The 57524-nt window shown below is 58.2% G+C and carries 53 protein-coding genes and 1 other annotated feature (1 of these 54 running past the window's edge); of the genes, 22 read left to right on the top strand and 31 right to left on the bottom strand.

The genetic code is table 11. From position 1 onward, the window contains the following. From ABWQ15_RS10695 to acpP, 6 genes are all read right to left on the bottom strand, one after another. Positions 1 to 515, bottom strand: partial view of a beta-ketoacyl-ACP synthase III gene (locus ABWQ15_RS10695; RefSeq protein WP_353908764.1) — the 5' portion only. It extends 433 nt beyond the left edge of the window; 515 of the gene's 948 nt are visible here — the first part of the coding sequence; its start codon is at positions 513 to 515; its stop codon lies beyond the left edge, outside the window. Continuing rightward, positions 512 to 1327, bottom strand: a complete 816-nt coding sequence (locus ABWQ15_RS10690; RefSeq protein WP_353908763.1) for an acetyl-CoA carboxylase carboxyltransferase subunit alpha — start codon at positions 1325 to 1327, stop codon at positions 512 to 514. The genes ABWQ15_RS10695 and ABWQ15_RS10690 overlap by 4 nt, the downstream gene beginning before the upstream one ends. Beyond that, positions 1320 to 2180, bottom strand: coding sequence for an acetyl-CoA carboxylase, carboxyltransferase subunit beta (accD, locus tag ABWQ15_RS10685; RefSeq protein ID WP_353908762.1), 861 nt, complete (start codon positions 2178 to 2180; stop codon positions 1320 to 1322). The genes ABWQ15_RS10690 and accD overlap by 8 nt, the downstream gene beginning before the upstream one ends. Continuing rightward, a complete protein-coding gene (gene accC / locus ABWQ15_RS10680) occupies positions 2177 to 3565 on the bottom strand; it encodes an acetyl-CoA carboxylase biotin carboxylase subunit (protein WP_353908761.1) in 1389 nt (462 codons plus the stop codon). The genes accD and accC overlap by 4 nt, the downstream gene beginning before the upstream one ends. A 2-nt stretch (positions 3566 to 3567) precedes the next feature. Next, entirely contained in the window at positions 3568 to 4008 is a 441-nt protein-coding gene (locus ABWQ15_RS10675) for an acetyl-CoA carboxylase biotin carboxyl carrier protein (protein ID WP_353908760.1), read from the bottom strand. Positions 4009 to 4151: 143 nt separating this feature from the next. After that, the gene (acpP, locus tag ABWQ15_RS10670) at positions 4152 to 4382 is read right to left on the bottom strand and encodes an acyl carrier protein (RefSeq protein ID WP_353908759.1); all 231 of its coding nucleotides are present in this window, start codon (positions 4380 to 4382) and stop codon (positions 4152 to 4154) included. A 284-nt stretch (positions 4383 to 4666) separates the two neighbouring features. On the opposite strand from acpP, the gene ABWQ15_RS10665 reads away from it, so the two are divergent. Both ABWQ15_RS10665 and fliB read left to right on the top strand, forming a co-directional pair. Then, positions 4667 to 5830 carry a MalY/PatB family protein gene (locus ABWQ15_RS10665; protein ID WP_353908758.1) on the top strand — a complete coding sequence of 388 codons (1164 nt, stop codon included), beginning with the start codon at positions 4667 to 4669 and terminating at the stop codon, positions 5828 to 5830. A gap of 16 nt (positions 5831 to 5846) precedes the next feature. Next, positions 5847 to 6872, top strand: a complete 1026-nt coding sequence (gene fliB / locus ABWQ15_RS10660; protein WP_353908757.1) for a flagellin lysine-N-methylase — start codon at positions 5847 to 5849, stop codon at positions 6870 to 6872. A gap of 798 nt (positions 6873 to 7670) precedes the next feature. On the opposite strand, the gene ABWQ15_RS10655 is transcribed toward fliB, so the two are convergent. The 20 genes from ABWQ15_RS10655 to ABWQ15_RS10560 form a co-directional block, all read right to left on the bottom strand. Next, positions 7671 to 8513 carry a DegV family protein gene (locus ABWQ15_RS10655; protein ID WP_353908756.1) on the bottom strand — a complete coding sequence of 281 codons (843 nt, stop codon included), beginning with the start codon at positions 8511 to 8513 and terminating at the stop codon, positions 7671 to 7673. Positions 8514 to 8606: 93 nt separating this feature from the next. Beyond that, the gene (locus tag ABWQ15_RS10650; RefSeq protein ID WP_353908755.1) at positions 8607 to 9749 is read right to left on the bottom strand and encodes a glycerate kinase family protein; all 1143 of its coding nucleotides are present in this window, start codon (positions 9747 to 9749) and stop codon (positions 8607 to 8609) included. Between the two features lie 200 nt (positions 9750 to 9949). Continuing rightward, on the bottom strand, positions 9950 to 10522 hold the full coding sequence (locus tag ABWQ15_RS10645; RefSeq protein WP_353908754.1) for an ATP-binding cassette domain-containing protein: 573 nt from the start codon (positions 10520 to 10522) through the stop codon (positions 9950 to 9952). Next, complete coding sequence (locus ABWQ15_RS10640) at positions 10519 to 11307, bottom strand: ABC transporter permease (RefSeq protein WP_353908753.1); 789 nt, start codon at positions 11305 to 11307, stop codon at positions 10519 to 10521. Before ABWQ15_RS10640 ends, ABWQ15_RS10645 begins: the two co-directional genes overlap by 4 nt. Further along, the gene (locus tag ABWQ15_RS10635; protein WP_353908752.1) at positions 11285 to 12304 is read right to left on the bottom strand and encodes an ABC transporter substrate-binding protein; all 1020 of its coding nucleotides are present in this window, start codon (positions 12302 to 12304) and stop codon (positions 11285 to 11287) included. The genes ABWQ15_RS10640 and ABWQ15_RS10635 overlap by 23 nt, the downstream gene beginning before the upstream one ends. A 15-nt stretch (positions 12305 to 12319) precedes the next feature. Further along, on the bottom strand, positions 12320 to 12586 hold the full coding sequence (locus ABWQ15_RS10630) for a TM1266 family iron-only hydrogenase system putative regulator (protein ID WP_353908751.1): 267 nt from the start codon (positions 12584 to 12586) through the stop codon (positions 12320 to 12322). Between the two features lie 262 nt (positions 12587 to 12848). Further along, a complete protein-coding gene (malQ, locus tag ABWQ15_RS10625; RefSeq protein WP_353908750.1) occupies positions 12849 to 14327 on the bottom strand; it encodes a 4-alpha-glucanotransferase in 1479 nt (492 codons plus the stop codon). A 120-nt stretch (positions 14328 to 14447) separates the two neighbouring features. Continuing rightward, positions 14448 to 15431 (bottom strand): ornithine carbamoyltransferase, encoded by a 984-nt coding sequence (gene argF / locus ABWQ15_RS10620; protein ID WP_353908749.1) that lies wholly within the window; start codon positions 15429 to 15431, stop codon positions 14448 to 14450. A gap of 19 nt (positions 15432 to 15450) precedes the next feature. Further along, positions 15451 to 16629, bottom strand: a complete 1179-nt coding sequence (locus ABWQ15_RS10615; RefSeq protein WP_353908748.1) for an aspartate aminotransferase family protein — start codon at positions 16627 to 16629, stop codon at positions 15451 to 15453. 3 nt (positions 16630 to 16632) lie between these two features. Then, positions 16633 to 17493: an acetylglutamate kinase gene (gene argB, locus ABWQ15_RS10610; RefSeq protein ID WP_353908747.1), complete on the bottom strand. Its 861-nt coding sequence runs from the start codon at positions 17491 to 17493 to the stop codon at positions 16633 to 16635. Between the two features lie 60 nt (positions 17494 to 17553). Beyond that, on the bottom strand, positions 17554 to 18777 hold the full coding sequence (argJ, locus tag ABWQ15_RS10605) for a bifunctional glutamate N-acetyltransferase/amino-acid acetyltransferase ArgJ (RefSeq protein ID WP_353908746.1): 1224 nt from the start codon (positions 18775 to 18777) through the stop codon (positions 17554 to 17556). Positions 18778 to 18789: 12 nt separating this feature from the next. Beyond that, the gene (gene argC / locus ABWQ15_RS10600; protein ID WP_353908745.1) at positions 18790 to 19725 is read right to left on the bottom strand and encodes an N-acetyl-gamma-glutamyl-phosphate reductase; all 936 of its coding nucleotides are present in this window, start codon (positions 19723 to 19725) and stop codon (positions 18790 to 18792) included. A 12-nt stretch (positions 19726 to 19737) separates the two neighbouring features. Further along, entirely contained in the window at positions 19738 to 21123 is a 1386-nt protein-coding gene (argH, locus tag ABWQ15_RS10595) for an argininosuccinate lyase (protein WP_353908744.1), read from the bottom strand. Positions 21124 to 21373: 250 nt separating this feature from the next. Continuing rightward, a complete protein-coding gene (locus tag ABWQ15_RS10590) occupies positions 21374 to 22597 on the bottom strand; it encodes an argininosuccinate synthase (protein WP_353908743.1) in 1224 nt (407 codons plus the stop codon). Between the two features lie 259 nt (positions 22598 to 22856). After that, positions 22857 to 23579 (bottom strand): purine-nucleoside phosphorylase, encoded by a 723-nt coding sequence (gene deoD, locus ABWQ15_RS10585; protein WP_353908742.1) that lies wholly within the window; start codon positions 23577 to 23579, stop codon positions 22857 to 22859. Between the two features lie 75 nt (positions 23580 to 23654). Next, positions 23655 to 24731, bottom strand: coding sequence for an S-methyl-5-thioribose-1-phosphate isomerase (gene mtnA, locus ABWQ15_RS10580; RefSeq protein ID WP_353908741.1), 1077 nt, complete (start codon positions 24729 to 24731; stop codon positions 23655 to 23657). Positions 24732 to 24740: 9 nt separating this feature from the next. Further along, on the bottom strand, positions 24741 to 25268 hold the full coding sequence (locus ABWQ15_RS10575; RefSeq protein WP_353908740.1) for a nitroreductase family protein: 528 nt from the start codon (positions 25266 to 25268) through the stop codon (positions 24741 to 24743). Between the two features lie 99 nt (positions 25269 to 25367). Then, positions 25368 to 27389, bottom strand: coding sequence for a methyl-accepting chemotaxis protein (locus tag ABWQ15_RS10570; protein WP_353908739.1), 2022 nt, complete (start codon positions 27387 to 27389; stop codon positions 25368 to 25370). 154 nt (positions 27390 to 27543) lie between these two features. Further along, a complete protein-coding gene (locus tag ABWQ15_RS10565; RefSeq protein WP_353908785.1) occupies positions 27544 to 27963 on the bottom strand; it encodes a metallopeptidase family protein in 420 nt (139 codons plus the stop codon). A 27-nt stretch (positions 27964 to 27990) separates the two neighbouring features. Continuing rightward, entirely contained in the window at positions 27991 to 30153 is a 2163-nt protein-coding gene (locus tag ABWQ15_RS10560; RefSeq protein WP_353908738.1) for a Tex family protein, read from the bottom strand. A 469-nt stretch (positions 30154 to 30622) separates the two neighbouring features. Between ABWQ15_RS10560 and ABWQ15_RS10555 the strand changes: the two genes are divergently transcribed. From ABWQ15_RS10555 to ABWQ15_RS10535, 5 genes are all read left to right on the top strand, one after another. After that, a complete protein-coding gene (locus ABWQ15_RS10555; protein WP_353908737.1) occupies positions 30623 to 31897 on the top strand; it encodes an adenylosuccinate synthase in 1275 nt (424 codons plus the stop codon). 108 nt (positions 31898 to 32005) lie between these two features. Beyond that, positions 32006 to 33424: an adenylosuccinate lyase gene (gene purB, locus ABWQ15_RS10550; protein WP_353908736.1), complete on the top strand. Its 1419-nt coding sequence runs from the start codon at positions 32006 to 32008 to the stop codon at positions 33422 to 33424. Between the two features lie 309 nt (positions 33425 to 33733). Continuing rightward, positions 33734 to 33975 (top strand) — a binding site (T-box leader). 70 nt (positions 33976 to 34045) lie between these two features. Next, positions 34046 to 35626, top strand: coding sequence for an asparagine synthase B (gene asnB / locus ABWQ15_RS10545; RefSeq protein ID WP_353908735.1), 1581 nt, complete (start codon positions 34046 to 34048; stop codon positions 35624 to 35626). A gap of 74 nt (positions 35627 to 35700) precedes the next feature. Further along, entirely contained in the window at positions 35701 to 37791 is a 2091-nt protein-coding gene (locus ABWQ15_RS10540; protein ID WP_353908734.1) for a glutamine synthetase III family protein, read from the top strand. Positions 37792 to 38106: 315 nt separating this feature from the next. Continuing rightward, positions 38107 to 38382 (top strand): hypothetical protein, encoded by a 276-nt coding sequence (locus ABWQ15_RS10535; protein WP_353908733.1) that lies wholly within the window; start codon positions 38107 to 38109, stop codon positions 38380 to 38382. Between the two features lie 61 nt (positions 38383 to 38443). Here ABWQ15_RS10535 and ABWQ15_RS10530 read toward each other — a convergent pair whose 3' ends face one another. Together ABWQ15_RS10530 and ABWQ15_RS10525 are read right to left on the bottom strand one after the other, a co-directional pair. Continuing rightward, on the bottom strand, positions 38444 to 39133 hold the full coding sequence (locus ABWQ15_RS10530) for an LrgB family protein (protein WP_353908732.1): 690 nt from the start codon (positions 39131 to 39133) through the stop codon (positions 38444 to 38446). Beyond that, positions 39130 to 39492: a CidA/LrgA family protein gene (locus ABWQ15_RS10525; protein WP_353908731.1), complete on the bottom strand. Its 363-nt coding sequence runs from the start codon at positions 39490 to 39492 to the stop codon at positions 39130 to 39132. The genes ABWQ15_RS10530 and ABWQ15_RS10525 overlap by 4 nt, the downstream gene beginning before the upstream one ends. 292 nt (positions 39493 to 39784) lie before the next feature. On the opposite strand from ABWQ15_RS10525, the gene ABWQ15_RS10520 reads away from it, so the two are divergent. The 9 genes from ABWQ15_RS10520 (at position 39785) to aroQ (ending at position 48770) form a co-directional block, all read left to right on the top strand. Next, entirely contained in the window at positions 39785 to 40351 is a 567-nt protein-coding gene (locus ABWQ15_RS10520; RefSeq protein WP_353908730.1) for a zinc dependent phospholipase C family protein, read from the top strand. A gap of 305 nt (positions 40352 to 40656) precedes the next feature. Further along, positions 40657 to 41670, top strand: a complete 1014-nt coding sequence (gene aroF / locus ABWQ15_RS10515; RefSeq protein ID WP_353908729.1) for a 3-deoxy-7-phosphoheptulonate synthase — start codon at positions 40657 to 40659, stop codon at positions 41668 to 41670. Between the two features lie 4 nt (positions 41671 to 41674). Beyond that, positions 41675 to 42511, top strand: coding sequence for a prephenate dehydrogenase (locus tag ABWQ15_RS10510; protein WP_353908728.1), 837 nt, complete (start codon positions 41675 to 41677; stop codon positions 42509 to 42511). A gap of 80 nt (positions 42512 to 42591) precedes the next feature. Continuing rightward, positions 42592 to 43665 carry a 3-dehydroquinate synthase gene (aroB, locus tag ABWQ15_RS10505; protein ID WP_353908727.1) on the top strand — a complete coding sequence of 358 codons (1074 nt, stop codon included), beginning with the start codon at positions 42592 to 42594 and terminating at the stop codon, positions 43663 to 43665. Next, positions 43665 to 44894, top strand: coding sequence for a 3-phosphoshikimate 1-carboxyvinyltransferase (locus ABWQ15_RS10500; protein ID WP_353908726.1), 1230 nt, complete (start codon positions 43665 to 43667; stop codon positions 44892 to 44894). The genes aroB and ABWQ15_RS10500 overlap by 1 nt, the downstream gene beginning before the upstream one ends. Then, positions 44884 to 45963, top strand: a complete 1080-nt coding sequence (gene aroC, locus ABWQ15_RS10495; protein WP_353908725.1) for a chorismate synthase — start codon at positions 44884 to 44886, stop codon at positions 45961 to 45963. Before ABWQ15_RS10500 ends, aroC begins: the two co-directional genes overlap by 11 nt. A 15-nt stretch (positions 45964 to 45978) precedes the next feature. Continuing rightward, positions 45979 to 47115, top strand: coding sequence for a bifunctional chorismate mutase/prephenate dehydratase (locus tag ABWQ15_RS10490; protein WP_353908724.1), 1137 nt, complete (start codon positions 45979 to 45981; stop codon positions 47113 to 47115). A gap of 4 nt (positions 47116 to 47119) precedes the next feature. Beyond that, positions 47120 to 48373 carry a shikimate kinase gene (locus tag ABWQ15_RS10485; protein WP_353908723.1) on the top strand — a complete coding sequence of 418 codons (1254 nt, stop codon included), beginning with the start codon at positions 47120 to 47122 and terminating at the stop codon, positions 48371 to 48373. Next, positions 48345 to 48770, top strand: coding sequence for a type II 3-dehydroquinate dehydratase (gene aroQ / locus ABWQ15_RS10480; RefSeq protein WP_353908722.1), 426 nt, complete (start codon positions 48345 to 48347; stop codon positions 48768 to 48770). The genes ABWQ15_RS10485 and aroQ overlap by 29 nt, the downstream gene beginning before the upstream one ends. Before the next feature lie 295 nt (positions 48771 to 49065). On the opposite strand, the gene ABWQ15_RS10475 is transcribed toward aroQ, so the two are convergent. The 3 genes from ABWQ15_RS10475 to ABWQ15_RS10465 form a co-directional block, all read right to left on the bottom strand. Further along, the gene (locus tag ABWQ15_RS10475; protein WP_353908721.1) at positions 49066 to 50820 is read right to left on the bottom strand and encodes a carbon starvation CstA family protein; all 1755 of its coding nucleotides are present in this window, start codon (positions 50818 to 50820) and stop codon (positions 49066 to 49068) included. Between the two features lie 16 nt (positions 50821 to 50836). Next, positions 50837 to 51358, bottom strand: coding sequence for a DUF8052 family protein (locus tag ABWQ15_RS10470; protein ID WP_353908720.1), 522 nt, complete (start codon positions 51356 to 51358; stop codon positions 50837 to 50839). Between the two features lie 378 nt (positions 51359 to 51736). Beyond that, positions 51737 to 52420: a FadR/GntR family transcriptional regulator gene (locus ABWQ15_RS10465; RefSeq protein ID WP_353908719.1), complete on the bottom strand. Its 684-nt coding sequence runs from the start codon at positions 52418 to 52420 to the stop codon at positions 51737 to 51739. A gap of 209 nt (positions 52421 to 52629) precedes the next feature. Between ABWQ15_RS10465 and ABWQ15_RS10460 the strand changes: the two genes are divergently transcribed. The 6 genes from ABWQ15_RS10460 to ABWQ15_RS10435 all read left to right on the top strand — a co-directional run bounded on the left by ABWQ15_RS10460 (position 52630) and on the right by ABWQ15_RS10435 (position 57479). Next, on the top strand, positions 52630 to 53319 hold the full coding sequence (locus ABWQ15_RS10460; RefSeq protein ID WP_353908718.1) for a hypothetical protein: 690 nt from the start codon (positions 52630 to 52632) through the stop codon (positions 53317 to 53319). A gap of 30 nt (positions 53320 to 53349) precedes the next feature. Then, positions 53350 to 53571 carry a 4Fe-4S dicluster domain-containing protein gene (locus tag ABWQ15_RS10455; RefSeq protein WP_502919121.1) on the top strand — a complete coding sequence of 74 codons (222 nt, stop codon included), beginning with the start codon at positions 53350 to 53352 and terminating at the stop codon, positions 53569 to 53571. 19 nt (positions 53572 to 53590) lie between these two features. Then, on the top strand, positions 53591 to 54661 hold the full coding sequence (locus tag ABWQ15_RS10450; RefSeq protein WP_353908716.1) for a 3-methyl-2-oxobutanoate dehydrogenase subunit VorB: 1071 nt from the start codon (positions 53591 to 53593) through the stop codon (positions 54659 to 54661). 1 nt (position 54662) lies between these two features. Continuing rightward, on the top strand, positions 54663 to 55412 hold the full coding sequence (locus tag ABWQ15_RS10445) for a thiamine pyrophosphate-dependent enzyme (RefSeq protein WP_353908715.1): 750 nt from the start codon (positions 54663 to 54665) through the stop codon (positions 55410 to 55412). Between the two features lies 1 nt (position 55413). Next, positions 55414 to 55950 (top strand): 2-oxoacid:ferredoxin oxidoreductase subunit gamma family protein, encoded by a 537-nt coding sequence (locus ABWQ15_RS10440; RefSeq protein WP_353908714.1) that lies wholly within the window; start codon positions 55414 to 55416, stop codon positions 55948 to 55950. 443 nt (positions 55951 to 56393) lie between these two features. After that, on the top strand, positions 56394 to 57479 hold the full coding sequence (locus ABWQ15_RS10435; protein ID WP_353908713.1) for a branched-chain amino acid aminotransferase: 1086 nt from the start codon (positions 56394 to 56396) through the stop codon (positions 57477 to 57479). The last annotated feature ends 45 nt before the right edge of the window (positions 57480 to 57524 follow it).

Below are 57524 nucleotides of genomic sequence, written 5' to 3'. Positions count from 1 at the left end.
TCCTCGCTCCACTCCACCACGGCGGCTCCCGCGGCGTCGCCGAAGAGAACGCAGGTAGACCGGTCCTCCCAGTTGATAAACCGGCTGAGCATCTCCGCGCCCAGCACCAATCCGTACTTCCGGGGAGAGGCCGCCAGCATACACTCCATGGTGTGTATGGCAAACAGAAAGCCGCTGCATGCGCCGTTGAGGTCAAAGCAGACCGTGTCGTTTCGCAGTCCCAGATCCCGCTGCACAAGGCACGCGGCGGAGGGCGCCAAAAAATCCGAGGACAGGGTGGCAACGATGCACACCCCGATCTCCTCGGGCTTCACGCCCGCCTTTCGAAGCGCCATCTTAGCCGCCTCGCGGCACATGTCGGAGTGGGTCTCCGTTTCGCAGTGATGGCGGGTTTTGATGCCGGTGCGAGAGGTGATCCACTCGTCGCTGGTGTCCACAATCTTCTCTAAATCGGCATTTGTCATCAGCTTCGGCGGGGCGTAATGTCCCACGCCGCAAATCTTGATTCCGCTCATTGGTCCTCCTTCGGGGGTGTCCCCATCTGTCTGAATTTCTGATACCGCCCGGCCGCCAGTGCTTCGCCGCTCTGCCGGGAGAGGGCCTTAAGGTTCCGCTCCAGAGCTTTATCCAGCTCGCGCAGTGCGATCTCCGGTGCCAGATGCGCGCCGCCCGCGGGTTCCGGGACGATCTCATCAATGACGCCCAGCCGCTTCAAATCCGGAGCCGTCAGCTGCATCAGCTCACAGGCCTCCTCACGCCGGGAGGAATCCTTCCACAGAATCGTGGCAAAGCCCTCCGGGGAGAGGATGGAGTACACCGCATTTTCCAGCATCAGAACCCGGTCGGCAACACCCAGCGCCAGTGCGCCGCCGCTGTTACCCTCGCCGGTGACGGTGGCAACCACCGGCACGGTGAGCCGGCTCATCTCCATCAGATTCCGGGCAATGGCCTCACCCTGGCCCCGCTCTTCGGCCTCCATGCCGGGATAGGCGCCCGGCGTATCGATAAAGGTCAGAATGGGACGGTGAAATTTCTCTGCCTGCCGCATCAGGCGCAGCGCCTTGCGATAACCCTCCGGAGAGGGCATCCCGAAATTGTATCTGAGATTTTCATCCAGCGTCCTGCCCTTGCGGGTGCCGATGACCGTGACGGGCCGCCCGTGGAACCGTGCGATGCCGCCCAGAATGCTCTCGTCCTCTCCGGCGAAGCGGTCGCCCCGCTGGATAAAGAAGTCCGTAAACAAGCCGGAGATAATCTCCTGTACATTGGGCCGCTGCGAATGGCGGGCAATCGTCACCCTCTGCGCGGCAGTCATTATCTCAGCCATTGCGGCCTCCTCTCTCGTGGAGCGCCAGAAGGCGGGAAATCACCCCGCGCAGCTCGCTCCTCGGCACCACCGCGTCCACGAAGCCATGCTCCAGCTGAAACTCCGCCCGCTGGAAGCCCTCCGGCAATTTCTGGCCAATGGTCTGCTCGATGACCCGAGGCCCGGCAAATCCGATCAGCGCCCCCGGCTCCGCCAGAATCACGTCGCCAAGGCTCGCAAAGCTGGCTGTCACGCCGCCGGTGGTGGGGTTTGTTAAAACCGACAGGAAAAAGCCGCCCTTTTCGTCGAATCTGGCAAGAGCCGCGCTGGTCTTGGCCATCTGCATCAGGGACAGAATCCCCTCCTGCATCCGGGCGCCGCCGCTGGCGGAAAAAAGGATCAAGGGAAGCTTGTATTTTGTCGCATACTCAATGGCCCGGGTAATCTTCTCGCCCACGGCGGCGCTCATGCTGCCCAAGAAGAACCGTCCATCCAGAACTCCCGCCACACACTTGCGCCCGTCCACCGTGCCCACGGCGGTGACCACTGCCTCATTCAGGCCGGTCTTCTTCTGGGCGGCTTCCAGCTTTGCCTGATAGCCGGGAAAATGAAGTGGGTCAGAGGAGGTCAGGCGGGCATTCAGTTCCCGGAAAGAGCCGGGGTCAAGAATCGTACTGAGGCGGAAATAGCCGCCCAAAGGCAGGTGGTATCCGCAGTAAGGGCAGACGTACTGCGCTTGCGCCAGCTCACCTGCACCCACGGTCTGGCCGCAGCCGGGGCAGACCGTACCGGCGGGGGCCGTGTGGATCCGCCCGTCCCGAAAGGCTTTCATCGCCAGCAGCTTTTGCCGACGCTGGGCAAAAATGGACGTCATTTCGCAGCCTCACTTTCCGCCGCCCGGCGATCCCAGTCCACCAGCTCTTGGAGGTGATTTTCCAGAAACGCCGTGGTACACACGCCCCGGACATAGTCGGGGTGATACAAAATCAGATGGCTCAGTCCCGCGTTCGTTGGGAAGCCCTCGATGGTCAACTCCTCCAACGCCCGGCGCATCCGGCGGATCGCCTCCAGCCGGGTGGGGGCGTGGACCAGAACCTTTGCCACCAGAGAATCGTAGTAGGGCGGCAGGATATAGCCGCTATACAGTCCGGAGTCAATTCGGACGCCGGTGCCGCCGGGGAAATAAACAAAGCTGGCCGTTCCGGGGCAGGGGCGAAAATTCGCCTCCGGGTCCTCCGCGTTGACGCGGCATTCAATGGCGTGGCCGCTGAGCTTCACGTCCTCCTGCTTCATACCCAAGGGCAGACCCGCGGCAATACGGATCTGCTGGCGCACGATGTCAATACCGGTGACCATTTCCGTGACACCGTGCTCCACCTGCACCCGGGTGTTCATCTCGCAAAAGTAAAATTGGTTGTCCTCCGCCAGCAGGAATTCCACCGTACCGGCGTTTTCATAGCCAACCGCCTGAGCCGCGCGGACCGCCGCCGCACCCATTTCCTGCCGAAGCTCCGGGGTGAGACACCGGGCGGGAGCTTCCTCGATAAGTTTTTGATTCCGGCGCTGAACCGAGCAGTCCCGGTCAAACAGATGGATGGTGTGGCCCTGACTGTCCGCCAGAATCTGAAACTCGATGTGCCGGGGGTTCTGCACAAATTTTTCAAGATACATGGTCCCGTCGCCAAAGCAGGCCACGGCCTCCGCGCTGGCCTCATGGAACGCGGCGGGCAGCTCCTCCGGGGAATTTACTTTGCGGATACCCCGTCCGCCGCCTCCGGCGCTGGCCTTCAGCAGCACGGGATAGCCCACCTCCGCCGCGATCTTCAGCGCGGCGTCCGCATCGGCCACTGGGCCGTTGGACCCGGGAACGGTAGGAACTCCCGCCGCTTTCATCAGCGCGCAGGCGGCGGCCTTGCTTCCCGCCTTGCGGATGGCGGAGCCGGAGGGCCCGATAAACTTCGAGCCCGCTTCCGCGCAGGCATCGGCAAAGTCGGCGTTCTCTGACAAAAAACCGTATCCGGGGTGAACGGCGTCGCAGCCCGTGGCTCTTGCCACGGTCAGCAGGGCCGACTGATTGAGATAACTGTCGGCAGCCTTCGGCGGGCCAATGCACACGCTCTGGGTGGCCAGCTGGACATGGAGTGCCTCAGCGTCGGCGGTGGAATACACCGCCACAGTCTCAATTTCCATCTCCCGGCAGGCCCGCAGCACCCGCAGCGCGATCTCGCCCCGGTTGGCGATCAAAATGCGCTTGAACATGCTTATGCCTCCCGATAGCGAAAGACGGGCGCGTCAAAAGCCAGCAGCTCGCCGTTTTTTGCCAGTACCTCCTCGATCACGCAATTACAGGGGGCGGTGACCTCGCTCATCATCTTCATGGCCTCGATCAGACACACGGTCTGTCCCTTGTGGACCTGGTCTCCGGCTTTTACCAGCGACGGCTGATCGGGGGCGGCGGCAGCGTAAAACGTCCCTACCAGTGGGGCGCGGATCACAAGGTGCTCCTCTGCGGCGGGTGCGGGTGCCGCAACGAATGCGGGTGCAGCGACGGCGGCGAGCGCCGCAGAGGCTGCTGCGGCGGGCGCAACGGCGGTCCCGGCGCGGCTGAGTTCCAGCGTGTCGCCGCCGATGCACACCTTCATGGTCAAAACGCTGCTGCGCTCAAAGCGGTCCAGCAGTTCGAAAATCTCGGAATTGGTCATGGTTCTCCTTCCTTTTTCCGCGGTCACCCGAAGACTCTCCGAAGGCCGCGGGGCCTTTTGCCGCCCTTGCCGGGCGGTTCAAAAAACGCACATGGAGTGCAAAAGGGAACCGCAACGGTTCCCTTTCAGGCAATCTGTAAAAATCAGTCCCTATGGGCTTCCAGATACTTTACAATGTCACCCACGGTCTTCAGGTTGGGCAGTTCCGCGTCGTCGATTGCAACGCCGGTGGCCTCCTCCAGCGCCATGACCAGCTCCACGGAAGCCAGAGAATCGGCGCCCAGGTCGTCTGCCAAAGAGGCCTCCATGGTCACCTGATCAGCCTCGCAAGCCAGAGTCTCCACGATCACGTCGCGTACTTTTTCAAAATCCATTATAAAAGCTCCTTAAAAATTTTTAGTAAAAAAATTTGAACTAAAATGCTTGAAGTCATTTTAACCGCCGGGTCCACGTTTGTCAATAGCAAAAAATGCGAGATTTTGTCGGCTTCCCTGTCAGAAACGGTACATATTTACCTACCGCTCAACCGCCGTTTGGAGCCTGGCGTTTTGCGGGATTGCGCCTGACCCAAAAGCGTGGTAAAATACCGAATTGCAAGGATCTTTCCTGTGTGATGCTTTTATATAATGTATAAGTGGTTAAAGGAAGCGAGGGTATTATGAGATATGATTTTGATGCCGTAATGGATCGTTCGGCTAACCATGCCGCCAAATACGACGAGCGGCTCAAGAAGTTTGGTACGGAAGATGTGATTCCCCTGTGGATCGCGGACATGGACTTTCGGACTGCCCAGCCCATTATTGACGCGCTGAAAGCCCGCGCCGAGGAAGGCATTTGGGGTTATACCGCCCGGCCCGAGAGCTACTTTGCCGCCATTCGCGGCTGGCAGAAGCGGCGCAACGGCTGGGACATCGACCAGCGCCTGATGAGTTGGAGCCTGGGGGTGGTGCAGACCATCTCCGCCTGCGTGCGGCTGTTTACCCCGGAGGGCGGCAGTGTCCTCATTCAGACGCCGGTGTACTCCGAGTTTTACGATATGGCCGAAGCTTGGGGCCGCGTGGTGGTGGAGAGCCCGTTTGTGGAGAAGGACGGCGCTTGGGCCGTGGACTGGGCGGATTTTGAGGCGAAGCTCCGCCAGAGCGACCTGTTCCTGCTGTGCAATCCCCACAATCCGTTGGGTATTGTCTGGACGCCGGAGGAGTTGCGGAGGATGGCGGAGCTGTGCGAGAAATACCATGTGGTGCTGGTATCCGACGAAATCCACTCCGACCTGCTCTTCCACGGAAAAAAGCACACGCCTACCGCCACCGTGGCGGAAAACGTCATCACCTGCATCTCCGGCACGAAGACCTTCAACCTTGCCGGCCTGCAGGCCAGCGCCGCGGTGTTCCCCAACGCACATAGGAAGGAGGTCTACGACCACTTCTGGCAGCGCATGGATATTCACCGCAACAACGCCTTCTCCCTGACCGCCATGGAGGCTGCGTTTACCTCCGGCGACGAGTGGCTGGATCAGCTCCTCCCCTATCTCAGCGCCAATTTCGATTATATCCAGGATTACTGCGCCGCAAACATTCCGCAGATCAAGCCCAACGTTCCCGACGCCACCTATCTTGTCTGGCTGGACTGCCGCGAGCTGGGTCTGAGCAATCAGGAGCTTCACGATTTCATGATCCAAAAGGCAAAGCTGGGTCTGAACGACGGCGTCTCCTTCGGTCGGAGCCTCAGCGGCTTCATGCGGCTGAACGCCGCCTGTCCCCGCTCCGTACTGGAACAGGCCATGAATCAGCTGAAAAGCGCCGTGGACAGCCTGAAGCGTTAAAAAAGGAGACGGCGTTATGGACCTGCGCGCACCGGACTATTCCGATCAATTTCACTGTCTCGCGGGCGCGTGTCCCCACTCCTGCTGTAAAGGGTGGGAGGTGGTGATCGACTCTTCCACCGCCGATTTCTACCGCACCCTGCCCGGCCCACTGGGGGATCGTCTCCGGGCGGCGCTGCAAACGGAGGACGGAGAGGACTTTTTTGCGCTAACGGAGACGCTCCGCTGCCCTTTCTGGGATGCGGACGGCCTGTGTGAAATTCACCGTTTGCTGGGGTCCGAGCATACCAGCGAGGTCTGCCGCAGCCACCCCCGGTTTATTGAGGACTACGGGACTCTGCGGGAGACGTCCCTGTGCGCCTCCTGCCCGGAGGCCTGCCGTATGCTGTTGGCCTCCTCCTCGCCGCTGACGTTCCCCTTGTTCCGGACGGACGAAGCGGGAGAGCCGGCAGACCCGTGGCTCTCTCCCCTGCTGGCCGTTCGAGCAAAGTCGCTGGAGATTTTGCAGGACCGCTCCCTTCACCTTTATTCACGGTTTGCGGAGCTGCTGGCGTTTGCCGGAGCGGCTCAATCTCTGTTGGACGAGGACGCGGCAGACCGGCTCCCGGAGCTGTGCAGAGCGTGGATCACTCCGTCCGCCTCCGCCCAGCCCACCGGGGGCAACCTGTTTCCCCACGGCTGGGAGATCCTGTCCGGCCTTGAAATTCTGGGCAGTGACTGGCGGGCGCTGTTGCTCCGCGGGCCGGAAGCTGTTCCGGGCACGGTGCCGGCCCCTCTGCTGGAACGGATTGCCGCATACTTTCTGTTCCGTTATGAACTGAAAGCCATTAACGACGGCGATCTGCTGGGGCGGATGCAGTTCGCCGTGTTCAGCGTTCTGACCGTGGAGCGAACGGCAAGTCTGCTGCCACTTCGCGAGGCCCTGCGGCTCTATTGCCGGGAAATTGAACACAACGATGAGAATCTGGATGCGCTGCTGACGGTTTTTCGCACGGATCCTACGCTGGTTCCGGCTTCATTTTTCCAAGTACTGGAGCCTTAGCTGCAAACCGCACCCTTATAGTTGCATTTGCACCGTTATTTTGCATAATCTTTTTATTCAAAATTGTTGACAAATGTAGAAACGCACAGATCTCTCTTGACTTTTACACAGTAATGTGGTATTTAATAATTACCGGAAAGGAGTGAGTCCAATGGGCTAGTTCCAGAGGAATCCAATCTCATTTCTCACCGCCGCGTTTGGAAGAGGCAAATAGATTCCCGGCAGCGTACCTTTCCTCAGCGATCCCTTAAAATCTTGGCGAATTCCCGGTAGACTCCAGAGAAACCCAGGCAGAGTCCAAAGACGAAACATGGCTCATTCCAATGAGAAGCACGAGATTCCGTTTTGGTGATGTCCAAGGCAAGCGATCTGCGTGTACCCGATGTTTTAAGGATTGGCTGTTACCGAGCATTTCTCCGGTTTCCCGGTAATCTTGCAGAGTTTTTCGGTTACCCGCTAAGAATTTCCGGTTTTCAGATTTCCTCAGCCTTCCAAACGTGATTCTACGAAAGTGCGAGGTAGCGACATGGCAGAAAACCCCAGTCAGAAGTGACCCCCCATCTGCGTTGGACAGATGGGGGGTCGGAATTTTTTAAGGGGTTTATTGAGTCTCAACCAAAGTAATGATATAATAAAAATATATAATGTCAACTGAACAAAAGCTGTTTTTCCTACCGTCTGCTCTATGAAAGAAAACAGACGGCAAGGACTGCGTGATGGAATGAAGCTTTCGTCTTCAGCGTCAAAAACAACTCCGGCAGACAATTGTCCGCCGGAGTTGTTTGTTTTTTAGTCGGCTTAGCTCTTGCGGAAAATAACGAGTCCCAGCGTGTTGGGACCGCAGTGGGAAAAAATCGTGCAGCCTGTCTTTCCCTCCAGAATCCTGCCGAAGCGTTCGTCCTCCTGTAGGACCTCTCTGGCCGCGTCCGCCAGCTCCGGGCCAAAAGCGCTGTCTACCAGCCAGACTCGCTCTGTGTCGATATCCGTCCGTCCGTCCAGCCGGTCATGGAGAAACTCCGCCACCACCCGCTCCATAGAGCCTCGGTACTTCTTCGTCACGGACATCTTCCCGTCGATGACCTCCACGCAGGGACGGAGTTTTAAAAGATTTGCGCCGATAGCGGTGACGGTGCTGCACCGCCCGCCTTTTTTCATATAGTCCAGCCTCTCCATTACAAAGCTGACCTCTGCTCTGGTTCGCAGGTCCTCCAGCTCTGCCACGATCTCCGCAGGGGTTTTGCCCGCCTGGGCAGAGCGCGCCGCCCTCAGAGCCATCTCTCCGATTCCAACCGTCAGGTTGGCGGAATCCACCACATAGACCTCCGGCAGTTCCGCCGCCGCGATCTGGGCATTTTGATAACAGCAGGAAAATTCCGCTCCCAAATTAATGTGGATCACCGCGTCGTATTTTTCCAGCAGGCGGCTGAACAGATCGTAATAATCCGCCGCGTTTACCGCATTGGTGGTCGTGATGTCGCCGCCGGCATCCACATGGGCGGCAATATCCGCCGGGTGAATATCCACGCCGTCCCGATAGAGCTTTTCGCCTTTTACAATGCCAAGCGGCACCACCGTAATATCATTTTCCTGCAGCAGCGCATCGGGCAGGTCACAGGTACTGTCCGTGGTAATTTTGATCATGGGCGAGTCTGCTCCTTTTCGTATGTCTGATTTCTCCCTGAGTATATGTCAGTTATTCACAAGCAGCTTTCCGCTGCAATTGAATTGATTCTATCATAGCTTTCTCTGGATTTCAAGACTGCGGTACAGCCGCAGGACGTCCTCCGCTGTGGCCCGCAGGTCTCGCCTGCTTCTCAGCCGGGCCTGCTCATAGGGGACGGCCACGCGATTGATGGAGAACACCGCCGTGACGCCCAGCTCATAGATCGTCTCTGCGCCCTCGCCAATGTCGCCGACTATGGCGATCACCGGCACACCCCTGGCCCCGGCCCGGCGAGCTACGCCCGCCGCCACCTTGCCCCGCCGGCTCTGATCGTCCAGCCGGCCCTCCCCTGTGAAGACAATATCCGCACCGGAGAGCTTCTCTTCAAAGCCGACCGTATCCAACACGGTTTCGATCCCCATTTGCAGACGGCTTTTGAAAAACGCCGCCATTCCGGCGCCCATCCCGCCGGCTGCCCCCGCGCCGGGCAGGTCCCGCACCACCGCGCCGCAGTCCCGTTCCAGCACATCCGCCAGATGGGCAAGGCCCCCGTCCAGTCGGTGGACCATGGCTTCGTCCGCCCCCTTTTGGGGTCCGAATACAGCGGCTGCCCCAGCTTTGCCGCAAAGGGGATTGTCAATGTCGCACATTGTGATCATCGGAAGGACCGCAAGGGTTCGGTCCAATTCGGAAACATCAATGCGGGCAATGTCCTTCAGCGTCCCGCCAACAGGGGTAAAAACAGCTCCCCGCGCATCGTAAAATCGGACGCCGCAGGCCGCAGCCGCTCCGCAGCCGCCGTCGTTGGTGGCACTGCCGCCCAGGCACATGACGATTCTTTTGGCGCCCCGGCCTACGGCGTGGCGCAGCAGCTCTCCCACCCCAAACGTCGTGGTTCTCTCCGGATTTTTCGGGTCTGCCAGAGAAAAACCCGCAGCGGCAGCCATCTCCACCACTGCCGTCCCATCCGGCAGGAGGCCGTATCCCGCAGCGATCCGTTGGCCGTTAGGCCCGGTGCAGTCCACCGGCACCTTCTCTCCGCCTACGGCGGCAAGAAATGCATCAACGCTTCCCTCGCCTCCGTCCGCCACGGGCAGGGAAACGACCTCAGCCTGCGGATATATCCCACGAATCGCCGCCGCCAGTTCGCCGCAGACTTCTGCGGAGGTCATGGTGCCCTTGAAGGAATCAGGTACCAGAATGATCTTTTTCATGGTATACATCTCCAAAAGTCGTCTTCAATAACAGCTTTGCCATTTCTTCCATTGTACCACACAGTATCCGTACTGTCTAAAGAAATTTCAATATTTTTGAATGCACGCGTGGCAAAGCAAGCGGAGTCTCTTTTGAGCGGCCCCACTGCCGCAGAGATGAAGGAGCACGCCGCAAAGCGGCGTGCTCCCGGTTTCACGTTCTATTCCAGTCCCACGATTTTCGCATTCAGTCCAGCTGCATCCTCCATCTCATGGGTTACCAGCAGAACCGTCTTCCCCACCGCGCGGCGGCCAATGCAGGTGATGGCTCTTTTTCGGTTTTCGCCGTCCAGACCGGTGAACGGTTCGTCCAGCGCAAGAAAATCGAAGGGAACGCTCAGCGCCCGGGCCAGAGCCAGGCGGCGTTTCATGCCGCCGGAATACTCTCCGGCAGGTTTGCCGTCCACACCGTCAAGCCCAAGCTCCCTCAGGAGCTCCGCCGCCCGTCCCTCGTCATAGGCATCTCCCAGAACAAAGCGGAGATTTCTCGCCGCATCCAGCCGCTCCAGCAGACGGTCCTCCTGAAACACAGCGGAAAGGCGGGCTGTCTCCAGCCCGGTCACCGTACCGTCGTCCGGCCGCTCCAGCCCCAGCAGGATACGAACCAGTGTGGTCTTTCCTGCGCCGGAGGCAGCCATCAGGCAGGTAACGCCGGGTCCCAGCGTCAAATTCACGTTCCGCAGGATCCGTACGCCGCCGTAGGCCTTTGAAAGGTTCCTGATCTCCACGGTCATGGCTGCGCCTCCTTTGTCCCAATTCGGTCCAGCAGTCCGAGAATCAGCTTTTCAAAAACGGCGGACACCGCCACGATGGTTACCGTCCAGGCGAACAGCTCCGGCGTTTCCAGATAGACTTTCGCGGTGTAAAGTTGCTCGCCCACCGATCCTCTGGGAAGACCGATGACCTCCGCCGCCACGCCGGACTTCCAGCAAAGCCCCAGTCCCAGAGAACAGGCGGAGCGAAACCAGGGCAGCGCCTGAGGCAGATAAATGCCTCTCAGCCGACGGCCCAGCGGCACGCGGAACACCCGCACCATCTCCAAGAGCCGGCGGTCCGTGTGATCGACGCCCTCCAACAGATTCAGATACACCGTTGGGAACACCATCAGCGCGGAGATGAACAGCGACAACTGCCGGGATGGCAGCCACACCAGCGCCAAAATGATGAACGACACCACCGGCACCGTCTTCACCGCCGTCACCAGCGGGCTGAGCAGCTCCCGGACGGCCCGAAATCGCGCGGACAGTCCCGCCAGCACCGTCCCGGCTGCGCAGGCAATTAAAAATCCGCTGAAAATCCGGACGGCTGACCAGCCCACCGAGCGCCAGAAATCGGCGGTAACAGCCAACCGTGCAAGGCAGACCAACACCTCCGTCGGGGATGGCAGCAGCAGCCGCTGGCCCAGAGCTATAGCTCCCAACTGCCACAAAAGCAGCCAGAAGGCCACGGCCCAGACCCGGACGCCCTTTAAGGGAGGGCGCGTCCCTTTCCCGTTTTTACGCGCCGAAGTAGAAATCATCTTCCGGCAGGGCCCCACCCACAGACTTTGAGTTTTGATCGAACAGCACGGAGAGGTAGCCGGAGAGCTTCTGCTTCATCTCGCTGCCGGTGATGCACACGATGTTGCAGTTGGGAAGTGCCTTTTCCGCCACGGCGGCATCCACGATGTCATAGGAGCCGATCAGTTGCGCCGCATCGGCCACATTGCCGTTCACCCAATCCACGGAGGCGGCGTAATCCTGTAAAAACGCTTTCACCGCAGCGGGATTGGCGTCCACTACTTCCTTCCGGGCCACGATCACACCGGTAATCAAGCTGCTGCCGTTATCCAGCTTGTTCCACTCCTCGGTCAGATCCAGCGCCACCCGCAGGTCGCCCAATTTGTTCTGTGCCACTGTGACAAACGGCTGAGGCAGCAGAGCCACCGTGGCCTCGCCGGAGGCCAGAGCTGCCACGCACTCGCTGTGCTCGGATTTCCAGTCAATGGTCACATCCTTGTCCGGGTCCACGCCGTTCTCGCTCAAAAGGTACCGCAGGGCGTATTCCGGGGTGGAACCCTTCCCCGCCGCCACGATGGTCATGCCCCGAAGGTCGCTCATGGATTGCACCGCATTGCCGTTCTCCACGATGTAGAGGACGCCCAGGGTGTTCACCGCCAGCGTCTCAATCTGCCCCTCGGTCTTCTGATACAGCACCGCCGCCAGATTTGCCGGAACACAGGCCATATCCAGTTCTCCTTGGATCAGCTTGGGCGTCACCTCGTCGGCGGACGCCGCCAGAGAAAAGGTATATTGATTGGACAGGCTCTCGCCGGTCTTAGCGTCCTGCATCAGCTTCACAAGGCCCATGGCCGTGGGGCCTTTCAGGGCCGCGATGGAATAGGCGGTGGGGGTGACCTCCGCGGACGAGGACGCCGCGCCGGAGGACGCGCTGTTGCCGCTGTTGCCGCCGCAGGCGGCGAGGCTCATGATCATAGCGATCGTCAGAAGCATTGCAGAAATTTTTGTTCTTTTCATCGTTTCTTCCTCTTTTCAGTGAGTTTCTTCCAGCTTTTCCGCCGGAGCGTAGACGGTTTTTGCAGTGACGCCGTTCAGCCGCCCGACCTTTCCCGACAGGGCAGACACGGTCTCCTGGGGCGCGTCCACCGCCACGGAGATAATGTTGACGCCACGCTTCGGATAGGGCACTCCCATGCGCCCAATGATATACTGCCCAAATTCATGCAGAAGGCTGTTCAGTGCCTCCACAGATTCAGGGTCGCGGACTAAAATGGCAATTACTGCTACCCGGTTTTCCAAAAAATCAGCTCCTTTGCGATTTGCGCTGTCATCCGAACAAGTGAAAAGAGGACACGGCTTCTGCGCTGAAAAAAAGCCCCTCCGCCCGCAGGCGGAGGGGAGAACATACTTAAGCGGCGCGCGGCCTCCCGCGCGTTCCCTCTTCCGTCTTCCGGCTTGGAACGTATCCTCGCCAATCAGATGAACAGACATTATGAAAGGTGGACGGGCAGAGCGATTCTTTCCGTTCACAGGAAAATCATAGCACGTTTTTTGGGTTTCGTCAACCGTGCCGGGGTGGGCAGCGGCCCGCGTCCAGCGTCATCTGGTATATTTCGTCCGCCAGCTCATCGCCAGCCACATCGCAGGCCATTCGCCAGCGCCAGTTTCCCTCGGCGGTGCCGGGTACGTTGACGCGGCCCGGGTCGCTCAGATAGTCCTGCATTTGGGCGATAAAGGTATCCGCAACGCTGGTCTGCCCCGCCAAAAGCAGACGGTGGTGCAGCTCCTGGGGCGTTTTCGCATCCAGATACCGCATCGCATATGCCTCCTCCGCGTCGCTGGGTCGCCAGGATGCAATGGGCGCGTTATCGTGGGTTCCGGTATAGAGAAAACAGTTTCGCACGCAGTTATGGGGTAAATATCGGTTGTCCGGTCCGGAAAATGCGAATTCCAACACCTTCATACCCGGAAGCCCGGAGGTTCTCAGCAGTTCTTCCACGTCCGGCGTCAGCATTCCCAAATCCTCCGCCACAAATATAAGCTGAGGGAACCACCCGGTCAGCACGCCCACCAAGTCCATACCGGGACCGGGCTCCCAGCGGCCGTCCTTTGCGGTGACCGCCTCGGCGGGAACGGACCAATAGCTGGCAAAAGCCCGAAAATGGTCAATGCGGATCGCGTCAAACAGCTCTCCGGCCCGCTCCACCCGGCGAATCCACCAGCCAAAGCCGTCGGCTCTCATGTGGGACCAGTCGTACAGCGGATTGCCCCACAGCTGCCCGTCGGCGCAGAAATAATCCGGCGGCACCCCAGCAACGGACGAAGGACAGCCCTGCCCGTCCAGTAAAAACTGCTCCCGCTCCGCCCATACGTCGGCGGAGTCCAGGGACACGTAGATGGGAAGGTCTCCGAGAATTTTGACCCCCAGCCCGTTGGCGAAGGACTTCAGCGCGCTCCACTGCTCCGCAAAAACGTACTGAACCCAGATTTGGTAGGCAACGTCCTCCTCGTGCTCCGCCTGCCAGCGCTCCACCGCCTCTGGATCGTGACGGCGCAGGCCCTCGTCTGGCCAGTCCTGCCAGGGGAGGCCGTCAAAGGAGTCCTTGACGGCCTGATAGGCCGCGTAGTCCCGCAGCCAGCGCCGCTGAGACGCAAACGACTCCACCGCCGCCTTCTCCCGGTCATAGCCTCGGGAAAAGGCCAGCCGCAGCAGACGCTTTCGGTCGGCGTTGACTGTGGGATAATCCACCGATCTGCTATTTCCCTCCGAAACGGAAGCCAGTTCCTCCGCCGTCAGCAACCCCTCTGCCGCCAACAGCGGAAGGTCAATGAACGCCGGATTCCCGGCGTGGGTGGAAACGCTCTGGTAGGGGGAATCCCCGTTTCCCGCCGGGCCCACGGGCAATATCTGCCACCAGGTCTGGCCCGCGCGATGAAGAAACTTCACAAAATCCCGGGCGCTTTGGCCCAGGGAGCCGACGCCGTACGGCGAAGGCAGGGAGAATACCGGCATCAGAATGCCGGAGGTACGCTGCGACATGGGTAACCCCTCGCTTTATATTCAAGTTAGTTAATCAGTTTATGCCCCTGGCCTCCCGATGTCAAGAACGAGAACCGCCGCGCCGCAACAAGGCGGCGCGGCTGGTTTCACAACAGCGGGTCATTTCATCAGGCAGTACATGACCGCCTTAATGGTATGCATCCGGTTTTCCGCCTCGTCGAAGACGATGGACTGGGGCGATTCAAACACTTCATCGGTGACCTCCATAGCGTCGCGGCCAAACTTCTCGCCCATTTCTTTGCCGACCTTGGTCTTGTGGTCGTGATAGGCGGGCAGACAGTGCATGAAGCGGCACTGGGGTCCCGCGTTGTCCATCAGGGTTTTGGTCACCTGATAGGGGCCCAGAGCACCGATGCGCTCTGTCCAAACCTCCATCGGTTCCCCCATGGAGACCCACACATCCGTATAGAGTACGTCCGCCGCCTTTGTGGCGGTCATGGGGTCCTCGATAAATTCCAGCGTCGCCCCGGTCTCGGCGGCGATGGCCTGACACGCTTCGATCAGCTCCTGATCCGGAAAGTAGGACTTGGGCGCGCAGGCCACAAAGTGCATCCCCATTTTTGCGCAGCCCACCATCAAAGAGTTGCCCATATTGTACCGCGCATCGCCCAGGTAGACTAGCTTTACGCCCCTGAGCTTGCCGAAGTGTTCCTGAATGGTCAGGAAATCCGCCAGAATCTGCGTGGGGTGGAACTCATTGGTCAATCCGTTGAGCACGGGGACACCGGCGTATTTTGCCAGCTCCTCCACCAAAGCCTGACCGAAGCCGCGGTACTCAATCGCGTCATACATCCGGCCCAGCACCCGGGCGGTGTCGGCGATCGACTCCTTCACTCCGATTTGGGACCCGGTAGGACCCAGATAGGTGCTTCCCATGCCCAGATCCTGCGCCGCCACCTCAAACGCACAGCGGGTGCGGGTGGAGGTCTTTTCGAAGATCAGGGCCACGTTTTTGCCCTCCAGACAGCGATGTGCCACGCCTGCCTTCTTCTTGGCCTTCAGGTCGGTGGCGGTATCCAAGAACTCTTGAATCTCTTCGGGAGCATAGTCCAGCAGCTTTAAAAAGTGGGTATGACCTTCCATGTTTTGCCCTCGCTTCCTTTTATGACAGCGTCTTTTTCATGATGGCGACGCCGGCGTCCATTTCCTCGTTTGTAATGACCAGCGGAGGCAGCAGACGCATTCCCGGACCGGCAGTCAGCACCAGCAGCCCTGCTTCCACCAGCTTGTCTGCAATCTCTTTGTTCTGATAGCCCTCTGCCATTTCAATGCCGATCATCAGACCCAGGCCCCGGGTCTTTCCAAAGCACGGAAGGTCCAGCGCCTCGATCTGAGAGCGCAGGTACGCGCCCTTTTCCTGCACAGTCGTCAGAAATTCGTCGGACAAGATCTCCTGAACCACTAGGCCCGCCGCGCCGCACATGGGGTTGCCTCCAAACGTCGTACCGTGGGTGCCGGGAGTCATTACGTCTTTGCACTTCTCGTTTGCCAGGATACCGCTCATGGGAAGACCCCCCGCGATGCCCTTTGCAAACGAGCAGACATCCGGTAAAACGCCGTACTGCTGGAAAGCGAAGAGGCTCCCGGTCCGACCGATGCCGGTCTGGACTTCGTCCACCAGCAGCAGCCAGTCCTTTTCCTCGCAGAGTTTCGCGACCGAGTGCACATAGTCCTTGTCCAGAGGCAGCACGCCGCCCTCGCCCTGTACCAGCTCTACCATGACGGCGCAGGTATCGTCGCCGGCAACCTCCATCAAAGAGTCCAGATTGTTGGCCTCGGCAAATTTAAAGCCCTCTACAAACGGGAAGAAATAGTTGTGGAACTTATCCTGGCCGGTGGCGGTCAGGGCGGCCATGGTGCGGCCGTGGAAGGAATTTTTCAGGGGGATGATGGTGGAACGTCCCAAGCCATACTTATCAAAGCTGTACTTTCTCGCCAGCTTAATCATGCCCTCGTTGGCCTCGCCGCCGCCGTTTGCAAAGAAGACGTTGCTCATGCCGGTGCGCTTGCAGAGCTTTTCCGCAAGCCGGGCACTGGGCTCCGTATAGAACAGGTTGGACGTGTGGCCCAGCTTTTTCGCCTGGTCAAAAATAGCCTCGGCCCAAGGCTCATTGCCATAGCCCAGATCGCTCACGCCGATGCCGCTGGTAAAGTCAATGTACTCCTTGCCCTCCGGGCTGTACAGTTTGGCGCCCTTGCCATGGTCGATGGCCACGTCGAAGCGGCCATAGCTGTTCATCACGTATTGATTTGTAAGGCTCTTGATTTCCTGAGAAGTCATAGGTCAGTCCTCCTTTTTCAGCATGGTGCCGATACCGGCATCAGACAGCAGTTCAATGAGAATCGAATGGGGAATGCGCCCATCCAGAATGTGAACCCGTTCCACGCCGCTGGAGATTGCCTCCACGCAGCACTCGATCTTGGGGATCATGCCCCCCGAGATAACGCCCGCGTTCACCAGTTCTTGTACCTCGGAGATGCGAACCTCGTGGATCAGGGTAGTCTCGTCATGGGGGTCCCGAAGAAGGCCCCGCACGTCGGTGAGCAAAATCAGTTTTTCGGCTTGGAGGGCCTCCGCAAGCTTTGCTGCGGCGGTGTCCGCGTTGATATTATAAGCGGTGTCCGCATCCGTTCCCTGGGCCACCGTAGAGACAATCGGAATATATCCGGCACTCAAAGAGTCCTCCACCGGCTTTGGGTTCACGGAGGTAATCTTGCCCACAAGACCGTATTTTTCATCCAGCAACTCCGCCTCAAGCAGACCGCCGTCCAGACCGCACAGACCGAGCGCCTGCCCGCCCAAACGCTCCGCCAGAGAGACCAGGTCCTTGTTCACCTTGCCGCATAGGATCTGCTGGACCACGTCCATGGTCTCCTCGTCGGTGTAGCGGAGTCCATCCACAAACCTGGACTCCTTGCCAAGCCGTTTCAGCATGGCTCCGATCTCCGGACCGCCGCCGTGGACCACGGCAACACGGATGCCGACAAGGCTCAGAAGAATGATGTCGCTCATCACCGCCCGGCGGAGTTCCTGGGAGATCATGGCGTTTCCGCCGTACTTCACCACCACCGTCTTACCGGTGAATTTTTGAATATAGGGCAGGGCCTCTGCCAAAACTCCGGCCTGCTGCTCATGGGAGGACATAGAAATCACCTCTTTCTTTCTATTCAATACAGGGACGAATCCGGCGGACCTTACGCCTCGTCAGCTGCGGTAGTCCCCGTTGATTTTAATATAATCGTAAGTGATATCACAGCCCCAGCAGGTGCAGGCGGCGTCTCCCTCACCCATTTGGATGTTAATCTCAATGTCGTGCTCCGTCAAAATCTTCTTTGCCAGGTCCTCGTCAAATGCAAGGCCCCTTCCCTGACAGCACACCTCGATACTGCCCGCCGCACTGGCAAAACAGACGTTCACCTTCTCCGGATCGAATTCCGCCCCGGAATAGCCCATGGCGCACAGCACCCGGCCCCAGTTGGCGTCCGCGCCGAATATAGCCGCCTTCGTCAGAGTTGAGGAAATCACCGATTTGCAGACCGTCTCGGCGATTTTTTCGTCCGCCGCGCCCTTAACCGTACAGGTAATCAGATGCTTTGCACCCTCGCCGTCGCTGGCCATCGACTTAGCCAGAGCAATAGCCAGGGTCTGGAGCGCCTCCAAAAATTCGCCGTAGGCGGCGTCCTTTTGGGTAATGGTCTCGTTTCCCGCAAGGCCGTTGGCCAAGACGCAGCAGGTATCGTTGGTGGAAGTATCGCCGTCCACGCTGATGCGGTTGAAGCTGACGCCCACGGTATCCAGCAGCGCCGCCTTGATCATCTCGGAGGAAATGGCGCAATCGGTGGTGAGGAAGCAGAGCATGGTGCCCATATTGGGGTGGATCATGCCGCTGCCCTTGGCGATACCGCCCATGCGGACAGTCTTTCCACCAACGGTGGTTTCCACCGCAACTTCTTTTTTCACTGTGTCGGTGGTCATGATGGCGTGGGCCGCCGCGTCGGAGCCTTCGGCGCTGTGGGCAAGACCCTTCACCAGCTCCGGCACCGCGTCCTCAATGACCTGCACCGGCAAGGTCTGACCAATGACGCCCGTGGAGGACACCAGTACGTCTCCCGCCGGAATGCCCAGCGCCTTTGCCACGGCGGCGCACTCCGCCTCGGCGTTTTCCTCGCCCATGGGCGCGCAGGCGTTGGCATTGCCGCTGTTGGCGATGATCGCCCGGGCCTTTCCATTGGCCAGATGCGCTTTGTCAACGTGGATGGGGGCCGCCTTGACCACGTTTTTTGTAAAGACCGCCGCCGCCGCACAATCCACGTCGGAAACAATCAGTGCCACGTCCTTTTTCCACGTCGCGTGGGTCTTGACACCCACGTGAAGTCCGGATGCCTGAAAGCCCTGTGCGGCGCAGACGCCGCCGTCAATAAATTTCATTTCATTCCCTCCTTAATTTAATCCAGCAGCTTCATCGAAACCCAATACCAGGTTCATATTCTGCACTGCCGCGCCGGAGGCGCCCTTCCCCAGGTTGTCAAACAGCGCCGTCACGGTAATCTGTTGATCGTTCCCGGTAACCTCCAGCTTCAGCCGGTCAGTTCCCGCCATGGCGGACGCGAAAAGCACCGGTTCGTCGCCGCCATAGGGAGCCACGGACACGAATTGCTGCCCGGCGTAATATTCTACCAGAGCGTCCCGCAGCTCCTGACCGGACAGCTTTTTCGCAAGCAGCTCCCGATGGAGCATAATGGTCGTCGCCATACCCTTGTAAAAGTCTCCCACCACCGGGGAAAATACCGGCACGCGGCTCAGGCCGCACACGCTCACCATTTCCGGCAGATGCTTGTGGGTTTGAGGCAGTCCGTAGATCCTCTCGGAATCCAACCGCGCGTCCCGCTTCTCTGCCTCATACTCCGCGATCATCTTCTTGCCGCCGCCGGAATAGCCGGTGAGCGAATAGCAGGTGAGCGGATAGTCCGCCGGAAGAATGCCCATCCGCACCAGCGGGGCGGCAGATGCGATCAGGCCTGTGGCGTGGCAGCCGGGGTTTGCGATGCGCTTGCTGTTTTTGATGGCGGCTCGCTGTTCTTTGGATAGCTCCGGGTATCCGTAAACCCAGCCCTCCGCGGTGCGGTGGGCGGTCGAGGCATCGATGATGCAGGTACGGGGATTTTCGACCAGCGCCACGGCCTCCCGCGCTCCGTCATCCGGCAAACACAGGAATGCCATATCCGCCGCGTTCAAAAGCTTCTTGCGCTCCGCGCTGTCGTGACGCTTCTTCTCGTCGATGCGGAGCAGCTCAATGTCGTTCCGTGCTTCCAGCCGTTCCCAGATCTGAAGCCCGGTGGTACCGGACTGCCCGTCGATATAGACCTTCGGTTTCATAAAGCACCCTCCTCACTGCGCGCTGTGGGCTTTCACAAAGTCCTCCACGGCCTTGATCTGCCGGCTGGTCTCCGTCACGGCGGGTCCGCCGTAGCTAGACCGCTGACCCATGCAGGTCTCCAGACTCAGTGCGTCATATACATCGTCTTCAAACAGGGGTGAGACGGTCTTCAGCTCTTCAAGGCTCAGTTCCTCCAGCGTTTTCCCCTGTTTTCCGCACAAGGCCACCAGATGACCCACCACGGTGTACGCATCCCGGAAGGGCATCCCCTTTTTCGTCAGATAATCGGCGCAGTCCGTGGCGTTGATGAAGCCGCGGCCCGCTGCGGCGCGCATGTTCTCCGGGTGGACCGTCATCGTGCCGATCATGGCGGTAAACACGGGGAGGCACATCTCAACCGTGTCGATGGCGTCGAACACCGGCTCTTTATCCTCCTGCATATCCTTGTTATAGGCCAGCGGCAGACCCTTCATGGTGGTCAGCAGCCCCATCAGGTCGCCGTACACCCGTCCGGTCTTGCCCCGGACCAGCTCCGCCACATCCGGATTCTTTTTCTGGGGCATGATGCTGGACCCGGTGGCATAGGCATCGTCCAGATCGATGAACTTAAATTCCCAGCTGCACCAGAGGATGACCTCCTCGGAAAAGCGGGAGAGATGCATCATTAGAATCGACAGGGCGGAGAGCAGCTCCAGAGCGTAGTCCCGGTCGGAGACGCCGTCCAGGGAGTTTCCCATGGGAGCGTCGAAGTTCAGCTCCTTCGCGGTCTCCCAGCGGTCGATTGGGTACGTCGTTCCCGCCAGTGCGCCGGAGCCGAGGGGACACTCGTTGAGACGCTTTTTGCAGTCCTCCAGCCGGGTCACATCCCGGGAGAACATCGCCGCGTAAGCCAGCAGATGCTGGGCAAAGCTGATGGGCTGCGCCCGCTGCAAATGGGTATAGCCGGGCATGACCGCCGTCTGGTGCTTTCCGGCCTGCTCCGCCAGGACGGTTTGGAACTCCAGCAGCTGCGTGATGATGGCGGGGATCTCCCGCCGGACATACATCCGGAAGTCCAGCGCCACCTGATCGTTGCGGCTGCGGGCAGTGTGGAGCCGCTTTCCCGCGTCGCCGATGCGGGCGGTGAGCAGCGCCTCGACATTCATGTGGATGTCCTCGTTGTCGGCGGTAAACTCCACCTTCCCGGCCTCCACGTCTGCCAAAATACTTTTCAGCCCTTCAGTGATGGCTGCAGCGTCCTCCCGGGAGATCACGCCGCAGTCGGCCAGCATGTTCGCGTGAGCCAGGCTGCCGGTGATATCCTCTCTGTAAAGCCGCTGGTCGAATTGGATGGAGGCATTGAAGTCGTTCACCAGCGCGTCGGTTTCTTTTCCAAACCGTCCGGACCAGAGTTTCATACAGTTTTCTCCTTAATAGAAATCGGGGGGAGTCGAGGCTCCCGCCCGATTTCCGTGATTTAAGAGGGGTCCGCCGGGCCGGGGGACCGTCCCGGTGGTTCCCGGCGGAGTGTAATTTTCGCCGCAGTCGGCAAAAATATACCAATGGGAAGGATAGGCGCACACACACGGCGAAAAGACTCCGGCCCGCGCCCGCCAGTCCGCAGACTGGCTGAGATGGATTCAAAGCGGGGACCAAGTCCCCTCTTGATCAAAGCTTATTCTGCTCTCTCAATGCCTGCACGGTATCCGGCAGGCCCCAGAGGTTGATAAAGCCCGTGGCGTCGTTCTGGTTATAGTCGCTCTCCTCAAAGGTCACCAGATTCTCGGAATACAGGCTGTGGGGAGAGGTAATTCCCGCGTTGATGATGTTGCCCTTGTAAAGCTTCAACTTCACTTCGCCGGTAACGTATTCCTGGGTCTTGTCAGCAAAGGCGCTGAGGGCCTCCCGCAGGGGGCTGAACCACTTGCCGTTGTAAATAAGGTCTGCAAAGTCCACCGCCAGCTTGGATTTCATATGGGCGGTGTCCTTGTCCACGGTGATCATCTCAAGAGCCGCGTGGGCGTGGTAGAGAATGGTTCCGCCCGGAGTTTCATAGACGCCGCGGTCCTTCATGCCGACCAGACGGTTTTCCACAATATCCAGCAAACCGATGCCGTTCTTGCCGCCCAGCTCGTTGCACTTGCGGACAATGTCGCTGCCCTTCATCTTCACCCCGTCTATAGAGACGGGAACGCCCTTCTCAAAACCGATGGTCACATAGGTGGGGGTATTGGGGGCGTCCACAGGACTGACGCCCATCTCCAAAAAGCCAGGGTTTTCATACTTCGGCTCGTTGGCGGGGTCCTCCAGGTCCAGTCCCTCGTGGCTCAGATGCCACAGGTTTTTATCTTTGGAATAATTGGTCTCGCGGCTGATCTTGAGGGGAACATTGTGTGCCTCCGCATAGTCGATCTCCTCGTCGCGGCCTTTGATATCCCACTCGCGCCAGGGCGCGATGATGGTCATATCCGGCGCAAAGCGCTTGATGGCAAGTTCAAAACGCACCTGATCGTTTCCCTTGCCGGTGCAGCCGTGGCAGACGGCGTCGGCGTGTTCCTTTTTGGCGATCTCCACCAGCCGCTTACCGATGATGGGACGGGCAAACGCGGTGCCCAGCAGATACTGCTCATAGCTGGCGCCCATCTTCATGGATGGGAAGATCACCTCGTCAACCATTTCGTCGGTCAAATCCTCTATGTACAGCTTGGACGCGCCGGTCTTTTTCGCCTTTTCCTCCAGACCGTCCAGCTCGCTGCCCTGTCCCACGTCGGCGGACACGGCGATAATCTCCGGATCGTTGTAGTTCTCCTTCAGCCAGGGAATGATGATGGATGTGTCCAGACCGCCGGAGTAGGCCAGCACGATCTTCTTGATGTCTTTTTTATCTTTCATGATGGGAATTCCTCCATGCATTATTTTTGATGGATTTATTATACATCTATTTCGTATTTTTATTCAAGTGTGAACCTGCACAAAAATTTCAACTGTCTTTGGGTAATTTTTTGCTTTATGTCGCAATATCTGCATATTTTATGTGCATATGCATTATATAGCGGTTATTTATTTGCATATAGCGCTACATGCAAATATGCACGCAGACATGAATTATTCACGTCTGCGTGCATATTGAAAGTTGATTCTCTCCCGCCGCTCAGTCCAGGGATTTCCACGCCGTCTCCAGCGCAATCTCCATCATCTCGTGGAAGGAGTCCTGACGTTCCTCTGGGGAAAGGGACTCGCCGGTAAAAATATGGTCGGAGATGGTCAGGATGGACAGCGCCTGCTTTCCGGCCCGCTGCGCGGTCCAGTAAAGGCCCGCTGTCTCCATTTCCAGCGCCAGAATACCGAATTTGCGATACATCTCACCTGCGGCGGCGTTGTCGTTATAAAACTGGTCGGCGGTAAACACCTGGCCCACGTCCGCCCGGACACCCAGCTCCCCCGCCGCCGCCACCGCGTCTTTCAGCAGCGGATAGCTGGCCGTGGGGGCCAGCTGTCCGGGAAACCCGTACTGGTCGGCAAAATGGGAGTTGGTAGATGCGCCCAGCGCGATCACCACATCCCGGACGTGGACGCCCTCGCTCACGCCCCCGGCGGAACCGATGCGGATGATGGAATCCACGTCATACATATGATAGAGCTCATACGTATAAAGGCCGATGGAGGGGACGCCCATGCCATGCCCCATAACGGAGAGGCGCTTCCCTTTATAAGTGCCGGTATAACCCAGCATACCGCGCACAGCGTTGAAGCAGACTGAGTTTTCCAGATAGTGTTCCGCCACATATTTGGCCCGCAGGGGATCGCCGGGCATCAGAACCGCCTTTGCGATCTCACCGGGCTTTGCCTCGTTGCATGCGGAGGGAGTTGCCATAACTGATTCCTCCTTGTATTTTTAGGTGTTGGATATTCCGTTTTGTTGTCGAAATTATTAAAATACATAAAAAACTTACACTTTTCCCCCGAACAGCGCCGCCAGCGATTTTGTATACGGCGGGCGGCAGATACCTTTTTCCGTGACGATTCCGGAAATCAGCTCGTGATCCGTCACGTCAAAAGCCGGGTTGTAGCACTTCACCTCCGGCAGGGCCATGGGCTTTTCGTACCACATGGTCTTGATCTCCTCCGGGTCCCGCAGCTCAATGGGAATATGTTCCCCGTCCGGACAGTCCGGATCAACGGTGGAGGTGGGGCCCAGCACGTAGACCGGGATGCCGTAATGCTTCGCCAGAATCGCCACGCCGGAAGTGCCGATCTTGTTGGCAGTGTCGCCGTTGGCAGCAATCCGGTCGCAGCCCACGAAGCAGGCCTGCACCCAGCCGTTTTTCATGACAATGGAGGCCATATTGTCGCAGATCAGCGTCACATCCACGCCCGCTCGCTGCAATTCGTAGCTGGTGAGCCGGGCACCCTGCAAAAGCGGACGGGTCTCGTCAGAGAAGACTCGGAACTTCATGCCCCGTTCCGTCCCCAGCAGAATGGGTCCCAGCGCCGTTCCATACCGGGAGGTGGCAAGGGGTCCGGCATTACAGTGGGTCAGGATGCCATCTCCATCCTTAACAAGGGTCAAGCCATACGCAGAGATCGCTTTGCACTTGGCGATGTCGTCCTCGTGGATGGCCACCGCCTTTTCATACAGCGCATCCAGCATCTGACCCCGGGTGCTGCCCACGTTTTCCAAAGCGGTGCGAAGCATCAGCCGGATGGCCCAGTTCAGGTTTACCGCCGTAGGGCGGGAGGAATTCAGATACTCCCCATAATCGCTGAGTTTCTTTAAAAACGCCTGCTGGTCCTCTCCCCGGATGGACTTGGCCAGCACATACATGCAGTAGCCCGCACAGATGCCGATGGCGGGCGCACCCCGGACCTTCAAGGACCGGATCGCTTCGTACATCTCCTCCGCCGTTTGGAGGCGGATCTCCTTCTCCTCATTCGGAAGCAAGGTCTGATCAATAATGTAAAGTGCTTCCGCCTTCCGGTCGTAACGGATGTTCTGTGCGTGCGTAACGCTCTGAATATCGGCCATTTTCGTTCCTCAAGCCCGGATCACGCGGCCGTCTCTGCGGGGTGCGGGCGCGCCCACCGCGCCATCGGCATAGCCCAGAATGCAGTTTCCCACGCCGATTAAGGTCTCCGGCAGGCCCCACTTTTTGAGCAGCGCCTTACCCTCGGGCCGTTCAAAGGTCTCCTTTGCCCGGTTGATCCAGCAGGAACCCACACCCAATGCCGCGGCGGCATTCATCAGGTTCCCCATGACCAGCGCGCCGTCGCACCGGGCGTTGGCTTCGCCAAGCCCTGTGTCTGCCAGCACCACCGCCACCGTGGGCGCGCCAAAAAACGCGTCTGCGCCGGGATTACCCTGAATCTCCGCGTTGATGTGGGACAGCTCCGCGATGGTCTCCCGATCCTGCACCAGGACGATCAAAGCGGACTGTCTGCCCTTGGTGCTGGGGGCGTAGAGTCCGGCCTCCAAAATTTCATTCAGCACTGCGTCTTCTACCTGTCTCGGTTGGTATTTGCGGATGCTTCTACGCTCCAGCAGGGTCTTCATTGTCTCATTCAAGTTGATCACCTTTCTATTATGGTACCCTCACTCAACAAAGCGCGGGCGTATGACGGTTTAAAGCAAGCCGCACCCAGCTAAATCCAGTAGGCCCCAGCATCAGCGAAGCTTGAATTTTCGCACCAGCTCCAACAGTATCTGCGACTGGCGCAGCAAATCGTCGCTGGTGGCGGCGCTTTCCTCCGCCGTGGCAGAGTTGGTCTGCACCACGCCCGAGATCTGCGCAATGCCCTGATTTACCTGAGCGGCGGACGTCGCCTGCTGCGCGGCGCTGTCTGAAATTTCAGCTACAGCCTTGTTAACCCGATTCACGCCGTCCACCACATGCAGCAGAGACTGTGCGGTCTCGTCCGCGATGCCGGTACCGTGGTGCACAGCGCTCAGTGCATTTTCGATCAGCGCCGCCGTGTTCTTGGATGCCTCCGCGCTCTTTCCTGCGAGGTTGCGCACCTCATCCGCCACAACGGCAAAGCCCTTACCCGCGCTGCCCGCACGGGCGGCCTCCACGGCGGCGTTCAGCGCAAGAATATTTGTCTGGAATGCGATGTCCTCAATCGTCTTGATGATCTTGTCGATCTGATCGGACGCCGTCTTGATGTCTGCCATGGCCTTGAGCATTTCACTCATCTGGCGGTTGCTCTCCTCCGCCCCCTGACCCACGGTGTGCATATGATCGTTGACTTCCGCCGCACTGCGGGCATTGGAGGAGATCGCAGCGCTGATCTCGCTGATGGTGGCCGCCAGTTCCTCCACGGAGGATGCCTGCTCCGTCGCGCCCTGACTCAGCGCCTGGGCCCCGGAGGAGAATTGCCCGGCGCTGCCGGACACCTGAGAAGCACTATCCAGGATCTGTTTAAATGTCTCATTCAAGGAATCCAAAATCTGATCCAAGGATTTCCGGATCTCTGTAAACTCGCCGCGAAAATCCGCCTGCGGCGCCACCTGCAGGTTCCCCTGGGAAATCTCCCGCAGAACGTTTTCAATGTCTTTGATATAGGATTTCAGAGACTCCACCGTCTCATAGAACGCTCCGGAGAGAATTCCGATCTCATCCTTGCGCTGAGAAATCTTGACCTCGCTGCTCAAATCGCCCTGAGCCAGCAGGCGCATCCGTTCCGTCACGCTGCGGATGGGATTGGTCACGCTGGTAACATACCGCCCCACCAGCAGCACACCCAGCACCATACACACCAAAGAGCAGGCCAGCAGCGCGGCAATGATATACAGCACCGACGAAGTCATCTCCTGAGTGGGCGCCACCGCCCCCACAGACCAGCCGTCGGACGCCGTCACCGGGCAGAATGCGCAGATGCGATCACCCGTGCTGTAAGAATACTCATCCACGCCAGTCTCTCCGTTTATCATACGGGTATACACTGCAGCAGCACCCGCATAGGCCTGATCTGTTTTGCCATTTTCGATGAAATTCTGCTGGTCATCCACCAGTTGAGCGTTCTTACTGGCAATCATGACTCCGGTAGAGTCGATCATAAAAACATTGCCGCTGTCGCCAATCGTAATATTTGAAATCATTTTGCTGAAGTACTGCGCATCCAGCGTCAGAACCACGCAGCCGGTGATGGTCGGCGTCGCCACCAAAAACCGCAGCGAACCATCCTCCATCTGCCGTGTGCTGGTCAGGACCGTCTGACGGCTTTTCTCCGCCTGTACGCATGTGTCACCAAGCAGGTCGCTGTCCGAGAGGAATTCGCTGGTTTTCTTCACCTGCTGATCGCTGATAACGGCCGCATCGGAAAAGCCATAATTCCCAAGCGAGTTTTTCATCTGTATAAACGCGGACGCCTCCCCGCTTACCAGCGCCGCATTATAGATCCGCGCCATGGACGCGGCATTGGCCTCTATGTTTTCAATTTTGCAGGAAACCGCCGTTTCCGCCACCTGGCTCATGGAACTCATGTCCTTTCGGACATTTTCCTTAATGGCATATGTACTGGAAATAATCCCCGCCGCCACAGTCAGGACCATGGTGGCAACAAAAATAGACGTCACCGCTAAAACCATCTGCCTGCGTAACGTCGTCGTTTTTTCCCTCTTACTCTTGGGGGTGCCCTTTCCATCCGAAGTCTTGACTTCCTTCTGCTTTTTCATGCGCTTTTTCATGTACTGCTTCCTCCCACTGGCGAATCTTTATTTATGTCGTCGCCAAAGTATTCTGGATATGTGACTTCACAAGTTATCGGCACAAGTGAACAAAAGCTTAAGTGGTTTCTGTTCATTTTTGTAAAAAACTCATATTCGCCCTGCAGCTTCATGCTCAGCAGTCCGCCCCGTCTTCCGGCCGCTTCCCTATTCTCTCCCGGCGGCGGTATTCCTCCCGGAACTCCGCAAGCTCTTCCGCGTCCCGGTCATCCAGTCCGTGAAGGCCGCTAAGTCCCTCCATGTGGTGCGTCAGTTCATGGGAGAGCGTCGTCCATAGCTCGTCGGACCAATCCTCCTCAGTCCAGTCTTCCTTTTTCGCCAGTGCGGCAAAGGAGCCGTAATGGAGATTGATATACTTTCCCAGACAGTCGTCACAGAATTCGCCCATGATATACATTTCGCCGTCGGGAAAGTCGGGATCCTCCACGGCATCCTCCAACAGGTTTACTCCACCGTTAAGTCCACGGAACAGCGCCTTGGGAAACTGCTCCGCGATGTCGTCCAGCGCGTCGCCCACTTCGTCAAAGGTCAGCATCTTCACGGAAAAACCGCCTCCTGTCCGTCACTTTGCCTGCTTCATAGAGAGGGAAATGCGTTTTTTCTTCTCGTCTACTTCCAGGACAATCACCTTCACCACATCCCCGACGGACACAGCCTCAGAGGGATGCTTGATAAACCGGTCACACACCTGAGAAACGTGTACCAGCCCGTCCTGATGGACGCCAATATCCACAAACACGCCGAAATCAATGACGTTGCGCACCGTGCCGATGAGGACCATGCCGGGCCGCAGGTCCTTCATGTCCATGACGTCGGTTCGAAGAACAGGCTTTGGCAGCTCGTCCCGGGGGTCCCGGCCCGGCTTTTGCAGCTCCGCCGCCACGTCCAAAAGCGTGGGTACGCCCACGCCGCACTCTGCGGCGGCCTTTTCCTCGCCAAAGGTCTTCAGGCGGTCCGGAAGGCCCTGAAGCTTTCCGAACCTCACGTCGGCCATGGTATAGCCGGTCAACTCCAGCAGTCTTTCCGCCGCGGCATAGCTCTCCGGGTGGACGGCGGTGTTGTCCAGCACATTTCCGCTCTCCGGCACCCGCAAAAAGCCCGCGCACTGTTCAAAGGCCTTGGGTCCCAGCTTTGGCACCTTTAAAATCTGCTTGCGGGCGGTAAACGCGCCGTTTTCCTCCCGGTATTTGACCACGTTCTTGGCGGTGGTACCGTTCAGCCCCGCCACATAACCCAAAAGGGACGGCGATGCCGTGTTCACGTCCACACCCACAGCGTTAACGCAATCCTCCACCACGCCGCCCAGAGCCTCGTCCAGACGCTTTTGCGGACAGTCATGCTGATACTGCCCCACGCCGATGGCCTTGGGGTCGATCTTCACCAGCTCCGCCAGCGGGTCCTGCAGCCGCCGGGCGATGGACACGGCGGAGCGCAGATTCACGTCGTACTGCGGAAATTCCTCCGCCGCCAGCTTGGATGCAGAATACACCGAGGCTCCGGCCTCGGAGACGATCATATAGCTGAGCTTCCGGCCCATAGCCCCAAGCTTTTGAATCAGCTCGACAGCCATTTGTTCCGTCTCCCGGCTGGCGGTACCGTTGCCGATGGCGATATGCTCCACATCATGGCTCACCGCCATGCCCGCCAGCTTGTTGATGGCCTCGTTTTTCTGCCGCTCGCCATAGGTGGGATACACCACGGCGGTGTCCAGCACCTTGCCGGTCCCATCTACCACCGCCACTTTGCAGCCGTTGCGGTAACCGGGGTCCAAGCCCATGGTGACTTTGCCCTTCACCGGCGGCTGCATCAGCAGCGGTTTCAGGTTCAGAGCGAACTGGCCGATGGCCCCCTCGCTGGCGGTATCGGTCATCTGATTTCGTATCTCCCGCTCCAGCGAGGGAAACAGCAGCCGGTCCCAGGCGTCGTCCGCCGCAGCCCTCACAAAGGCGTTGGCCGCGGAACCGGGGCGCAGTACCTGACGGCGCAGGGTCACCAGCGCCGCTTCCCGGTCCAGCTCAAGGCTGACCTTCAACTTTCCTTCCCGTTCGCCCCGGTTGATCGCCAGAATCTGATGGCCCTGCATCCGGGAGACGGACTGGGAAAAATCATAGTACAGGCGGTAAACCGTGTCCTCATCGGTAGCCGCTTCGCTGCGCAGCTTCACCTGCCGCAGCAGAAAGCCCCGCAGATTTTTGCGCACCTCCGCGTCGTCGCTGACGGTCTCCGCCACAATGTCCGACGCACCCGCCAAAGCGTCCTCCGCCGTCTCCACGCCCTTTTCCGCGTCCACGTACTTCACCGCCGCCGCCAGCGGGTCCGGACAGTCCTGCTCCTGGGCGTAAAGCAGCAGTGCCAGCGGCTCCAAGCCCTTTTCCTTTGCGATGGTGGCCCGTGTCCGGCGCTTTTGCTTATAGGGCCTGTACAGGTCCTCCACCTCCGCCAGCGTCTTCGCCCCGTCAATGGCGGCGGTCAGCTCATCGGTCATCTTGCCCTGTTCGCATATTGCGGCTCTCACCGTCTCCCGCCGCTCCTCCAGCCCCCGGAGATAGGCAAGCCGTTCGTCCAGCGTCCGAAGGACTGTGTCGTCCATGGCCCCGTGGAGCTCCTTGCGGTAGCGGGCAATGAAGGGGATGGTATTCCCCTCGTCGATCAGCCTTACCACGTTTTCCACATACTGCGGATTCTGGTTCAGTTCCTCAGCTAAAAGTTGAATGATGGTCTCCATAGAGTTTCCTTTCCTAAATCGATCTCAGGCAGATCACGTCAAATTTGCAGCGCCAAGATGTCTTCCGCGTCCGCCTGTCCCGTCATCCCAACGGGGTAAAAACTCACGCAGTCAAACCCGGCGGTTTTTATAACGCGCGTCTTCTCCTGTGTATTTCTGAAAATTTACATTAAATTGTATTTTATCACAAATACTGTCTTTTGAAAAGCGCCGCCTCTGCTTTTCCGCAAGAAAGCGCGGTGGGACGGTTGACTTCCCAGCGGGAGCCGGATACAATTATAATAGGTTGTTTTATCCCATCAGGCTGCGGGCCGCCGCTGCAATGCGATATCTGCAAAATTGATACCAATCATTAAAAATGAATCCTTTACTTATGCCCGTTTCACCTGTATAATTGGAAAGGTTGTGGGTCTTCGTCAGAAGAACCCCCGGCCAAGACGAATGAAACTGTTTTTGGGAGGCTGGCGCTATGGCTAACTGCGCAATTGTAGGCATTAACTGGGGCGACGAGGGCAAGGGCCGGATGGTGGACCTCATCACCGACCACTACGATGTGGTCATCCGCTATCAGGGCGGCGGCAACGCCGGACATACCGTGGTGAATGAGTATGGCAAATTTGCGCTGCATCTGCTGCCCTCGGGCATTTTCCGCAAGGGCGTGGTCAACATTTTGGGCAACGGCGTGGCCGTGGACTGCGAGAGTCTGTGGACGGAAATGGAAGATGTCAGGAGCAAGGGCGTATCCATTACTCCTGAAAACCTGAAGATCAGCGACCGGGCCTCCTTACTGCTGCCGTGGCACCGTCTGCTGGACGGACTGGAGGAGCAGCGCCTTGCGGACAAGAAATACGGCTCCACCAAACAGGGCATCGCCCCCTTTTACTCCGACAAATTTCAAAAAAAGACCGTACAGGCCGGCGAATTGCTGTATCCGAGTCATTTTCAAGCACATCTTGAGGACCTTTTGGAGTGGAAGAACCTGACCATTGAAAAGGTCTATGGCGCAAAGCCCTATACCATGGACGATCTGATGGCGTGGGTGGTGGACTACGGCGAAAAGCTCAAGCCCTTTATCTGCGACACCGGCGCGTTTTTGCGCAAGGCTCAGGAGGAGGGAAAGAAGTTTCTCTTTGAGGCCCAGCTGGGCTCCCTCCGGGATCTGGACTACGGCATCTACCCCTATACCACCTCCTCCAACGCCATTGCAGCTTACGCCCCTGTGGGCTCCGGCGCGCCCTGGGCAAAGATCGACGAGATCGTGGGGGTTGTAAAGGCCTATTCCTCCTGTGTGGGCGAAGGGCCGTTTACCTGCGAGTGGTTCGGCGAAGAGGCTGAAAAGCTCCGGGAAGCCGGAAATGAATACGGCGCGAAGACAGGCCGTCCGCGCAGGGTGGGTCCCATCGATCTGGTGGCCACAAGATACGGCGTGGAGGTTCAGGGCGCCACCAACATCGCCCTGACAAAGCTGGACGTGCTGAGTTATCTCGACAAAATCCCCGTCTGCGCCCACTATGAGCTGGACGGCAAAAAGACCGACGCGTTCCCCTTCCCCGCAGTCCTGTCCGAGGCAAAGCCGGTGACGGAATACATGGACGGCTGGAAGTGCGACATCTCCGGCGTGCGCAAGTGGGAAGACCTGCCCCAAGCCGCGCAGGATTTCGTGCTGATGGTGGAAAAGGCCATTGCCTGCCACATCGGCTATATCTCCGTGGGACCGGAGCGGGATTCCATCATCATCCGCTGATGCCTCACGGAATTCCGAAAGTCCTTTTCGCCTCCGGCGAAAATCCGCACAACGAACGGAGGCGCCCATAGGGCGCCTCCTACTTTATTCTGAAAGGTTGACCTTACTATGAGCAAGGATCGCTATGAATCCCCTCTGGCGTCGCGGTACGCCTCCGACTATATGCTGCACCTGTTTTCTCCCGACATCCGCTATCAGACGTGGCGCAAGCTGTGGGTGGAGCTGGCCCGGGCGGAACACGCATTGGGCCTTCCGGTAACGCAGTCGCAGGTGGAGGAGCTTGCCGCCCACATCGCGGACATCGACTATGACTGCGCGGCGAAGCGGGAAAAGGAAGTCCGCCACGACGTGATGGCCCATGTATATGCCTTCGGACAGGCCGCGCCCTCCGCCGCGGGCATCATCCATTTGGGAGCCACCAGCTGCTACGTTACCGACAACGCCGACCTCATCCTCTACCGGGACGGACTGAAGTACCTCCGGAGCGAGCTTTGCGCGGTCCTGCGGAATCTGGGCCGATTCGCGGAGGAATACAAAGCTATGCCCACGCTGGGTTACACCCACTATCAGCCCGCGCAGCTGGTGACGGTGGGCAAGCGGGCAACGCTTTGGATGCAGGATCTGCTGGCGGACCTTGAGGAGCTGGATTTTGTCCTGGGCAACATGAAATTCCTGGGCTGTCGGGGCACCACGGGCACTGAGGCCAGCTTCATGGACCTCTTCGAGGGCGACGGCGGGAAAATCGACGAGATGAACCATATGCTCGCCGACGCGTTTGGATTCGACCGGTGCTTTGCCGTATGCGGCCAGACCTACCCCAGAAAATTTGACAGCCGGGTGCTGAACGTCCTGTCCTCCATTGCCCAGAGCTGCTACCGCTTTGCGAACGACCTGCGCCTTTTGCAGCACGACCGGCAGCTGGAGGAACCCTTTGAGAAGAATCAGATCGGCTCCTCCGCCATGCCCTACAAACGCAATCCCATGCGCTCCGAGCGCATCTGCTCCCTTGCCCGCTACCTGATGGCCGACGCCATGAACGCCCCCATGACCGCCAGCACACAGTGGCTGGAGCGGACACTGGACGACTCTGCCAACCGGAGACTGTCCCTGCCGGAGGGCTTTCTCTGCGCCGACGCGATTCTGCGCCTGATGGCAAACGTCACCGACGGGCTCCACGTCAACGAGAAGATTGTGGACCGGACGGTGCGGGAGTACCTGCCCTTTATCTCCACGGAAAACCTGATGATGGAGGCGGTGAAGCGGGGCGGCGACCGCCAGCAGCTCCACGAGATCATCCGGGAGAACTCCATGGCCGCCACCGCGAAGATGAAGCAGGGCGAATCCTGTGATTTGATGGAGCGGCTGACGAAGGAACCGGCATTTAAAATGACCCCGGAGGAAATTGCGGCGGTGCTGGACCCGAAGCTCTATATCGGCCGCTGCACGTCGCAGGTGGATGCGTTCCTGGCGCAGGTCCGGCCCGCGCTTGCCGGGGCATCTGAGGAAAACGTGGAAATCAGTTTGTAACCGGCTTGGCCACGGGAGGCCCAGACGGTTCCGAGAAGTTTAAAATACCGGGGGGCGGACTGCGCCGCCCTCCGCTGCTCCTCCCCCGGTCAGGAAGCTTTCCACGCTGCAATTGCACAAAGTTTGCCGTTCAAAAACATCCGTCCGCCGCTCGGCGTATTTTTTTGTGGATTCTGACACACAATTTAGAAAAATTGCAGAACTCCACCCTTGATATTCGTTTATTTTGACGTTGACAGCAGGCTCCGCGAATGATAAACTTTCACCATCGAACCTAAAGAGGTCCGTACCTGAAAATTGAAGACATCAGCAAAGGCGTTGATGGAGAAAAGTACCGCGGAAGATCGGTCTAAGTGAGCAGGTGGCAGTGGAAAGCCTGTACAAGAGTCCGCGCGAAGAACACTCCGGAGCTGCGATTTGAACGCGGAGTCCCCGCTAGTAGGAAAGACGAGTTGCGATCGTTATATCGCACGGGCTTGTTGGAGCCTTGAAGGTGACTGTTTTTACAGTAAGTTAGGTGGCACCGCGGATTGCAGCTATTCGTCCTAAAATTTAGGATATAGCTGCGTTTTTATACCCTCTTCCAACGAGAGGTAAAAAAATCCGGAGGTGCTTTTATTTATGTGTTCTATTATGGGTTTTTCCAGCAAGGCGCTGACAACGGAAGAATTGGAAATCTATTTTGACCGCACCATCTCCCGCGGTCCCGACATGAGCCGCATCATTGAAACAAAATCCGGTTATCTCTGCTTTCACCGGCTGGCCATCATGGGGCTGAACGAGGCCGGAATGCAGCCTTTTGAGCTGGAGGGCGACTGTGTGGTCTGCAACGGCGAGATCTATGGATTTCGCCCCATCCGCCGCCAGCTCAGCGAGCACTATGAGTTCAAGAGCGAGAGCGACTGCGAGATTCTGCTCCCCATGTTCCACGAATATGGTCTGTCCATGTTCTCCCGTCTGGACGCGGAATTCGCTCTGATCATCTACGATTCTATGACCGACTCCCTGATCGCGGCCCGGGACCCGATTGGTATCCGTCCCCTGTTCTACGGGTATGACGCCGCCGGCTCCATCGTCTTCGCCAGCGAGGCGAAGAACCTGATCGGGCTGTGCGCCGAGGTCTGCCCTTTCCCTCCGGGCTACTACTATGCCTATGGCAAGTTTATCCGGTATGCCGACCTCACAAGCGTGAAATCCTACACCCGGGACAATCTGGAGACCACCTGCCGCAACATCCGCAACAAGCTGATTGCCGCCGTAGATAAGCGGCTGGACGCGGATGCCCCTCTGGGTTTTCTCCTCTCCGGCGGATTGGACTCCTCTTTGGTATGTGCCATAAGCTCCGTGGTCCTTGGCAAAAAAATCCGCACCTTTGCCATCGGCATGGAAGAGGACGCCATTGATCTCAAGTATGCCCGGGAGGTTGCGGACTTCATCGGCGCGGACCACACTGAGGTCTACATGACGCGGGACGACGTCATCAAGGCACTGCCTGAGGTCGTGGCGCTTTTGGGTACCTGGGACATCACCACCATCCGCGCCAGCATAGGCATGTACCTCTGCTGCAAGGCAATCCACGAGCAGACGGACGTTCGAGTCCTTTTGACCGGCGAGATTTCCGACGAGCTGCTTGGTTACAAATATACGGATTTTGCCCCTTCCGCCGCAGCGTTTCAGCAAGAGTCCAAAAAGCGGGTGGATGAACTTTATATGTACGATGTGCTCCGGGCTGACCGCTGCATCGGCGACAATTCCATTGAAGCCCGCGTTCCCTTCGGCGATCTGGACTTTGTAAAATACGTCATGGGCATTGACCCCGCCATGAAGCTCAACACATACAACATGGGCAAGTATCTCCTTCGCCACGCCTTTGAAAACGACCATCTGCTGCCGGATGACATCCTGTGGCGGCAGAAAGCAGCTTTTTCCGATGCCGTGGGCCACTCCATGGTGGACGACCTGAAGGCCTATGCCGAGACGGTATACACCGACGAGGAATTTGATTGTAAGCGCCGCAAGTACGATTATTGTATGCCTTTTACCAAGGAGAGCCTGCTGTATCGGGAGCTGTTCGAGCAGCATTACCCCGGTCAGGCCAAAATGATCGCGGATTTCTGGATGCCCAATAAATCCTGGGAGGGCTGCAACGTGAGCGATCCCTCCGCCCGGGTTCTCTCCAATTACGGGCAAAGCGGCAAGTAAGCATGTTCCGGGAAGTCCGATTCCCGATTTCCATTAAAAAACGTCATCACACACAAAACAGGAGGATGAATGATATGACTACCACCCCAACTACCATGCCCGAGCTGTTCGGCAGCCTCGTCTTTACCGAAGAGACCATGCAGCAGCGCCTGTCTCCCGCATCCTACAAGGCCTGGAAAAAGTGCATCACCGACGGTACCTCTTTGGACATTTCCATTGCCAACGAGATCGCCCAGGCCATGAAGCAGTGGGCCGTGGAGCACGGCGCGACCCACTTTACTCATTGGTTCCAGCCCATGACCGGCGTAACCGCCGAAAAGCACGACAGCTTTATCTCCCCCATCGGCGGCGGCAAGATCGTGATGGAATTTTCCGGCAAGGAGCTGGTCCGGGGCGAACCGGACGCATCCTCCTTCCCCTCCGGCGGTCTGCGCGCCACCTTTGAGGCCCGCGGCTATACCGCCTGGGACCCCACCGCCTTTGCTTTCATCAAGGACAGCAGCCTCTGTATCCCCACGATTTTCTGCTCCTATTCCGGTGAGGCGCTGGACAAAAAGACGCCTCTGCTCCGCTCCATGAATGAGGTCAGCCGTCAGGCAATCCGCATCCTGCGCCTGTTCGGAGACACGGAGGCCAAACGCGTCGTCGCTCAGGTTGGCCCGGAGCAGGAGTATTTTCTGATCGACAAAAAGGGCTATGTCCAGCGCGAGGACCTGCGCTTTTGCGGGCGGACGCTGTTCGGTGCAAAGCCCCCCAAGGGTCAGGAGCTGGAAGACCACTATTTCGGCGCCATCCGTCCCCGCGTGGCCTCTTTCATGGCAGATCTGGATGAAGAGCTGTGGAAGGTGGGCGTCCTCTCCAAGACCAAGCACAACGAGGTTGCCCCCTGCCAGCACGAGATGGCCCCTATTTACTCAGACGCCAACACCGCCTGCGACCACAATCAGTTGGCCATGGAGCTGATGAAGAAGGTGGCCGACCGTCATGATCTGGTCTGTCTGCTCCACGAAAAGCCCTTCGCCGGTGTCAACGGCTCCGGCAAGCATGACAACTGGTCTCTGGGTACGGACACCGGTAAAAACCTTTTGAAGCCCGGCTCCACTCCCAGCCAGAATGCCCAGTTCCTGCTGTTCCTGGCTGCCTTTATCAAGGGCGTGGATGAATATCAGGACTTCCTGCGGGCCACCGTGGCCTTTGCAGGCAACGATCACCGTCTGGGCGCGCAGGAGGCGCCTCCCGCGGTTCTGTCCGTCTTCTTGGGTGACGAGCTGAACGCCGTGGTGGAATCGATCATCAACGGAACCGCGTACACCGACGCCGGAAAACGGACGCTGGAGGTGGGCGTAGACGTACTCCCCTCCATTCCTCAGGATAACACAGATCGGAACCGCACCTCTCCCATGGCCTTTACCGGCAACAAGTTCGAATTCCGCATGCTGGGATCCTCCCAGTCGATTTCCGGACCCAACATCGCGCTGAACACCATGATGGCAGATGAGCTGGAGCAGTTTGCCGACCAGCTGGAAAAGGCCAAGGACTTTACCAGCGAGATGCAGACCCTGATCCGCAAAACTTTCTCCGAGCACCGGCGCATTATCTTCAACGGCAACGGCTATGACGACGCCTGGATTAAGGAGGCCGAAAAGCGCGGCCTTTCCAACCTGACCTCCACAGCGGACGCCCTGCCCTCTTACACGGACAAGAAGAATGTGGCTCTGTTTACCAAGCATGGAATCTATACCAAGAGTGAAATCGAGGCCCGTGCCGAGATCCACATTGAGAACTACACCACCACCATCTCCATCGAGGCCAACACCATGCTGGATATGATTCAGCACCAGATTCTCCCCGCCGTCTCCGGCTATGCCACCGACCTGTGCGAGCGGGCAGATGCCAAGGCCGCCGCTGGCGCAGCCTGCAAGTATGAATCCTCCACCGCCAAGAAGATCAGCGATCTGACCGACAAGCTGCTGGACGCTGCGGAGAAGCTGGAGCAGGATTTGGGCAAGGTTCCCGCCGATTCCAGAAAGGCTATGGAATTTACTCATAAGACCATCCTCAGCGACATGGCCGCGGCCCGGAAGTTTGCCGACGAGTTGGAAACGCTCACCGCCAAAGATTACTGGCCCTTCCCCGTGTACAGCGATCTGTTATTCTATATTTGATGTCCGCCAAACAGGTGCGAAATACGCCGGATTTGCATGACGCCCTGTCGAAACACATGGCAAAACGCGGTACAGCACACCGATAAGTCCGTTAACAGACTGGTAGATTCCGCATTGCGACCACGCAAAGGAGCGCGTGCCTTTTGGTACGCGCTCCTTTGTTTTTATTTTTTGGGGCCGCTCAAATAAGAAGTGCCATCTCGGCGTTTCACCGGGTAGTCCGGCAACTCATTTCCCGTTAAATCCGGCCATGCAGCCGATCCTATATACCGGAGCGGACAGACCGTCCGCCCGAATTTGAAAGGAGTTTTATTTATGTTCCAATTTACACAGTCCATGAAGTATTCCACCATGCGCGATGCGGGCGTCGCTAGCTTTGGCGCTGCATTGGTCAGCGCCGTGCTGCTGTTCTCCGGTCTCTTCTCCGGCGTGGCAACCGGGGTTCTGACCGTTCTGCTGCTGGCTTCCGGAGGCTTTACCGCCTGTATGATGGATTCCTATATCCTGCGTCTCAAGGCCAGCCAGGAAGCCGCCTGCGCAAAGGCGGCAGAGGTCTCCACTCCCTCCACCGCCAAGAAAACGGCGGCATGAGAGGAAGCAAGCTGAAAAGCGGGCCTGCGGCAAAGCCGCGGGCCCGCTTTTCAGCTTGTCTTCAGGGCAGCAGATCGAACAGCAGGGACAAAAGGGACGTGATCAGACCGCACAGGCCGATGGCAAGACCGCTCATGGCTCCCTCCGTCTCCCCCAGCTCCAGGGCCTTGGCGGTGCCCATGGCGTGGCTGCACGCGCCGATACCCAACCCCGCCGCCAGTGGTTCCCGAATGCGGAACAGCCGAATCATCAGCGGCGCACAAAGGTTCCCCACAATTCCGGTAAAGCACACCGCGGCCACCGCAACAGAGACGATACCGCCGTGTCCTCCCGCCACCGCTGCAGCAATGGGGGTCGTGACGGATTTCGGCAGCAGGGACATGGTCATCTCCCGATCCAGACCGAACAGGCGGCACAGGCCATATACGCAACCGATGGAAGTAACCACTCCCGTCGTACACCCCACAACCACCGGCAGCCAATACTTTTTCAGCAGGTCGATCTTTGAATAGATGGACACAGCGAGACAAGCTGTGGCGGGACCCAGGAACAGATTGATCAGGCTCCCGCCCGCATAATAATTTTCATAGGGAATGCGGAAAGTCACCAACGTCAAAATCACCAGCGCCACAGCGATCAGCATCCCGTTGCAAATCACTTTGTTCACTTTTTTCTGGATGGCCATTCCGATCCAGTAGGCCACGATGGTCAGCGTTACGCCGAAGAGCGGAGAAGCAGTCAGCTCTGTCATTTCCGGTTCCTCCTGTCGATCAGCCTCATGGTCAGCTGGACAGCCCAGGCGGTAACGGCGAAGGTTATCACCATGCTGACCACGCAGATCACCAAAAATGCCGTACCGTTTCTGAGAAAAATTTCCTTATACTGAATAATTCCCGTCGTGGCAGGGATAAAGAAAAAGGGCAGGTTTCCCAGCAGAAAATCGGACTTCTCCCGCACATGATCCACCTTTACCACCCGAATCAGCAGTAAAATCAACAGTATAATCAACGCAATGACGCTGGAGGGGAAGGTGAAGGGCAGTAGCTTTTCGATATACATGCTGACCCAGCACAGGCCGAACAGGATGCCCACCTGTTTCAATATTTTCATAGGAACCGACCTTTCTCTTTTTAGTGATTGCAGTGCTTCCATTTTACGGTCGATTTCATGGGAATGTCAATCAAAACCCGGTCCACTCTCTCATTTTCAGCGGAAGGCACAGAGCCCTTCCGCCCCAGCAGAGATGCTCTGTACTGTTTGACGCAGTCAAAAAATTGCGGCTCACCGAATTTCATACTTTTTTTACACTTTAGCGCTTGCAATACAAGCGGCGACCATGCTATAGTAAAAGCAATTTTAGGAAGCGCGGCATTTCCGTGCTATCCCAAGTTGGAGGTGCACTTTGCAAAAGCGCAGTCATAAGCTCCTGGCTTCCAGGCTGCTCGAGGCTCAGAACGGTTTTCAATGCAGACGTTTTGAGTTTGCTTTCCTGTTCGGTTCCTTTCAGCCGGACTGCAACCCCCTCTCCTATCTAAAGGGTTCCATCCGCAGCTATAAATTTCGCGGACATAATTATACAAATTCCGACCAGTATATTGCCTGCCGCATCGGTCGTCTCCAGCACCGGGAAAAGGGATGGACCTGCTGGCAGTATTACACTCTGGGAAAGCTCACCCACTATCTGGCAGATGCATTTACCTATCCGCACAATGAAAACTACCCCGATTCTCTGATGGATCACCGGCGGTATGAGAACGCGCTACGGGAATACCTCAGCTCCTATCTGGAGATCTGGGGCCTGAGCCCCGCCCTCCCCGCCGGCGAGGATCTGATCGACAGCCTGCAGGACCTGCACCGGCAGTATATGGACGCTCAGGCGGACATGCGCCGGGATGTGCGGTATATCATTGAAGCCACCTCGCTGCTGATGAACGGCGTTCTTGTGGCACCGGCTTTGGCTGAAGCTTGATGAATCCGTCAAATTTCGTGTAATATTTTTTTGATTGTTTGGCTGTTTTCCCTCTGTTCTTTTTGCGCATGCTATGATATGATTTCAGTAATTTAAAGTATGATAAGGAGACATTTGATGTCCACTTTCACTTTTGCAGCTGAATACCGTTACTTTAGCTTTACCTATTATTTTGGTAAGGCTTATTTCGGTTGGGCTGAAAACGAGTGTATGTGCGACTGACATTGTCAGGAATATCCGTACATGACGACCCGCAGCCAACCGGCTGCGGGTCTTTTTTATACCAATTTTAGGAGGAAGCCGTCATGATCGTCATTCTCAAGAGCAATCCCAACCGTGAACAGCTGGAAAGCCTTATCAGCTGGCTTCAGGAAAAGGGCATCATCATCCATACCAGCATCGGCCAGTCTCACACCATTCTAGGGCTGGTAGGAGACACCTCTCAGCTGGACATTGACCTGATCGCCGCGCTTGACATTGTGGACGACGTCAAGCGGGTGCAGGAACCTTATAAAAATGCAAACCGCAAGTTTCATCCGGAAGACACCGTGGTCAAGGTCCGGGACACCCAGATCGGCGGCGGCACGCTGACGATCATGGCAGGTCCCTGCTCCGTGGAGAGCGAGGAGCAGGTGGTCGGCATCGCCAAAGCCGTGAAGGCCAGCGGCGCCACCATGCTTCGGGGCGGTGCGTTCAAGCCCCGCACCTCCCCCTACTCCTTTCAGGGGCTGGGCGCTCAGGGCCTTGAATTTTTGAAGGTTGCCCGGGAGGAGACGGGTCTTCCCATTGTCTCCGAGCTGATGGACATCTCCCAAATTCCCCTGTTCAGCGACGTGGACGTCATTCAGATTGGCGCACGGAATATGCAGAATTTCAATCTTCTCAAGGAGGTCGGCAAGCTGAACAAGCCCGTCATGATTAAGCGTGGCATGTCCGCCACCTATGAGGAATGGCTTATGAGCGCCGAATACGTCATGGCCAGCGGAAATCAGGACGTAATTCTCTGCGAGCGGGGTATCCGGACCTTCGAGACCTATACCCGCAACACCCTGGATCTGGCCTGCATTCCCGTCCTGCGCAAGCTCTCCCACCTGCCCATCATTATCGACCCCAGCCACGCCACCGGCAAGAGCTGGCTTGTGGACCCGCTGGCCGTTGGCGCCGTGGCCACCGGAGCAGACGGTCTTTTGATCGAGGTCCACAACGACCCGGCCCATGCTCTTTGCGACGGGGCTCAGTCCCTGAAGCCGGAGGCCTTTGATGTGCTGTCCAGGAAGCTGCACAAGATGCACGGCTTTCTGTCTGGACTGGAGGAGTGAGCAGATGAACATTGGAATCATCGGCCTCGGCCTGATCGGCGGATCTATGGCAAAGAGTGTGAAGGCCCGCACGGCTCACATGGTATGGGGGCTGGACACGGACCCCGAGACTATGACTCTGGCCCGTCTGTGTGGTGCCGTCGATGGGACGCTGACAGATGAAAAGCTCTCTCAGTGCGATCTGATCCTGGCCGCCGTCCGTCCCGGCGCGGCGGTGGAATGGGTGGAGACCAACGCGGAAAAGATCGCAAAGTCCGCCATCGTGGTAGACCTGTGCGGCGTGAAACGGTCCGTGGTCGGCAGAATCGCTCCCATCGCGGAGAAACACGGCTTCGCCTATATCGGCGGCCACCCTATGGCAGGACTGGAGCGTGGCGGCTTTGTGAATTCCTCAGACCGTCTGTATGACGGCGCTTCCATGATCCTGACGCCGGACAGGCGCACGGATATACAGCTGCTGGAAACGCTGAAAGCCTTTTTTCTGGACATCGGCTTCGCCAGCCTTACCTTCTCCGATCCTGACGAACACGACCGCATTATCGCCTATACCTCCCAACTGGCGCACATTTCCTCCAGTGCCTATGTAAAGTCCCCTGAGGCGCAGAAGCGCCGGGGTTTCTCCGCCGGAAGCTTTCGAGATATGACGCGGGTGGCCCGGATGGACGAGTCCATGTGGACGGAGCTGTTTCTGGACAACGCGGATTATCTCACGGAGGAACTGGATATTCTAATCGGGCACCTGAACGAATACCTTGGCGCTTTGCAAAACCGCGACGCGGCGAAGCTGCGCAGTCTCTTGAAAGAGGGCCGGGATCTGAAGGCCTCTGTCGGCGGCAGTTGAGTGAGCGGGACGGGACATGCGTGGCAAGTTCCATATCTCGCTATGGTCCGCCAATACAATCTGAACTACGGGAGGATGCTATGGCAAACACCATTCAAACCATACCGATCAAAACGCAGCCGGAATACGCCGTGTCCATTGCCCCCGGCCTGTTGGACCGCTGCGGGGGGCTGATCGCATCGGCGCTGGCCCCCTGCCGCGCCGCTGTGATAACAGACAGCAATGTGGCAGGCCTGTACCTGCTTCAGGTGGAAGACAGTCTTCGCGCGGCCGGCTTTGCTGTCTGTGTTTACATCTTCCCCGCCGGGGAGAAAAGCAAAAATCTCTCCACCCTTTCTCAGGTACTGGAGTTTCTGGCACAGGAGCAGCTCACCCGCAGCGACTGCGTGGTGGCGCTGGGCGGCGGCGTATGCGGCGACATGGCGGGCTTTGCCGCCGGCTGTTATCTGCGGGGCGTCCGATACGTCCAACTCCCCACCACTCTGCTCTCTGCGGTGGACTCCTCCGTGGGCGGAAAGACTGCCGTGGATCTGCGGTACGGAAAAAATCTGGCGGGACTGTTTCTTCAGCCCTCCGCCGTGGTGTGCGACACGGACTGTCTGAAAACCCTTCCTCCGCTGGAACGGGCAAACGGCGCCGCCGAAGCCATCAAGACCGGCGTTCTCTCCGACGAAGGGCTGTTTACTCTGTTTGATACGGACGATCTGACCGCAGACCTCGGCGAGATCGTTGCCCGGTGCATCGCGTTCAAGGGTTCCGTGGTGGAGCGGGACGAGCTGGACAACGGTCTGCGCCGGACGCTGAATCTGGGACATACCGCCGGACATGCCATTGAAAAATGCAGCGGCTACACCATCCATCACGGTCATGCCGTTGCGGCGGGTCTTTCGATCATTGTCCGGGCGGCCGAGGCTCTTGGCTGGACGGAGGAGCCCTGCGCCAAGCGAATTTGCGCGGTGCTCCGGCGAAATAGCTTACCCACCGGAACGGAGTATTCCCCCCAGACGCTTGCCAGTGCGGCGCTGGCGGACAAAAAGCGCCGGGGCGACGAGATCGCTCTTGTGATTCCCCGGAAAATTGGCAAGTGCGAGATGAAAACCGTCCCCGTGGGGGAGCTGGCGTCCATCTTTGCCGCCGGGTGGGAGGACCGCTGATGGATATGCGCATCAATCCCAGACCCCTCAGCGGCACGGTCACTCCGCCCCCCAGCAAATCCATGGCCCACCGGCTGCTGATCGCCGCCGCGCTGGCAGATGGCGTCAGCACCGTCCGCAATGTGGCGCTGTCTCAGGATATTGAGGCCACGCTGCGGTGCGTCACGGCTCTGGGCTGCCACTGGGAACAGCCCAAATCGGACGTCGTCCGTGTCCAGGGCATCGGTGGGAAATTGGCGGACCGGGGAGGCGAATTGCCCCATTTTGACTGCGGCGAGTCCGGCTCCACCCTCCGTTTCCTGATCCCCATCGCTCTGGCGGCGGCGGGCGGCGGTGTATTCACCGGACGAGGCCGCCTGATGGAGCGGCCCCAAAAGCCGTACTTCGACCTGTTTGACGAAATGGGCATTTTTTATGAGCTTCAGGGCAACACGCTGACCGTGCGGGGCTCTCTTCCCTGCGGAGAATACCGGCTTCCCGGCAACGTATCCAGCCAGTTTTTTACCGGGCTCCTGTTCGCGCTGCCTCTGCTGGGTAGGGACAGCACCGTTGTCAGCACCACGGCTTTGGAGTCCTCGGACTATCTGTCCATGACGGTCAAGGCGCTGCGCACTGCCGGGGTTTCGGTATCGTTCCAGCCGGAGCGGCGGCGCTGTCGGGTTTCTTCCGCATATTTCAAACCCTTTGACGCTGCGGTGGAGACCGACTGGTCCCAAGCCGCGTTCTGGTACGCCGCCAACTTCCTGGGCGGCGACCTCCGGATCGGCGGTCTGAACCCGCTCTCCTCTCAGGGCGACAGGGCCGTTATAAAATACGCTCAGATCCTATCCCGGTCCGGCGACGCGGAGATCAACGTCTCCGGCTGCCCCGATCTGGTCCCGCCGCTGGCAGTGATGGCGGCGGTGCGGCAGGGAACCACATATCTGACCAACGCCGCCCGTCTCCGGCTGAAGGAGAGCGACCGGCTGAAAACCACCGCCGCCATGGTGAACGCTCTGGGCGGCCGGGCGGTGGAGGGGACGGACAGTCTGACCGTCCACGGCGTCCCCCGACTCACCGGAGGCACGGTGGACGGGGCCAACGACCACCGCATCGTGATGGCGGCGGCCATCGCCGCCGCCGGATGCTCCGGGCTTGTTACAATTCTGGGCGCGGAGGCGGTCAATAAATCCTACCCCTTGTTTTTCAAGAACTATTTGGCTTTAGGAGGTGACGTAAGTGGCGTCTGAATTTGGAAATCATTTGCGCATCAGCATTTTCGGTCAGTCCCATGGCGCCGCCATCGGCGTTGTGGCGGACGGCTTGCCCGCCGGGGAGTCCGTCAACATGGATGAACTGGCCCGTTTCATGGCCCGCCGCCGTCCGGGAAAGGACTCGTTCTCCACTCCGCGGCAGGAGGCCGATATGCCCGCTTTCCTCTCGGGCTTGCAGGACAATGTGACCTGCGGCGCTCCTCTGTGCGCGGTCATTGAAAACCGGGATCAGCACTCCGCGGACTATACATCTCTTGCGGATACCCCCCGTCCCGGCCACGCGGACTATACCGCCTGGGTCAAGTGGGGCGGCAAGGCGGACATGCGAGGCGGCGGACATTTTTCGGGCCGTCTCACCGCGCCGCTGTGCGTGATCGGCGGGATCGCCAAGCAGATCCTGGCACGGAGGGGCGTTTACGTGGGCGCGCATCTTTTATCCGTGGAGAAAGAGTCGGACGTTCCCTTTCCCTCCTGGCCCATGTCAGCTCTCTTTGAGGACGTAGCCGCGAAGTCTTTTCCGGTTCTGGACGACGCCTGCGGACAACGGATGAGGGGGGCCATCCTATCCGCTGCTCAGGCAGGCGACTCCGTGGGCGGCGTGGTGGAGTGTGCGGCCATCGGCCTGCCCGCCGGACTGGGAGATCCCATATTCGACGGAATGGAAAGCCGTCTGGCGGCGGTCCTGTTTGGCATCCCCGCCATGAAGGGGCTGGAGTTTGGGGCGGGATTCGAGTCCGCGAAGCTCCGGGGCAGCGTCAACAACGATCCCTTCTGCATCCGCAACGGGCGCATTGAGACCACCCGGAACCGCTGCGGCGGCATTTTGGGCGGCATCACCAACGGCATGCCGCTGACTCTGCGGGCGGCGTTCAAGCCCACGCCCTCTATCGCAAGGCCCCAGCAGACCGTGCGCCTGAGCCGCATGGTGGAGACGGAGTTGGTCGTCTCGGGCCGGCACGACCCCTGCATCGCCCACCGGGCTGTTCCGGTGGTAGAGGCGGCGGTGGCCACGGTGCTGCTGGATATTCTTTTGGAGCAAGATTAAAAGGAGGCCCACAAAATGGAACTTTCTGAGATTCGCAAAAAAATCGACTTAGTGGACGAGGAGCTGTTGAAGCTTTTTCTTCAGCGTATGGCTCTTTCGGAGGATGTTGCCGCCGCCAAGAGCGCACAGGGACTGCCCATCTCCAACCGTGGGCGGGAGCGGGAGATTCTGGCAAAGGTAACAGCGGAGGCCGGAGACAAGGAGCGCTACGCCTATCACCTGTTTGCCACACTGTTCCAACTCTCCCGGGCGCGGCAGGCGGAGCTGATCAACGCGCCTACGCAAGTGGCAGCACAGGTGCGCGCCTCTCTCGCCGCTGGGAATGAGGTCTTCCCCCAGACGGGCCTTGTCGCCTGTCAGGGTATGGAGGGTGCCAACTCCCAGGTCGCCTGCGACAGGCTGCTGCCCCGGGGGAACATTGTCTATGTGAAAAGCTTTGAGGCGGTGGTCTCCGCCGTGCAGTCGGGCCTTTGCAAGTTTGGGGTGCTGCCCATTGAAAACAGCTCCAACGGCTCGGTCCGCGCGGTATACGATCTGCTTCAGCGCCAACGTCTGTCCATCGTGCGCAGCACCCGCCTTTGCATCCGCCACGAGCTGCTGGGTCTCCCCGGCGCGAAGCTGGAGGAGTTGGCGGAAGTCTACTCCCACCCCCAGGCCATCGGCCAGTGCGGACTTTTTCTGGACAGTCTTTCCGGCGTACGGGTAATTCCCTGCGACAACACGGCCACCGCGTCCAAAATGGTCTCCGAGCGGAAGGACCCCCACATCGCAGCCCTGTCCTCTCACCCCTGCGCAGAACTGTATGGCCTGCGCGTTTTGAAGGAGGACGTGCAGGACAGTGACAACAATTATACCCGCTTCATCTGCATCACGAAGGACCCCGCCATCTACGCCGGCGCCAGCCGCATCAACCTCGTTATCGCCTGCGACAACAAGCCCGGCGCGCTGTATGACATTCTCTCCAAGCCTGCGGCACTGGGCATAAACATGACCAAGCTGGAGAGCTGCCCCGTCACCGGCCGGAACTTTGAGTTCATCTTCTTCATTGAACTGGAAGCCTCTGTGCAGGATCCGGGTGTTTTGCCCATGCTGGAGGAGATGGAGCGCAGCTGCCAGAGCTTCCACTTCCTGGGCAACTACGCGGAAGTGTGATCCTATGCCGGAGAAGATTTACGGTTTGCTGGGCCGCAAGCTGGGCCACAGCTGGTCCGTTCCCATCCACGCTGCTGCAGGCAATCAGGCCTATCGCCTGATTGAGCTGGAGCCGGAGGAACTCCCTGCGTTTTTGACCCGGCCCGACATCGGCGGGCTGAACGTCACCATTCCCTATAAGCGGGACGTGATGCCCCTGTGTGACGTGATCGATCCCGACGCACAGTCCATCGGCAGCGTGAACACGCTGGTCCGCCGTGCGGATGGGAAGCTCTGCGCCTGGAACACAGATGTCTCCGGTTTTTTTTACATGGCCCGCCGGGCAGGCGTGGAGCTGCGCGGGCGTAAAGTGGTGATTCTTGGCAGCGGCGGCACCTCCCTCACCGCTCAGGCGGCGGCCCGGGCCTGCGGCGCGCGGGAAATCGTGGTGGTTTCCCGCCGCGGAGCGAACAGCTACGAAAATCTGGGCCGTCACGCCGACGCGGAGATCGTGGTGAACACCACGCCGGTGGGCATGTATCCCCTCGCCGGCGAATCCGTGGTTGACCTGGCCAGGTTCCCCGTCTGCCAAGGTGTGCTGGACGTGGTGTACAATCCCCGGCGGACCGCGCTACTGCTTCAGGCGGAGGCACGGGACCTCCCTTGTTCCGACGGCCTGCCCATGCTGGTGTTTCAGGCCACCGCCGCAGAGGAATACTTCTTTGGCCGGAAAATTGACCCCGCTAAAAATCAGCGGATTCTGTCTCTTTTGCGCCGGGAGATGGAAAACATCGTTCTGATTGGCATGCCCGGCTGCGGTAAGTCCACGGTCGGCACCGCTCTGGCGGCTTTGACCGGTCGGGAGGCGGTGGATCTGGATGAGGAGATTGTAAAGGTGGCCGGAAAGTCCATTCCCGCTATTTTCGCGCAGGACGGCGAACCTGCCTTCCGGGCATTGGAGAGCAAACTGGCGGAGCAATTCGGCAGAGAGAGCAAAAAAATCCTGATCTGCGGCGGGGGAATCGTAAAAGACCCGCGGAACTACGACTTTCTCCATCAAAACGGCCGCATCTACCAGCTCTCGCGAAGTCTTGAAAAGCTCCCCACGGACGGCCGTCCCCTGTCACAGGGAGCAGACCTTGCCGCCATGGCGGCGGAGCGTGAGCCGCTGTACCGGCGGTTCCGGGACGCATTGAGCGACAACAACGGCGCACCGGCGGATACCGCCGATGCAATATGGAGGGATTTTTATGCGAATTCTGATTCTGAACGGACCTAACCTGAATATGCTGGGCATTCGCGAGCCTGAGATTTACGGCCACGAGACCTACGGTGATCTGTGCTCCATGCTTCAAAAGGAGGCGGACAGCCTCGGCGTATCCGTGGAATTTTTTCAGTCCAACCACGAGGGGGCATTGGTGGACGCCATCCAGAGCGCCTATGGCAAAATGGACGGAATAATCATCAACCCCGGCGCCTATACCCACACTAGCGTCGCCCTGCTGGACGCGGTGAAGGCTGTGGGGATTCCCACGATAGAAGTTCACATCTCCGACCCGGACACCCGGGAGGCATTCCGGAAAATCTCCTATATCCGCGCCGCATGCGTCAAAACCGTCAAAGGCCACGGCCTGCCCGGCTATGCCGAGGCGCTGCGGTTCCTCTGTGGAAAATAAGCAGCAGAGGACTTCTTCTGCATACAGAAAAACCCGCTGACGGATTGTCTGGCGGAGTTAAAAAATGAACCAGGCGGAACTCGGCACGAAGCCGGGTTCCGCCTATTTAGCGGTGCCTTTTGACCCAGGTGTGGATTTGTTCGTATCAGGGGAAATAATATTGAGGCGGCTTCAGGGTTCGCCTCCATGGGTGAAGTCCGCTTTTTAACGCAGCGCAAAAGGATAAAGAAGTCCGCCCCGTCATAAACCGGGGCGGACTTGCTGACAGCGGTAATTGGGTAACGATTGGGGTGAATTACTTTCTGGTCTCAGTGGGCTTCTTGCTGGACAGAGTCCTGAAGCCCTCTATCACCAGCACGATAGCCAGAATGAACAGCACCGCGGAGAAGACGACCTGCAGGACGTCGGCGCCTACGCTCTGAGACCCGGCCATCAGAGAACCCAGCTTGGTCTTGAAGGTGATAACCAGAGAGGTCAAGGTAGCAAGCAGCATAAAGACCATGGGAATATAGAACATCTTGTTGTTCTTACCCACATTGCCCAGCCATGCGGCACAGGCCAGCAGCGCCAGAGCAGCCAGCAGCTGGTTGGCAGCGCCGAACAGCGGCCAAATCTTGGTATAGCCGCCGCTCATCAGGATGCCGCCAAGAATAACCGTAATGACGGTGGAAATAAACGGATTGGAGATGAACTTCTTGAAACCGGTGAGGTTTTTGACATCCTCGCCCTCATCCACGAAGAACTCCTGCAGCATATAGCGGGCCAGACGAGTGGCGGTATCCAGAGAGGTCAGGCAGAACGCGGAAACAGACAAAATCAGCACAGAATACATCACGTCATAGGGCAGGCCGATCTTGGTCAGCATGTAGGCGACGCCGGTGGCAAACACAGCGGTGGGGGAGGCGGCGGCAGCGCCGTCGGCAGTCATCAGCATACCACTGCCGGCCAGAGTCAGAGAGCTGCCCACGGAAGCCAGCGCATCGCTGTTGGCAAACAGAACACCCATGCAGATCAGAGAGATAACGGCCAGGCCGCACTCGATCAGCATACCGCCGTAGCCGATAGCCATGGCATCTTTCTCGTTATCCAGCTGCTTTGCAGTCGTGCCGGAACCCACCAGAGAGTGGAAGCCGGAGATAGCGCCGCAGGCGACCGTGATGAACAGGACGGGGAACAGCTGGCTGTTGCCGTTGATACCGCCAAAGCCGGTGGTGGCAGGCAGCGCCATGGAAGGATGGGCAACAATGATGCCGACGAACGCCAGAACAATCATGCCATACAGCAGGAAAGAGTTCAGGTAGTCACGGGGCTGCAGCAAAATCCACACAGGCGTGACAGAGGCCACCAAAATGTATGCCAGAACAAAGAAATCCCAGAAGGTCTTGCTCATGTAAACGGGGAAGTTGTAACCCAGAACGATGCACAGGACCAGAGCGGCAACACCGATCACTGTGGATACGCCCAAAGGCGCGTTGCGGCGATAGACAAAGAAGCCGAACAGGACAGCCAACACAATAAACAGCATGGAGATGCAAGCAGTGCGGCCATTGGCGACGTTCATGGTATCGGAGCCGGCCGGGCCGCTGGCAAAGGTGCCGACCACGATGGAACCGAAAGCGGCGACCACCAGCAGCAGGGTCAAATAAGCGAACACCAGAAACAGCTTCTTGCCTCTGCGGCCGATGTTGACCTCGATCACGTGGCCGATGGACTTGCCTTCGTGACGGATAGAGGAAAACAGGGCAGCGAAGTCATGAGTGGCGCCGAAGAAAACGCCGCCGACCAGGATCCACAGCAGGACGGGAAGCCAGCCGAAAACGGCCGCCTGAATAGGGCCGTTGATAGGGCCGGCACCGGCGATGGATGCGAAGTGGTGGCCCAGCAGGACGGGTGCCTTCGCGGGGCAGTAGTCAAGGCCATCGGACATGGTGTGGGCCGGGGTCTCACGAGAGGGATCAACACCCCATTCCTTTGCCAGCCACTTGCCATAGAACAAGTAGCCGCAAACGAGAACAACGAAGCTGATCAGCAGGATAACCAATGAGTTCATACAGTACTCTCCCTTCTTACTTTGCCTTTGATTGGAAATTTTGCTCAACATTTTTGCGTACTTCCTTGCCGGCTGGATTGCTGAGGAAGGTCATGCTTGAAGTCTCCATTGCCGCTACGCGATACTCCATCCAGCCATGGAGTGTCAGCCAAAAGTTTTTTCGGTACCGATACCGCTTGAGGGCCCTTTTTGCATCCTCATCAATATGGTCCGCCAAAATTATGAGTGTCACATAGGAGAACATGTGCTCGCCGTGAGGAGTCACCTTTTTGCCGCCTGCCTCCCTGGAGAGTTCAATCTCTTTTTGCAGCGTGGCAAGATCCAGACGCTCCGTCAGGTAAAAGTAAACGTATTCGTGCTGCTCTGATGCGTAGATGGTATGGGCGCGGGTGGCCACGTAGTTCTCCTCGCGGAAATGGTAACTCGCCGCCGCAGGAAAGGAGCCGCCTTCCACCTTCACGTCCCGCTCCACATCAAAATAATGCGCGTAAGCTTTCAGCAGTTTTTCAAGCTTCTCCTGCAATTGGTTGTTTTCCATATCATCTGCCTTATCTTGTCAGCATCTTGTCAGCCGACAGCTATTCTTTACTTCATCTTAACGGTTTGGACACACGGATTTCAGTTTTTATTATATACGCTCGTGTCGCATTTGTTAAGGGGTCTTTCTTAAATTTGTGTACAATTTGTGAATAAGGACTATGAAATTGTAGGAATCAGCAATGAATACATAAAAGCACTCGATTGTCTGTCCGCTTTTTAAATAATATTTTTTACATTTTTTGTTCAATTTGTTAATTATAATGCATTAATACGATTACGCAATCTTGCATTTTGAGCAGACAGCAGCGAGAGATGTCCAGCAGTCTTTTCTGTAAAAAAGAGGCGCGTCCATTTTCCGGACGCGCCTCAGTCTGTGTTACACCCTCAGCGTATGAATCAGATGCTTCATATGGATGCTCATGGCGTACCGCGCACCCGCGTCGTCCCGACGCAGCAGAAAATCCAGAATCATTCGGTTGTCCGCCAAGGCAATTTCCTGCATGAGCCGGCGGTTCTCCGAAATTTGCAGGATCTCGCTGACAGCGTCGTTGATGATCGGGTACAGGCGGCGCATGTATTCGTTGTGGGATGCCCGAATGATGCTGAGGTGAAAGTCCTGATCTGCGGCGGGCCAGTCGCCTCCGGTAGCGGCAGCCTGTTCCATCCGCTCCGCCTTCCGGCGGATCTGCTCCAACTCCTCGTCGCTGGCCCGTTCACAGGCAAGAGCCACCGTTGCCGGCTCAAAAATGAGCCGCATTTCAAACAGATCCTGCGCTCTGGCGCGTGACTTCAGATCAGTCAGCGTCGTCATATCCACTGGAAAATGGGGCAGCTCCTGGGCAACAAACGTGCCCTTGCCCCGTTTGATTTCCAAAACGCCCTGCGCCACCAGAAACGAAATTGCCTCCCGCAGCGTGGTGCGGCTGACGCCCAGCAGCTCGCTCAGCTCATTTTCGTTGGGCAGCTTACTGCCGCTCTCATAGCGATGCTCCTCCATGATCATATCCAGCAGCTGCTCTGCTGCCTGTTGCGACAGCTTGGCTTTTTTGGGTTCCTCCATTTTGTTCCTCCCCCGCGCCCATCCGGCGTGTTTCAACTTTTAATATTGTTTCCATTGTTATTATACATCTCAATCTATCAAAAACGAATCTGGCAAAAAGCACAAGAACATCTCTTGACATATGATGTCGAATAGGTTATACTGACATCATACAACGCATAATATAATAATACAACTCTTTTTTAAGATTTTGAAAGCGAGGGACCGCTTTGATTTTAACTGCTGATCAGGTCTGTTCCAACCGCGTCGTTCTTGTCTGCGGACACTATGGCACCGGAAAGACCGAGTTTGCTGTAAACTATGCATTGGCGCTGGCTCACACGGGCCATGCCACCATGCTGGCAGACGTGGATATTGTGAATCCTTACTTTCGCTCGCGGGAGCGGCGAAAGCTGATGGAGGATGCCGGCATCCGGGTAATTTCGTCCTCCCAAGCGTGCAGTGATGCGGATGTGCCCGCTCTGCCGGCGGAGCTTTTAACCATTTTGGAAAACCGCGATATCCGGGGAGTTATGGACGTGGGCGGAGATCCGGTGGGAGCCCGTGTGCTGGCCCGGTTTCAGCCCAAGATTATCCAGGAGGACTACAACCTCCTGTTCGTTCTCAACGCAAATCGCCCCGAGGTTCGGACAGTGGAGTCCGCCCTGCTCTATCTCAGAAGCATCGAGACCGTGACCGGTCTCTCCTGCGGCGGCATCGTAAACAATACCCACCTGTGCGGCGAAACCACGCCCCATGAAATTCAGAAGGGCGCAGAGCTGGCCGAGGCGGTCTCAAAGGAGGCCGGCATTCCTGTTGTGTGCCATTTGGCGGAGCGGCGTTTTACCGGTGAGGAGAGTCTCGCGGGCCTAAAGCTGTTTCCCATTGACATTTATATGAAAAAACCATGGGAACTGTAAGGGAAGTTTCTGATCAATGAAGGGAGGCAAATGAGTATCATGACAGCAAAGGTAACATTTGACCGGGATCGGTGCAAGGGCTGCGAGCTGTGCGTTTCCGTCTGTCCGAAGCACATCGTCGCCATCGACATGGAGTCCATCAACCGCAAGGGCTACCATCCCGCCGGTGTGACGGACATCGCATTGTGCATCGCCTGCGCCAGCTGCGCAAAAATCTGCCCCGATTCCATTATTACAGTTGAAAAATTCTGATAAAGGAGGTTGCGTTTTCGTGGAAAAGGAATTGTGGAAAGGCAATGAAGCCATTGCAGAGGCGGCGATTCGCGCCGGCTGCGACTGCTTCTTCGGTTATCCCATCACCCCGCAGAGCGAGGTTCCGGAGTATCTTTCATTACATATGCCCCAGCACGGCAAAGTTTTTGTTCAGGCCGAGTCCGAGGTGGCCGCCATCAACATGGTGTACGGCGCTGCGGGTTCCGGTATGCGGGCCATGACCTCCTCCTCTTCCCCCGGCGTATCCCTGAAGCAGGAGGGCATCACCTATCTTGCGGGCGCCGAACTGCCCGCCGTCATCGTCAACTGCATGCGCGGAGGCCCGGGCCTCGGCACCATTCAGCCTGCTCAGGGCGACTATTTCCAGGCCACCCGGGGCGGCGGCAACGGTGATTACCGCACCGTCGTCTTAGCTCCCGCCAACATTCAGGAGGCCGTGGACTTTGTCCAGGAGGCATTTGACATCGCCGACCAGTACCGCAATCCCGTGTTGGTGCTGGCGGACGGTCTGATCGGTCAGATGATGGAGCCCATTGAGTGGCACGACGTTTCCAAGCGCCAGCTGCCCGTCAAGGATTGGGCCGCCACCGGCCGTAAGGGCCGCGACCACCACAACATTATCAACTCTTTGTACATTGACCCCAACGAGTGCGATGATTTCAACTCCCATCTCGCAAAGAAATATCAGCTGATAAAAGAAAATGAGGTCCGGTGGGACACGAAGGAAACCGACGACGCCGAGCTGCTCATCACAGCTTACGGCACCCCCGCCCGGATCGTCCTTACGGCTTTGGAGCAGCTCCGCGCCGCGGGCATCAAGGCCGGGCTCTTCCGCCCCATCTCCCTGTGGCCCTTCCCGGAGAAGCCGCTGCACGACCTGGCGGGCCAGAGCCACATCAAAGCGATTCTGGACGTGGAAATGAGCATCGACGGTCAGATGATCGACGATGTGCGTTTGAGCGTGGAGGGGCAGAAGCCCATCAGCTATCTGGGTCACGCCGGCGGCGTGATTCCCACCGTGGAGGAAATGGTAGAAGCGGGCAAAAAGGCCCTGAAGGAGGCAGAGTAACATGGCAGTCGTATATCAGAAATCCAAAGGGCTGACGGACAACGAACTTCACTACTGCCCCGGCTGCAACCACGGTATCGTCCACAAGCTGGTGGCTGAATCTCTGGAAGAGCTGGGTCTGTTGGACGACGCCATCGGTGTATGCCCCGTGGGCTGCTCCGTGTTCGCCTATAACTACTTCAGCTGCGACATGCAGGAGGCTGCCCATGGCCGCGCTCCGGCCGTCGCCACCGGCATCAAACGCACCCACCCCACCCAGCCGGTGTTCACCTATCAGGGCGACGGTGATCTGGCCTCCATCGGCGCGGCCGAGATCGTCCACGCAGCCATGCGCGGTGAAAAATTCACCACCATTTTTATCAACAACGCCATTTACGGCATGACCGGCGGTCAGATGGCCCCCACTACCCTGATCGGACAGAAGGCCACTACCTGCCCCCTGGGCCGCACCCAGGAGCAGGCCGGTATGCCGATGCGCGTCTCCGAGCTGCTGAGTACGCTGGACGGCTGCGTATATGCCGAGCGCGTCTGCGTGACGGACGTCGCCAACCTGAACAAGGCCAAAAAGGCCATCAAGAAAGCGTTCCAGCTTCAGATGGAGGGCAAGGGCTTTACCTTTGTGGAGGTCCTGTCCACCTGCCCCACCAACTGGGGCATGACGCCGCTGAAGTCCATCGAGTGGCTGAAGGAGAATATGATACCCTATTATCCGCTCGGCGTCGTCAAGGATACCAGCGCGGAGGTGAAGTAAGATGAAAAAAGAAATCGTTATTTCCGGCTTTGGCGGTCAGGGCGGCCTTGCGATCGGCAAAAACCTGGCGGAAGCGGGCATGGCCGAGGGCTTGAACGTCACCTGGGCTCCGTCTTACGGTCCCGAGATGCGCGGCGGCACAGCAAACTGCTCCGTGGTCCTGTCCGACAAACCCGTGGGTTCTCCCGTTTTCAACCATCCCACCGAACTGATCGCCATGAACGAGCCCTCCCTTGAAAAGTTTGAGGCAGGCGTAGTCACTGGCGGAACTATCTTCGTAAACAGCTCCGTGGTCTCCGACAAGGTGTCCCGTCCGGACCTGACGGCGTATTACATCCCCTGCGCGGAAATTGCCGATGAGGTAGGCAACCCCAAGGTCGGCAACATGGTCATGCTGGGCGCTTATGTCGCCGCAACCAAGGTTTTGAAGTCCGAGACCATTGAGACCATGATCCACGAGATGTTCACCGGCTCCAAGGCAAAGCTGGTTCCCCTGAACATCGAGGCCTTCCGTCGCGGTATGGCCTGTATCCAATAATTTTAATTTCCCGAACCATAAACCGCCTGGTCGCCGGGTCCCCTCGGCGGCCAGGCAAGCCTCCTGTTCTTGCCTCGGTTTTCTTTCTGTGCATTTTAACGATTGACTTTCCCCCCCGAGGAGCGTATAAATAATTTAATATTCTAACGTGATGAACGGGAGTTGCCGTCAGGATCGCCGCTTCAGAGAGCTGCCGCATGGTGCGAGGCAGCGGACGCGGTCTGATTGGTCTGGCCCGGGAGCGGTCCGCCCAACGAGATTTTTCTCAGTAAGCGGCGACGGGTGCCTCCCGATAGCGGGGCAGTGCGCGAAAGCGTACAAAAGTGGCCGCATCTGCGGCAAAGAGAGTGGTACCACGGAAGTCTGGCTTTCGCCTCCCTGTTTACAGGGGCGCGGAGGCCTTTTGCTTTTATCTTTCAAAATAAAATAAGGGAGAGTTTTAAATGCTGAACATCAAAATCACGAAGACCACTTCCCCCAAGGCAAAGCCAACCGACGAGTCCAAGCTGGGTTTCGGAAAGACCTTTACCGACCATATGTTTATCATGGACTATACCGTGGGTCAAGGCTGGCACGATCCCCGCATCGTCCCTTATGCTCCCATCTCCCTTGACCCGTCCGCCGTGGTGTTCCATTATGCGCAGGAGTGCTTTGAGGGCATGAAGGCCTATCGCACCGCCGAAGACAAGATTCAGCTGTTCCGCCCAGACTGCAACGCCCGCCGTATGAACAATACCCAGGATCGTCTGTGCATCCCCGAGATTCCCGTGGAGGATTTTGTGCAGGCCGTGAAGACTCTGGTGGAAGTTGAGAAGGACTGGGTTCCCCATTCCGAGGGTTCGTCCCTGTACATCCGCCCCTTCACCATCGCCACCATGGCTCAGCTGGGCGTCCACGCCTCCTCCAGCTATCAGTTCATCATCATCTGCGCTCCCTCCGGAGCTTATTATGCAGCGGGCTTGGCCCCCATCGACATCTATGTCGAAGACACCTATGTCCGCGCCTGCCCCGGCGGCACTGGCTTCACCAAGTGCGGCGGCAACTACGCGGTCTCCCTGCTGGCCGGCAAGATCGCCGAGGAGAAGGGCTACAGTCAGGTACTGTGGCTGGACGGTGTGGAACGCAAATACGTCGAGGAAGTCGGCGCCATGAACATCTTCTTCAAGATCGACGGCAAGCTCTATACCGCCCTGGCCCAGGACAAGGACGGCACCGTGCTCCCCGGCGTTACCCGCCGCTCCATCATCGAGCTGCTGAAGGACTGGGGCTATGAGGTCGTCGAAGGCAAGCTGGCCATTGCCGACGTCATGAAGGCCTCCAAGGAAGGCAAGCTGGAAGAGATCTTCGGCACAGGCACCGCCGCCGTCGTATCTCCCGTGAAGCAGCTGGACTATGAGGACCAATCCGCCAAGATCGGCAGCGGCGAAATCGGTCCCCTGACCCAGAAGCTGTACGATACCCTCACCGGCATTCAGTGGGGCAAGCTCCCAGACACCAAGGGCTGGATTGTCCCCGTCTGCAACGGCTGATCTTTTCTCACGCGTGATTTTCGCCCCGTCCGGCTGCTTTGCAGC

The organism is Oscillibacter sp. (assembly GCF_040505565.1).
Taxonomy (GTDB): Bacteria; Bacillota; Clostridia; order Oscillospirales; family Oscillospiraceae; genus Oscillibacter.
The sequence above is the reverse complement of the archived record's forward strand: the minus strand, read 5'-3'. Positions and strand labels throughout refer to the sequence as shown.

Bases quoted from the DNA above. Each gene is read 5' to 3' on its own strand.
- ABWQ15_RS10690 (WP_353908763.1), bottom strand. From the start codon at position 1,327: ATGGCTGAGATAATGACTGCCGCGCAGAGGGTGACGATTGCCCGCCAT.
- accD (WP_353908762.1), bottom strand. From the start codon at position 2,180: ATGACGTCCATTTTTGCCCAGCGTCGGCAAAAGCTGCTGGCGATGAAA.
- accC (WP_353908761.1), bottom strand. From the start codon at position 3,565: ATGTTCAAGCGCATTTTGATCGCCAACCGGGGCGAGATCGCGCTGCGG.
- ABWQ15_RS10675 (WP_353908760.1), bottom strand. From the start codon at position 4,008: ATGACCAATTCCGAGATTTTCGAACTGCTGGACCGCTTTGAGCGCAGC.
- acpP (WP_353908759.1), bottom strand. From the start codon at position 4,382: ATGGATTTTGAAAAAGTACGCGACGTGATCGTGGAGACTCTGGCTTGC.
- ABWQ15_RS10665 (WP_353908758.1), top strand. From the start codon at position 4,667: ATGAGATATGATTTTGATGCCGTAATGGATCGTTCGGCTAACCATGCC.
- fliB (WP_353908757.1), top strand. From the start codon at position 5,847: ATGGACCTGCGCGCACCGGACTATTCCGATCAATTTCACTGTCTCGCG.
- ABWQ15_RS10655 (WP_353908756.1), bottom strand. From the start codon at position 8,513: ATGATCAAAATTACCACGGACAGTACCTGTGACCTGCCCGATGCGCTG.
- ABWQ15_RS10650 (WP_353908755.1), bottom strand. From the start codon at position 9,749: ATGAAAAAGATCATTCTGGTACCTGATTCCTTCAAGGGCACCATGACC.
- ABWQ15_RS10645 (WP_353908754.1), bottom strand. From the start codon at position 10,522: ATGACCGTGGAGATCAGGAACCTTTCAAAGGCCTACGGCGGCGTACGG.
- ABWQ15_RS10640 (WP_353908753.1), bottom strand. From the start codon at position 11,307: ATGATTTCTACTTCGGCGCGTAAAAACGGGAAAGGGACGCGCCCTCCC.
- ABWQ15_RS10635 (WP_353908752.1), bottom strand. From the start codon at position 12,304: ATGAAAAGAACAAAAATTTCTGCAATGCTTCTGACGATCGCTATGATC.
- malQ (WP_353908750.1), bottom strand. From the start codon at position 14,327: ATGTCGCAGCGTACCTCCGGCATTCTGATGCCGGTATTCTCCCTGCCT.
- argF (WP_353908749.1), bottom strand. From the start codon at position 15,431: ATGGAAGGTCATACCCACTTTTTAAAGCTGCTGGACTATGCTCCCGAA.
- ABWQ15_RS10615 (WP_353908748.1), bottom strand. From the start codon at position 16,629: ATGACTTCTCAGGAAATCAAGAGCCTTACAAATCAATACGTGATGAAC.
- argB (WP_353908747.1), bottom strand. From the start codon at position 17,493: ATGTCCTCCCATGAGCAGCAGGCCGGAGTTTTGGCAGAGGCCCTGCCC.
- argJ (WP_353908746.1), bottom strand. From the start codon at position 18,777: ATGAAATTTATTGACGGCGGCGTCTGCGCCGCACAGGGCTTTCAGGCA.
- argC (WP_353908745.1), bottom strand. From the start codon at position 19,725: ATGAAACCGAAGGTCTATATCGACGGGCAGTCCGGTACCACCGGGCTT.
- argH (WP_353908744.1), bottom strand. From the start codon at position 21,123: ATGAAACTCTGGTCCGGACGGTTTGGAAAAGAAACCGACGCGCTGGTG.
- ABWQ15_RS10590 (WP_353908743.1), bottom strand. From the start codon at position 22,597: ATGAAAGATAAAAAAGACATCAAGAAGATCGTGCTGGCCTACTCCGGC.
- deoD (WP_353908742.1), bottom strand. From the start codon at position 23,579: ATGGCAACTCCCTCCGCATGCAACGAGGCAAAGCCCGGTGAGATCGCA.
- mtnA (WP_353908741.1), bottom strand. From the start codon at position 24,731: ATGGCCGATATTCAGAGCGTTACGCACGCACAGAACATCCGTTACGAC.
- ABWQ15_RS10570 (WP_353908739.1), bottom strand. From the start codon at position 27,389: ATGAAAAAGCGCATGAAAAAGCAGAAGGAAGTCAAGACTTCGGATGGA.
- ABWQ15_RS10565 (WP_353908785.1), bottom strand. From the start codon at position 27,963: ATGCTGACCTTTGACGAAGTGGGCGACGCGCTGGACGACATCGCGGAG.
- ABWQ15_RS10560 (WP_353908738.1), bottom strand. From the start codon at position 30,153: ATGGAGACCATCATTCAACTTTTAGCTGAGGAACTGAACCAGAATCCG.
- ABWQ15_RS10555 (WP_353908737.1), top strand. From the start codon at position 30,623: ATGGCTAACTGCGCAATTGTAGGCATTAACTGGGGCGACGAGGGCAAG.
- purB (WP_353908736.1), top strand. From the start codon at position 32,006: ATGAGCAAGGATCGCTATGAATCCCCTCTGGCGTCGCGGTACGCCTCC.
- asnB (WP_353908735.1), top strand. From the start codon at position 34,046: ATGTGTTCTATTATGGGTTTTTCCAGCAAGGCGCTGACAACGGAAGAA.
- ABWQ15_RS10540 (WP_353908734.1), top strand. From the start codon at position 35,701: ATGACTACCACCCCAACTACCATGCCCGAGCTGTTCGGCAGCCTCGTC.
- ABWQ15_RS10535 (WP_353908733.1), top strand. From the start codon at position 38,107: ATGTTCCAATTTACACAGTCCATGAAGTATTCCACCATGCGCGATGCG.
- ABWQ15_RS10530 (WP_353908732.1), bottom strand. From the start codon at position 39,133: ATGACAGAGCTGACTGCTTCTCCGCTCTTCGGCGTAACGCTGACCATC.
- ABWQ15_RS10525 (WP_353908731.1), bottom strand. From the start codon at position 39,492: ATGAAAATATTGAAACAGGTGGGCATCCTGTTCGGCCTGTGCTGGGTC.
- aroF (WP_353908729.1), top strand. From the start codon at position 40,657: ATGATCGTCATTCTCAAGAGCAATCCCAACCGTGAACAGCTGGAAAGC.
- ABWQ15_RS10510 (WP_353908728.1), top strand. From the start codon at position 41,675: ATGAACATTGGAATCATCGGCCTCGGCCTGATCGGCGGATCTATGGCA.
- aroB (WP_353908727.1), top strand. From the start codon at position 42,592: ATGGCAAACACCATTCAAACCATACCGATCAAAACGCAGCCGGAATAC.
- ABWQ15_RS10500 (WP_353908726.1), top strand. From the start codon at position 43,665: ATGGATATGCGCATCAATCCCAGACCCCTCAGCGGCACGGTCACTCCG.
- ABWQ15_RS10490 (WP_353908724.1), top strand. From the start codon at position 45,979: ATGGAACTTTCTGAGATTCGCAAAAAAATCGACTTAGTGGACGAGGAG.
- ABWQ15_RS10485 (WP_353908723.1), top strand. From the start codon at position 47,120: ATGCCGGAGAAGATTTACGGTTTGCTGGGCCGCAAGCTGGGCCACAGC.
- aroQ (WP_353908722.1), top strand. From the start codon at position 48,345: ATGCGAATTCTGATTCTGAACGGACCTAACCTGAATATGCTGGGCATT.
- ABWQ15_RS10475 (WP_353908721.1), bottom strand. From the start codon at position 50,820: ATGAACTCATTGGTTATCCTGCTGATCAGCTTCGTTGTTCTCGTTTGC.
- ABWQ15_RS10470 (WP_353908720.1), bottom strand. From the start codon at position 51,358: ATGGAAAACAACCAATTGCAGGAGAAGCTTGAAAAACTGCTGAAAGCT.
- ABWQ15_RS10465 (WP_353908719.1), bottom strand. From the start codon at position 52,420: ATGGAGGAACCCAAAAAAGCCAAGCTGTCGCAACAGGCAGCAGAGCAG.
- ABWQ15_RS10455 (WP_502919121.1), top strand. From the start codon at position 53,350: ATGAGTATCATGACAGCAAAGGTAACATTTGACCGGGATCGGTGCAAG.
- ABWQ15_RS10445 (WP_353908715.1), top strand. From the start codon at position 54,663: ATGGCAGTCGTATATCAGAAATCCAAAGGGCTGACGGACAACGAACTT.
- ABWQ15_RS10440 (WP_353908714.1), top strand. From the start codon at position 55,414: ATGAAAAAAGAAATCGTTATTTCCGGCTTTGGCGGTCAGGGCGGCCTT.
- ABWQ15_RS10435 (WP_353908713.1), top strand. From the start codon at position 56,394: ATGCTGAACATCAAAATCACGAAGACCACTTCCCCCAAGGCAAAGCCA.